Source organism: Parahaliea mediterranea, from assembly GCF_003402235.1.
GTDB lineage: Bacteria > Pseudomonadota > Gammaproteobacteria > Pseudomonadales > Halieaceae > Parahaliea > Parahaliea mediterranea.
In genome coordinates this window covers 401,129-457,221 of sequence record NZ_QEWO01000001.1, presented here as the reverse complement: position 1 = coordinate 457,221, position 56,093 = coordinate 401,129, and the positions used below count along the sequence as shown (strand labels likewise).

Below are 56,093 nucleotides of genomic sequence, written 5' to 3'. Positions count from 1 at the left end.
TCCCCGTGTCGGTATCGACAATGGCCTGGCGAACCAGGCCAAGTTGCTGGCCGCGCAGGCCGAGTAGTAGCCTGGCATGATCCAGGCTGACAGTCATGGTTCGCATCGTCTTATACTGCCGTCGACGTCAAACCGCGCCGTCCCGTCAGCGGGGCCGGCGACCCAGTATGAAGAAGACGATGGCCAGAATCAGGCCGATGATAAACAGCGCCCAGGCAATCTCGGCGGCCACAGCGGCCACACCGCTCAAGCCCAGCACACCGGCGATCAAGGCGACGACTAAGAAAATCAGTGCCCAGTGCAACATAATCCTTACTCCTGTGTCGTTCTTGTGAAAGGGGGCGGGGCCCCCGTTTGTGTTGCTGTTGAATGCGCAGTGATAGAAAGCTCTGATATATAGAGCTTAGCTCTTGACGTTGAGGTTGTTGTTCACCTCGCGCACACCGTCAACATTGGCGGCAATTTTTTCCGCCAGGTCCTTGCCGGCATCGCTGTCGACCTCACCGCTCAGGGTTACCACGCGGTTCTTGGTATCCACGTTGATCTCCAGGCCTTCGGTGTTGCTGTTGGCCAGTAGCTTGATCTTCACCTCGGCAGTCAGCGTGGCGTCTTCCACACGGTTGGAAAAGTCATCCGCCGTTTCGTCAACATCGCGCTCGATGTAGTCGGCTTTTACCTCCAGTTCATTGTCCACCGACTCAATGCCGTCAATGCTGAGCGCGATCTGCTCGGCAAGGTCCTTGTCGATATCCGAAGCCACGGTACCCTCCAGGGTGACATGGGTGCCGTCCACATCCGGGTCGATGGCGAAGTTGTTCAGGTGGCGGTTGAACAGCAGTGCAGTTTCCAGCTTGCCCTCCATCCACGCTTCGCGCATGTCCTCACTCATGACATCGCTCTGCTTGGCGCCCTTGCTGTCGCCCGCCCAGGCGGCAGGCAGGTGGGTGGCTGCCACGGCACCGGCCAGTGCCAGAGAAAGCGTCAGGGGGCGAATACCTTGTTTGTGTTTCATAGTGCACTCCTTATCACACAGGTCAGCCTCGCTGGCCGGGTGGTTGCACCCTGGCCGCTGTTGCCAATGCGAGGCCCGTTTGCCGCCAGATCGGCGACGCTCGAAAGTGACGTTGCAGGGACCGTGCCAGATGCCAGGAAAACCGGCCCACGGCATTCGCCAGCCCAGTGGATACGGGGCTTGCGGGCGTTTACACGGTTGCCGGAGCAGGGCGTGGCAGGCGGTGTTATCGGCCCGGTATTTGTAAATTTGCCCCGGCGGGGGCGGTAAATCTTACAAACTGCGTGCCGCTGGAAGTTTTCCCTTGTGAGGCGGCGCCGTGATTCCTACTCTTCGCAGGGTTGATGATTGCCGGAGTGCGCCATGTCCCAGGGAAACACCACCGTTAACCGTCGCTGGCTGTGCGCCTGTCGAGTGCCCCTGCTGGCGCTGCTGTTGTTGCTGGCCGGCGGGCCACTGTTTGCAGCGGAGCCGGGTACGCAGTCTGAAGGCACTGGCGCGAACAGTGAAAGCGTGAGCCGCCTGATTGAAGTGCTCGAAGACCCCCAGCAGCGGGAGGAATTCCTCAACCACCTGCAGGCCCTGGAGTCGGTGGACAGTGCCGATGCCAATGACCCGGCGGTGCTGTCGGACACCCTGCGCCTGGAGGAGCGGGTGGGGCTGTTGCTGGAGAATTACATCGGCACACTGGAGAACATCGGTCTTGATCGCGGTGCGCTGGGCCGGGTGGCCACGCTCACTGGTGCCTTGCTGGTAATCGCCATCGGTGTGCTGCTGAATAACTGGCTGGCCAGGGTCCTCAACCGTCGCCTGGGCCGCTGGCGCGAGCGCTTTCATCTGGATACCGAACGCTTTGCCAGCCTGTTTGCCCTGCAAGTGTGGGGCGGTTTGGCCTTTGCCGCCCTGTTGCTGGTGTACACCCTGACCCAGGTATACACGCAGCAGCTGGCGCCGATGCTGCCGGAATCGCTGTTGCTGGGGATTGCCGAAACCGTGCTGGCGGTGTATCTGGTGGTGCTGCTGTTCATGCTGATCTGGGAGCTCAGCAACGCCATCATGGAATACGTGAGCGGTCGCGAGAACAGCATGAACACAGCCCGCGCCCAGACCTTGCTGCCCATGATGCGCAATGTGCTGCTGTTCATCCTGCTGATACTGGCGGCCATGGTGGTGCTGTCTGAACTTGGCATTGATGTCATGCCTTTGCTGGCCGGTGCCGGTGTGCTGGGTATTGCGGTGGGCTTTGGCGCCCAGACGCTGGTAAAGGACTTTCTCACCGGCTTCACCATCATTGCCGAAGACCTGGTGCACGTGGGGGATGTGGTCACCGTGGGTGGGCGCACCGGCGAGGTCACCCGCCTGACCATTCGCAAAATGGAATTGCGCTCGCTGGAAGGTACGGTGCACACGGTGCCCTTCAGCGAGATATCCGTGGTGGACAACCTCACCAAGGACTTCAGCTACTATATGTTCAACGTGGGCGTGGCCTACCGGGAAGACATCGACGCGGTGATCCAGTGCTTGCGGGAGGTGGACGAGGACATGCGCGCCGACGATGAATTCAGCTCACAAATCCTGGGGCCACTGGAAGTGCTGGGCGTGGATGAATTCGCCGACAGCGCGGTGGTGATCAAGGCCCGCACCCGCACCGCGGCCCGCTCCAAGTGGCGGGTCGGGCGCGAGTTCAATCGCCGTATGAAATACGCTTTTGACGAGCGCAACATTGAGATTCCCTTTCCCCACCAGACGCTGTTTTTCGGTGAGACCCGGGAGGGTGAGCCCCAGCCGGCGGCCAGGGAACTCTTTGCGGCGGCTAGCCCAGAGACTTCTCCCCGGACTCCACGCTCTGCATGATCAGGGTGTTGATGGTCATGGGGCCAACGCCACCCGGTACCGGGGTGTAGGCGCTGGCCCGCTCGGCCAGCGGCGCCAGTTCCACATCGCCCACGCCGCCGGGGTGGTAACCCGCATCCACCACAACCGCGCCGTCCTTGATCCACTCGGCCTTGATGAATTCCGGCTTGCCCACGGCGCCCACCAAAATGTCGGCCTGTGCCACAAGGGCCGGCAGATCCTGTGTGCGTGAGTGGCAAATGGTGACGGTGGCGTTCTTCTGCAGCAGCATCATGGCCATCGGTTTGCCGAGAATGGGGCTGCGGCCGACCACCACGGCGTGCTTGCCCTCGATCTCGATGTCGTAGGCCGCAAGCAAACGCATGATGCCCTGGGGTGTGGCGCAGCCGTAGGCGTCTTCGCCCATGGCCATGCGGCCAAAGCCCAGGCAAGTGACGCCGTCCACGTCCTTGGACAGGGCAATCGCGTCGAAGCAGGCGCGCTCGTCAATCTGCTCTGGCACAGGGTGTTGCAGCAGAATGCCGTGTACGTCCGGGTTGTTGTTGAGTTCGTTGATTTTGGCCAGCAACTCGTCGGTGGTGGTGGAGGCGGGCATTTCCACCGCCATTGAATCCATGCCCACGCGGCGGCAGGCGTTGCCTTTCATCTTCACGTAGGTGGCGGAGGCCGGGTCGTCTCCCACCAGAATGGTGGCCAGAATGGGCGTTTTGCCGCCGGATTGTTCTTTCAGCGCTTCAACCCGTTGCAGCAGTGCTGCCTCGGTTTGCTGCGCCAGCGCCTTGCCATCGAGTACCAGTGCCGACATGAACACAATTCCTGAGAAGAGGAGAAAATGGCGGGGGTAGAAGGATTCGAACCCTCGACCCACGGCTTAGAAGGCCGTTGCTCTATCCAACTGAGCTATACCCCCGGAACAGGGCGGGCATTATACAGGGCTGTATGCCCGAGCAGAACCGCTCGGGGCGAGCGGCTGGGGGAAATTGGGGTGGCCGAGGGGTCTCGAACCCCCCACCTCCGGAGCCACAATCCGGTGCTCTACCCGATGAGCTACGGCCACCATCGCGGGTTTGAAATCACTGTTGCCCAACTCACCAGATTGTGGCGGATAAGTTGGTCGGGGTAGAGAGATTCGAACTCCCGACATCCTGCTCCCAAAGCAGGCGCGCTACCAGACTGCGCTATACCCCGAACAGTAATGCGGGGAAGCTTTGCCGCCCCTCGATTTCAGGAGGCGCATGATACTGAGGGCGCCCCCAAGCGTCAACGGAAAATCTTGCGCCTCCCGCTGTGGCTACAGCACGAGTGTTTTGCAGTAGCTCATTTCGCGAATGGCGTACTTGATGCCTTCGCGCCCCACGCCGCTGGCCTTCACGCCGCCAAAGGGAAAGTGCTCGGTGCGAAAGCCGGGGCCGTCGTTCACCGCCAGGGTGCCCACTTCCAACTCGTCAAACAGGCGGCGCACCAGGGCGAGGTTGTTGCTGAATACACCGCCCTGCAGGCCGTAGATGCTGTTGTTGATGATGGGGATGATTTCATCCACCGCGCTGAAGCGGTACAGGGGCAGCACCGGGCCGAATACTTCCTCGCGCATCAGGTCGCAATCCGCCGGTACGTTCTCCAGCACGGTGGGCCACACGAAGGCGCCCTCGTAGCGATGGCCAAGGGCGACGCTGGCGCCGGCATCCACCGCCTGCTGCACACTGCGCTGGATGGCCTGGGCGGCCTGGCGGTGAATCACCGGGCCGACGAAAGTGTCCGGTTCCATCGGGTCGCCCACCTTGAGGGCACCGGCGCGTGCCAGCAGGCGCTCGCGGAAGTCATCGTACACCGCCTGGTGAATGAACAGGCGCTTGGCGGCGGTGCAGCGCTGGCCGGCGGTGGCCAGGCGGTGGTTGATGGCGGCGTTCACTGCGGCGTCCAGGTCGGCGTCGTCCATCACGATCAGGGGGTCGTTACCACCCAGTTCCAGCAGCAGCTTTTTGTAGCCCGCCGCGGCGGCTATGGCATCTGCCGCCGCGCTGCCGCCGGTAAAGTTGATAGCGTCGATGCCAGGGTGGGCGTTGAGGCGGTCCATATCCGCCAGGGCCGGCACGCACAGCTGCAGGGCGTCTTCGGGCATGCCGGCTTCGTAGCAGAGCTCCACCAGGCGCCGGGCCGACACGGTGTTCTGGGGGCCGGGCTTGAACAGGACGGTGTTGCCCGCCGCATAGGCCGGGCCAATCTTGTGCACGGCAATGTTGATGGGAAAGTTAAATGGCGTGATGCACAGCACGGTGCCTAGCGGGCGCCAGCAGACAATGCCCATCTTGCCGCCCATGGGGGCGTAGGCATCCGAATCCAGGGCTTCGCCGCTGATCTGGCGGGCTTCTTCGCTGCAGGCCAGGGCGGCGTTGGTGGCGCGCTGCATTTCCACCCGGGCGTCGGAAATGGTCTTGCCGGTCTCCCGGGTAATCAGGGTCGCCAGGGCGTCGCTGTTGTCTCGCAACAGCTGTGCCAGTTTGCCCAGCACCGCGGCGCGCTCGCAGGCCAGGGTCTGGCGCTGGCGCTGCCGGCCCTGGCGCAGTCGCCCCAGGGCGGCCTCCACATCCTGCCAGTGGGTGTAGGGGTATTCGCCCAACACGCTGTTGTCGTAGGGGTTGGTGACGGTATAGGTTGCAGGCATCTCAGACTCCCATCTGGATCAATTGGTAGCCGATGCGCAGGGCGGCCAGCATCAGGGCCAGGCGCATCAATTGCAAAAAATGCCGGGCGCTCACACGCTCAAGCAGCAGCAAGCCGAGGCGGGCGCCGATCACGGCGGACACGGTCAGCAGAATAATCAGGCCGGCATTGTCGGTGAAGGAAAAGCCCAGGTACAGGTAGGCCGGTACCTTGGTGAGGTGGGCGAACATCTGCATCAGCGACTTGTTGCAGACGATGGCCTCTTTGCTCAAATCCTCACGCAGGAAGAACACAGCCAGCAAGGGGTCAATGGCCCCCACCAGTATGCCCATGCCCCCGGTGACCAGCCCCACCCAGAAGAAGCCTCGGTCAGCAATGTTCAGATCCGGCAGCCGCGCCGGTTTGAACAGGGTGTACAGGATGAGCACAACCAGCAACAGCAGGGGAAAGAACTCGCCCACGTAGCGCACGATGAATACGGTGGTAGCGGCGGCGCCGATGGCGGCCCCCGCAGCAAAAGGCAGGCACATGCGCCAGCGGATGTGGCCGCGTAAAAACCAGCTGCGGGCGGCGTTGTTGAACACCTGCACGGCACCGTGAATGGGCACCAGCAGCCGCAGGGGCAGGCACAGGCTCATGGCGGCAAACATCAGCACACCGCCGGCCATGCCGGTGACGGAACTGATCAGGGACGCCAGGGCTGTGGCTGCCACCAGCCACAGCAGGGCGCCCTGTGAAAGATCGACCACATCCATTGCTACAGCCGGCCGTTTTTGTCGTTGGGAAATTGCCGGCCATGCTAGGGCGGCGCGGCCGGTTGCTGTAGGTCCAGGGAGGCGGACTTATGGGGCCAGCGGTTCAGGAGACGGATGCGGTTCAGGTCTTTCTTAGGGCCTGGTAGGGCCTTGTTTTCAGGACATGCCCCGCGCCGCGTTCAGTGCAACCGTCCAGCCGAAACGCTCGATGAGCCCCTGGAAGACGTCATCCAGTGGCGCGTGCAGGAGCAGTGGTTCGCCGGTCGCCGGGTGGTTTAACTGCAGTCCGTGACAGTGCAGCAACAGCCGGCCGGCCTGCAGTTGGCTGGCGAAAAAGCGATTGTGCACGCCCTTGCCGTGTTTGGCATCGCCGATGATCGGGTGGCCGATGTGCTTCATGTGACGGCGCAACTGGTGCTTGCGGCCGCTCAATGGGTGCAGTCGCACCAGTGAATAACGTGCGGTGGGGTAGCGATCTACCGCCTCGGGCAATTCGATGCTGGCCAGGCGTTGGAAATGGGTCAGCGCGTCCCGGGGCGGGCCGCGATCCTGCCCCAGCAGGGGGTCCGGGTCATCGCGAATGGGGTGATCTATCTCGCCCTGTTCGGGGCAGTAGCCGCGGACGATGGCGAGATAGTCTTTGTTCACCCGGCGCTGCTCAAACTGGCTGGCCACCTGCCGCGCGGTGTTGCTGTCCAGGGCAAACAGCAGCACCCCGGAGGTTGGCTTATCCAGCCGGTGCAGGGGGTATACGCGCTTTCCGAGCTGGTCGCGCAGTAGCTGCAGGGCAAAGCGGGTTTCCCGGCGGTCGATGGGGCTGCGGTGTACCAGCAGGCCGGCGGGTTTGTTGATGGCCACCAGTTGCTCGTCCTGGTAAAGCACGGCCAGCGCTTCTGCCGCAGGGGGAGTGTGCTGTGTCATGGGGCGGTGCTTGGCTCGTTGGCGGGCGAGGGGGCATCATCCCTGTTTTTAAGGGTTACCGCCGCGCAAAACAGCGGCGGTACCAGGAAGAACGAAATCACCGTGGATAGCAGAACGCCGCCCGCAATGGCCATGGCGAAGGGTGGCCAGAACTGGCTGCCTTCGAGAATCAATGGCAAAAAACCACCAAAGGTGGTGACAGTGGTGGATACAATATGCCGACTGGAATCCATCACCACCTGGCGTGCGGCCAGCGCGTTACCCTGGCTGGCCTGCGCGTTTTCCTGCAGGGCTGTCATGATGATGATGGCAGCGTTGATCGAAACCCCGATCGAGCCGATCACGCCGATCATGGCCTGCACCCCAAAGGGGTAGCGGAACAGCGCGAGGGAAAGCAGGCTCAGGCCCAGCGAGCAGACAAACACCAGGCCGGCAATAGCCGACAGTCGCCAGGAATTGAAGGTCATCACGATGGTGGCGAGCATGGCTGCCAGGATGGTGCCCATCGGCGCCATGATCTGTTCCACCACGTCGGCGCGCACGTCGGAATCGCCCCCGAACTGGTAGTGGTAGCCCGCTGGCAGGGCAATGGGGTTGGCGGCCAGGTCGGCCTGCAGGCTTTTCAGGGCCTCCTCTGGCAGCACGCCGCGCATCAGGAAGGCCTGCACGATGTTGACCCGCTCGCCGTTTTTGCGCGAGATGGGGCTGGAGGAGGGCAGCAGTTGCGGGGTGCCCAGCATACCCATGGCAACGCCGCCCATGGCTGGTTCGCCCGGCCCAGTGGCGCCAGCGGCAGTGCCGGCAATGCGCAGGGAGGCAATGTCCTGGGCGCCGCCCCAGTCCTCTTCGGCCAGGCGCACGCGCACTGGCAGGCGCTGGGTGTCCTCCAGCAGTTCGCCGCCGGTCAGGCCGCGCAGGCTGGCGTCGAGCGTATTGGCGGCATCGGCCAGGCTCAGTCCCGCCAGTTGTGCTCGTCCCTCGTCCACGTTGAACACCAGTTTGGGGGCGCCGCCGGACAGGCTGGCGTTGGAGTGGGTTACGTCAGGCACCTGTTCCATGCGCCGGCGAAACTGCTCACCCAGTGCCCGCAGGCGCTCTAGGTTGGGGCCGTAGATTTCTACTTCCAGTGGCGCCATGACTGGCGGTCCCTGGTCGATGCCGCGCACAATGACCCGCGCCTGGGGAAATTCCCGATCCACCTCCTGCTGGAGCCGGCGTATCAGGTTGTCGGTCTGGTTTTCATCGTGGGTGAGTACCAGCGCTTCGGCCCAGCTGGCGATACCTTCACGGTTGCGATACATGTTGTAGTAAAAGGCCGGGGGGCTCTCGCCGAGGGTCCAGTCAACACGGCGCACCAGGGGTTCGGCACGCAACTTGGCATCCAGTTGCTCGACCAGGGCCGCGGTGTCGTAGATGGAGCGTCCATCGGGCAGTTTCACCTGTACGTACATCTGGTCGCGGTCGGTGCCGGGGAAAAACTGGGCGGTCAGGCTGGGGAAGGCCAGAAAGCCCGTCAGCGGCAGGGCCAGGGCAAGGGCGATGGACGCGCCACGGTAGCGCAGGGCCCAGTCCAGCGCGTGGCTGAGCAGGCGCCCGCCACGGCCGCTGTCCATGCCCTGTTCCCACCAGTGGTGCTCCCGCTTCAAGCTGGCTGGCAGCAACCGCGCCGCCAGCACCGGCGTCAGGGTCATGGCCAGCAGCAGGGATGAGCCCAGCATCACCACCACCGCCTTGGCAATACTGCCCATGAAGTCGCCGGAGGGCCCCGGTAATACCACCATTGGCATAAAGGCGAGGATGGTGGTGAGGGTGCTGGAGAGCAGGGGAACGCGCAGGCGGTGTACCGAGGCGGTAATGGCCTGCAGGGGTGTTTCGCCCCGTTGCAGGTGCTTGCGGATTTCATCGGTCATGACAATGGAGCCGTCCACCACCAGCCCCAGCGCCACGATCAGGCCGGTGACCGACATCTGGTGAATCGCCACACCCCAGTAGTACAGCAGGGTCATGGACATCAGGCCGCACAGGGGCAGGATGACGGCGACCACCACGGCGGCGCGCCAACCCAGGGTGATCAGCAGCACCAGCAGCACCAATACCACGCCAACCACCAGGTTCTCGATTACCCCCTGCAGGCGCGCCTGGGTATATACGCTCTGGTCGTAGGTGGTGGTGACCTCAAGGCCGCCCGGGGCGTTGGCGCGCCAGTCATCCAGGAAGGCGGCAAATTGCTGGCTCCAGCGATCCACCTGTAAGCCGTCGGACATGGCAACGGCCACCAGAATGCCGGGCCTGCCATTGACAATGGCCATGGCCGGGGGCGGCGTGGTGTGGCTCTTGTAAACCCGCGCGATATCCCCGACACGCACACTGCCGCCGCTGCCGGCGTGCAGGGTCACGTCGCGTATTCGCGCCAGTGAGTCGAACTCGCCGCTCACTTCCACCAGCAGGTCGTTGCCGGCGCCACTGGCGCGGCCGGCGGCGATTTTCGGGTCCGCCTGCTGCAGGGCCTGGGTCACCTGGGCGAGGCTGAGGCCGCGCGAGGCGAGGGCGGCTTCATCCACCGCTACCCGCACCTCCTCGGCGGGTTCGCCGTACAGATCCACCCGTTCGGTACCGCTGACATTGCGCGCCGCATCCGCCAGGTCCAGGGCTATGCGGTGCAGCAGCGACAGGCTTACGGGGCGGTCTTCTGCAGCGCTGAGGGCGATGATGGTGGTGTAGGCGGTGAGGCGGTCGTCATCGAAAACGGGGGCGCTGGCGCCCGGGGGAAAGCGGTTTGAGACATCGCCGAGGGTGTCGCGGATCTCCGTCCAGGCGCGCTGGATGGCCTGCTTGGACAGGGTTTCCTCCAGCTTGATATTCAGGAAGGACACGCCGGCGGAGGACGTTGAGCTGATTTCGTCGATTTCGGGAATGCGCCGCAGTTCATCCTCCAGCGGCCGGGTGACCAGGGCTTCCACCCGGCCGGGCCCGGCACCGGGGAAGAAGGTGGTGACGGTGGCCAGGAAGTTGGTGATGCTGGGGTCTTCCTGGCGGCCGATGGAGCGCATGCTGCTGATGCCGGTGGCCAGAATGATGATGACCAGCAGAGCCACAAAGCGGCGATGGCGAAACAGAACCTGGGCCAGCATCGGTCAGGGCGCCAGTGGGGTCACGGCGGAGCCGGCCGCTATGCGGTGCAGGCCGTCGGCGACCACCGCCTGGCCGTCGGCAAGGGTGCCGCGCACAAAGGCTTTGTCGCCGCGCAGTTCCAGTACCTCTACCACCTCGCGTTCGGTGCGCCATTGCCCGTCCTGCTGGTTCACTGCCAGCACATTCCACACGCCGCGCTGGCCTTCCAGCAGGGCGCTGAGGGGCAGCCAGCCACCCTGTTCCGGTATGTCCCGCTGCAGCAGCAGGGTAACGGCCTCTCCATCAAGGGCGGCAGTGCCGGGGGGTAACTCGAACACCGCCACGGCAGCGCGGGTGTTTGGGTCCAGGTCTGGACGCACCGAGCGCAGCTTGGCCTGCAGGGTTTCGCCGCGCCAGCGCAGGGGGTAGGTACGCGCGGGCGCCAGGCTCGCTGCCAGTTCCGGTGTTACCCCGATATGTGCTTCGCGCGGCCCGCCCTGTATCAGCCGCAGGATGGGCGTGCCGGCGGTGATCACGGCACCCGGATCGATGTAGCGGGCGGCGACAATGCCATCGTAGGGTGCGCGCAGCGCGGTTTTTTCCAGTTCAATGTCCAGCCGCTCCAGTTGCGCGCTCACTGCCTTGTTTTGGGCGGCCAATGCCTGGGCCCGCAGGCGGGTTTCGTCAATTGCCTCCCTCGATACGGCACCGCTGGCTTGCAGATCCTGTTGTCGCTGGGCCTTGAGCTGCGCAAGTTCTAGGTCGGCTTGCAGGGTCTCGAGTTCCGCTGCGGCAGATTTACGCTGAGACTGCAGCAGGCGGTTGTCCAACTGCGCAAGCACATCGCCCGACGCCACTTCGCTGCCTTCGTTCACCGTCATGCTGGCGAGTTGCCCCGCCGATTCAAAGGCCAGATCTGCCCGGCGAGGGGCTTCGGTTACACCGAGAAAGCGACGCTCTTCCTGGTAGCTAGGCTGGAGGCGGTAGATGGTGGTGGCCACCGGCAAGGGTGCGGCATGTTGGCGCGACACAGCGGCGTCTGCACGCCATTTCAGCAGACTGCTCAGACCAATGGCAAAGGCCAGCGCCAGGGTGATACCCAGAAGGGTTTTGGGCAGCGTTGCCGGTGTGGGGGAGGGCGGCATGGCAGTAATCCTGGCGGCCTTTAGCGATGGGTTTGCGGCCAATGTTAGAGCCTTTAACATTTGTGTCAAGGCTGTTGGTTCGTCTTTTGCTGTCGATAAGCGCCGGAGCGCCCTTGCAGGGCATGACCCTTTCAGACACAATACGCGCCCTCTGCAGCCTGGTGCCCCCGACGGATAGACAGTCGGTGCCCGCTGCAGGCGCTGTGGTGGCCCGGGCGGTCCCCTCGCAACGATAGGTAGTGAACCCCGCCAGGCCCGGAAGGGAGCAACGGTAGTTACTGATTCGTGTGCCGGGGTGTGGCTGTTCGGGTCGCCTCCACTTTCTCTCTACCTTCTTTGTTCCTTCTCCCCTGTTCCTTCTCGCATTGCCCTCGCTATGGGTTGTTGTTTTCGCCTGTGCGGTGTGTGCTTTGCCTGGTGCAATTCGTTGCCCGTGGCGGCCTGCTTCCTTTCCTGCGCTGGCGCCGCTGGTGTATCCTAGCCCCTTTTGCAGTAAGGCAACCCACGGCATGTCCTATCAGGCACTGGCACGCAAATGGCGACCGAAGAGCTTTCGCGAAATGGTGGGCCAGGAGCATGTGCTGAAGGCCCTGATCAACGCGCTGGATCATGACCGTTTGCACCACGCCTATCTGTTCACCGGCACCCGCGGTGTGGGTAAAACCACCGTGGCCCGCATCTTCGCCAAGTGTCTCAACTGCGACGAGGGGGTGTCCTCCGAGCCCTGTGGCAAATGCGGCGCCTGTCTGGAGATTGCCGAAGGCAGGAGCGTGGATCTGCTGGAAGTGGATGCTGCCTCGCGCACCAAGGTGGAAGACACGCGGGAGCTGCTGGAAAACGTGCAGTACGCGCCCACCCGTTCGCGTTACAAGGTCTACCTCATTGACGAGGTGCACATGCTCTCCGCCAGCAGTTTCAACGCCCTGCTGAAAACCCTCGAAGAGCCGCCGCCCCACGTCAAGTTCCTGCTGGCCACCACCGACCCGCAGAAGCTGCCCGCCACGGTGCTGTCACGCTGCCTGCAATTCAACCTGAAGAACATGCCGCCCGAGCAGGTGGTGGGCCACTTAAAGCATGTGCTGGATCAGGAAATGGTGAGCTTCGAGGAGCCTGCCCTGTGGCTGCTGGGTCGCGCCGCGGCCGGGAGCATGCGCGACGCCCTCAGCCTTACCGACCAGGCCATTGCCTTTGGCTCCGGCGCCCTGCGCGAGAGCGAAGTGCGCACCATGCTGGGCACAGTGGACCTCACCTACGTCTACCAGGTGCTGGAAGCGGTGGTGGCCGGCGAGCCAGAAGCCTGCCTGCAGGTGGTGGCGGCCATGGGCGAGCACGCCCCGGACTTTGATTCCAGCCTGGAGGAACTCATTACCCTGCTGCACCGGGTGGCCCTGGCCCAGGTGGTGCCGGCAGCGGTGGACAACAGCTGGGGCGATGCGCAGCGAGTGACAGCGCTGGCTGGCAGCATGAGCGCCGAAGACGCCCAGCTGTATTACCAGATGGCCATCAACGGCAAGCGCGACCTGCCACTGGCCAGCGACCCGCGCAGCGGTTTTGAGATGATCCTGCTGCGCATGCTGGCCTTCCGCCCGGCCATTGCCATTGAATCCGCCGCTACCGTGGCAACCCTGACCCAGGCCGCCGGGGAGGAGGGCGGCCATGCCGTAAAAAAGCCTGAAACACCCCCGGAGCCGGCGCCGCCGGCCCCGCCTGCATCGTTTTCCGCAGCGACTTCTGCACCTTCTTCTGCATCGTCTTCTGCATCGTCTTCTGCATCGTCTTCCGTGCAGGCGCCGGTCGAGGCACAGGCTGTTCCCAACGCCCCTCCACAGGCCAGCGCCGCGCCGCAGGAAGCGGGCGAAGCGAAGGGCGCCAGGGCTCCTGGCGCCGGTGTTACCAGCCCCACCGCCACCGGTCCCGGCGCAAAGAGCGCGGCAGTCGAGGCCGCGCGGCGCGAAGAGGCGCCCCGTGTCTCGCCGCTGGCCGCGTTGCTGGCGGCCGATGCCCAGGTGGATGCCGAAGCGGATGACAGCGAAGCGCAGGCGGCCGAGGCCAGCGGTGCGGGAAGCAAAGAGCCCGCTCCGCACTCGCGGCCGGCGAATGCCATGGCGCTGGAGGCCCTGTCACCGGCCACCTGGCCCGACCTGCTGGAGCAACTCGGGTTGGTGGGCATTGTCTATAACATCGCGTCCAACTGCGAACTGCGCGAAGTGGCCGGCAGCGAGCTGCACTTTGTGCTGGACGAGCACAACGCCACCTTGTTCAACAGCGGCCATACCGATCGCGTGCGGCTGGCGCTAACCAATTACTTTGATGCCGCGTTCAAGGTCAGCATTGTGCCGGGGGCCCTGCAGGGTGAAACCCCTGCCATACGCGGCCGGCGACTGGCCGAGGAGCGCCAGCGCGAGGCTGTAGCCGCCATTGAGGCCGACCCCATCCTACAGGGCCTGATCGAGCGCTTTGACGGCGAATTGCTGCGCGACTCGATTGCGCCCCTGGACAATTAACGAGGACACAACATGAAAGGCAATCTCTCGGACCTGATGCAACAGGCCCAGAAAATGCAGGCCGATATGCAGAAGAAGCAGGAAGAGCTGGCCCAGGCCGAGGTAACCGGCGAGGCGGCGGCCGGGCTGGTCACCGTTGTCATGAACGGGCGCCACGATGTGCGTCGGGTGCAGATCGACGACAGCGTGCTGTCTGAGGACAAGGCCATGCTGGAAGACCTGCTGGCGGCGGCGGTGAACGACGCCGTGCGCAAAGTGGAACAGAAAAACCGCGAGGCCATGTCCGGTCTGACTGCCGGGCTCAACCTGCCCGGCGGCTTTAAAATGCCGTTCTAGGAGCCGTTGATGAAGTTCAGTCCGGCCCTGCTGGAATTGATCGAGGCCCTGCGCTGCCTGCCCGGCGTCGGCCCCAAGTCCGCCCAGCGCATGACCCTGCACCTGCTGGAGCGCGATCGCCAGGGGGCACAGAATCTTGCCAACGCGCTGGTGCAGGCGGTGGAAAAAGTTGACCACTGCCAGCGCTGTCGCAATTTCACCGAGCTGGACGTGTGCGAAATCTGTGTCGATACGCGCCGCGACCACAGCACCATCTGCGTGGTGGAAACCCCGGCCGATGTGCTGGCCGTGGAGCAGAGCAGCAGCTATCGCGGCCTGTACTTTGTGCTGATGGGGCACCTGTCGCCCATCGATGGCATTGGTCCGGCGGAAATCGGCCTGGACCGCTTTCAGCAGCGGGTGCTGGAAGAGGGGGTCAGCGAGGTGATTCTGGCCACCAACCCCACCGTGGAAGGCGAGGCCACGGCCTACTACCTCACCGATATGCTGCTGCCGCAGGGGATCAAGGTGTCGCGTATCGCCCACGGCGTGCCCCTGGGTGGTGAACTTGAATATGTCGATGGCAACACCCTGGCCCACGCCTTCAGCGGGCGCCGGCAGGTTGAGTCCGGCAGCCGCTAGCTAGAAGAGCAGTGCAATGAGCAGTAACAGTCAACACACATGGCAACTGATTGAAGACAGCGCCACCCTGGAGCAGGTGCTGGCCGACAACGCCGGCGCCGCCGCGGTGGCGGTGGACACCGAGTTCATGCGCCGCAATACCTTCTATCCCCAGGTGGCCCTGCTTCAGCTGTGCTTTGGCGATACCGCCTGGCTGGTGGACCCGCTGGCCCTGGATGACATAGGCGCCATCATCGACCTGATGGAAGACCGCTCGATCGTCAAAGTGCTGCACTCACCCAGTGAAGACCTGGAAGTTTTCACCCAGTGGCTTGGCGTGCTGCCCCAGCCCCTGTTTGACACCCAGCGCGCGGCGGCCCTGCTGGATCGCGGCTTTGGGCTGGGCTATCGCGCCCTAGTGGAAGCCATCTGCGCCGTGGACCTGCCCAAGGACGAGACCCGCTCCGATTGGTTGCAGCGCCCGCTGAGCGAGGCCCAGTGTCAATATGCCGCGCAGGATGTGCTGTATCTGCTCACCGTGTACCAGCACCTGCACCAGGCCTGCGTCAGCGCCGGCAAACTGGACTGGGTACTGGCCGACGGTGACGATGCAGTGGCCGCTCAGCTGGCCGACCCGGAGCCTTACTACCTGCGCATCAAGAATGCCTGGAAGCTGGATGCGCGCCAGTTGGGTGCGCTGGCGGCCCTCAGCCAGTGGCGTGAGAAAACCGCGCGGGAGCGCGACAAACCGCGCTCCTGGATTATCGCCGATGCCGACTGTCTGCAGATCGCCCGCGCGCTGCCCGCCAGCCGCGAGCAACTGCGCGCCGCGGTGGATTTGCCACCACCGGCCCAGCGTCGCTATGCCGATGAATTGATGGATGTGCTGGCAACGGCGCGGGCGCTGCCCGATGATGCGCTGCCCGCGCCGTTGCCGCCACCGCCCGGGGCGCGGGAGCGCGACCTTGCCAAGCGCCTGAAAAAAGAGGCCCGGGCCATCGCCGCCCGCCTGCAGGTGGCGCCGGAGATCCTGCTCAACAGCCGCGACTACGATGCACTGATTCGCCAGGCTGGCAGCGGCGACGCGGGTACCGAGCCGCGCCACTGGCAGGGCTGGCGCCGGGAGCCGGTATTGCAGCCGCTGCGTGAGCTGCTGGCGCAGGTACAGTCATGAAGCGCCTGTGCGAAATCTTCCGCAGCAGCCGCAAGGCGGAAATGTACCTGTATGTCGACCGGGCCACCGGCCTTGCGGAGGTGCCCGAGGCGCTGCTCAAGCAGTTCGGCGAGCCGGTATCGGTGATGATTCTGCTGCTGGAGCCCGGCCGCAAACTGGCCCGGGCGGACGCCGCCGAGGTGCTGGCAAACATCGAGCGGCAGGGTTTTTACCTGCAGATGCCGCCCACCGACGCGCAATTGCTGCAGCGCGAGCGGGCCGATGGCTGAATGGTGGGACACGCTGCCCCTCGCGGCGCTGGATCACCAGCAGTGGGAGGCGCTGTGCGATGGCTGCGCCAAGTGCTGCCTGCACAAACTGCAGGACGCCGACAGCGGCGAGCTTTTCTACACCAACGTGCACTGCCACCTGCTGGATGCCGAGCGCTGCCGCTGCAGCGACTATCCGCGGCGCAGCGAGCGGGTGCCCGACTGTATTCAACTCACCGCACACAGCAGCGATGCCTTCGACTGGTTGCCTACCACCTGCGCCTACCGCCTGCGCGCCCACGGCCAGCCCCTGCCGGCCTGGCACCCGCTGGTGAGCGGTAACCCGGACATCGTCCACAGCGCCGGGATATCCATTCGCGGGCGATCCATCTCGGATGAATATGTTCATCCCGATGGTTATGATGAACACATCGTCAACTGGGTTGAGTAGGAGAGAACCCCGTGCTGGATGAACAGAGTTACCACATAGCCATGGCCGCCTACCTCGGTGCCGCGGTGCTGGCGCTGATACTGTTTGCCTTCTGGCTGCGCAAGAGCTGGCGACCGGCCTGGATTGGCCTGGTAGTGCTGGTGGGCGCCGCCCTGTTGCTGACTCCGGCCTTCCCCCAGGCGGGGGTGGACACCCTGGCCCCGGCCCTGATTGTTGCCGTGTTCCAGTGGCTGACAGTGGATTTTGCCGCCGCGGAGCACGCCCTGCGGCCGCTGGCCGTCATGGTGGGGGCCGCCCTGGTGCTGGCCTTGCTGCTTGGCGTGACGGTGTTGCGCCATCGTCGCCGCCCCCTGCCACAGGACGAGGACGCGCAAGCGGCCTGAGCACACCCACCCCATGACACCCAAATCGATTGTTGCCACCCTGGCGCGGGGCCGCGTACTGCTGTTGTTACTGTTGTCGGTGCTGCTGCCCGCGCTGGCGCAGGCCGATGCCGGTGCGCGCGCGCTGCGCCCGGACCTGCGCCTGCTGATCGACATTTCCGGCAGCATGAAGCAGTCCGACCCGGACAACCTGCGCGGTCCGGCGCTTGAGCTGATTGTGCGCCTGCTGCCCGACGGCGCCCGCGCCGGAGTGTGGATTTTTGGCGAGTCGGTGGAGGGCCTGGTGCCCCACGGCGAGGTGGACAGCGCCTGGCGCGAGCGGGCCCGGGCGGCGGTGGCCGCCATCGATAATTCCGGCCAGCGCACCAACATCCCGGCGGCGCTGGCGGCCGCCACCTACGATATCGGCAGCATGGACCCCCGCTACCGCAGCAGCATAGTGCTGCTCACCGATGGCAAGGTGGATGTGGCGGCCTCGCCCATGGCCAACGCCACTGCGGCGCGCCAGGTGCTGACCGACACCGCGCCCAGGCTTGGCGCAACCGGCATTCCGGTGCACACCATTGCCCTGTCGGACGAAGCCGACTGGACCTTCCTGCGCTCGCTGGCCGAACAGAGCCGAGGCATCGCCGAAAAAGCCAACAGCCCCGATGAGCTGTCGGGCATCTTTGTACAATCCCTGGAAATGGTGGCGCCGGCGGCCCAGGTGCCGCTGGACAACGGGCGCTTCTCGATTGATGACAGTGTGGAGGAATTCACCGCGCTCCTGTTTTTTGACGGCTCGCCGGCCGAGTTGTCGCTGCGCGCCCCTGATGGCACCCGCCTGCAACCCGGGCAAACCGACGCCGCCGACTGGTTTGTCGCCGATGGCTTTGCCCTGGCCACCGTGCGCCAGCCCGAGGCGGGCAACTGGGTGCTGTCTGCCCCCGAGGGGGCCCGCATCAAGGTCACGGTGATCGCCGACCTCAATATCGAGATCGACCCCCTGCCCAACAGCATGCCGGCGGGGCGGGTGAGCGAGCTGGGCCTGCGCTTGCGCGATGGCGAGCGGGTGCTGAATGACCCGGAAGTGCTGGGTCTGTTCCGTATTGCCGTATCCATCAACGGGCCCGGCGGCTACAGAGAGCAGATTGACGTCAGCGAGCGCTACGCTCTGCCGCAAAACGGCGAGTACCGCATTGTCATTCCCGCCTTCAGCACCCCGGGGCGCTACCAACTGGTGGCCCAGGTGTCGGGCAAAACCCTTCAGCGTGAGTTGCCCCTGCATGTGGAAGTGATCGCCGACCCGGCCGAAAACTCCATCAGTTCACGTCCGGCGGAGTTGCCGGACGCCAGCCTGACCGCCCCCATGCTGACCCTGTTTGGGGGGGTGGCGGCGGTTGCTCTGATTGCCTGGGGCATATCCCGGCGCCGGCGCCAGCGCCGCCTGGCGCTGTGGGAGCAGCGCTTTTCCGGCAACGGCGATGACGGCGGGGAAGAGGACGCCGACCCGGTAATCCAGGGCGTCAGCGCGCAGGCCGAGGACGACAGCCGGCGCTGAATGCTTGCACGGGCTGGCCCCGCTCGCTAACCTTGCAGGCTTTGTCCGATTCAGGTGACGCGAGAGTATGAAATTCGAAGGGACAGATCGCTACGTAGCGACCGATGATTTACGCATGGCGGTAAACGCCGCGGTAACCCTGCAGCGCCCGCTGCTGATCAAGGGAGAGCCGGGCACCGGCAAGACCATGCTGGCGGAAGAGGTGGCCCAGGGGCTGGGCAAGCGCCTGATCCAGTGGCACATCAAATCCACCACCAAGGCCCAGCAGGGGCTGTACGAGTACGATGCGGTGTCCCGCCTGCGGGACTCCCAACTCGGCGACGAAAAAGTCCACGACATTGCCAACTACATCAAAAAGGGCAAGCTGTGGGAGGCCTTCGACGCCGACGAGCAGGTGGTGCTGCTGATCGACGAGATCGACAAGGCCGATATCGAGTTTCCCAACGACCTGCTGGTGGAACTGGACCGGATGGAGTTCTTCGTCTATGAGACCGGCGAGACCATCAAAGCCAAACAGCGTCCGATCATCATCATTACCTCCAACAACGAGAAGGAACTGCCGGACGCCTTCCTGCGCCGCTGTTTCTTCCACTTCATCAACTTCCCCGACCGCGACACCATGCGCCAGATTGTGGACGTGCACTACCCGGGCATCACCCAGGAACTGGTGCAGGACGCGCTGGAAGTGTTCTTCGACCTGCGCGCCATTCCGGGCCTGAAGAAAAAGCCCTCCACCTCGGAGCTGATCGATTGGCTGAAGCTGCTGATGGCCGATGACATCCCCGATGAACTGCTCAAGGAGCGCGACCAGAGCAAGGCCATTCCGCCGCTCTACGGCGCGCTGCTGAAAAACGAGCAGGACGTGCACCTGCTGGAGCGCCTGGCCTTTATGCACCGGCGGGAAACCCGCTAGGCGCCGCCGATGTTGATTAACTTCTTCCACGGCCTGAAGGACGCCGGCGTACCGGTCACCACCCGGGAACTGCTCGATCTGCTGGAAGGCCTGAAGCAGCACGTGGCCTTCGGCAGCATCGACGAGTTCTACTATTTCAGTCGCACCTGCATGGTGAAGGACGAGAAATACTTCGACCGCTTTGATCGCGCCTTCGGCCTGCATTTTCGTGAACTGGAACAGCTCGATGACATTATCGAGGCGCTGATTCCCGACGACTGGCTGCGCAACGAGTTCATGAAGCAGCTCTCCGAGGAAGAAAAGGCCAAGATCGAATCCCTCGGCGGGCTGGAAAAGCTCATCGAAGAATTCAAGAAGCGGCTTGAAGAGCAGAAGGAGCGCCACGAAGGCGGCAACAAGTGGATCGGCACCGGTGGCACCTCGCCCTTCGGCCAGCAGGGTTATCACCCCGAGGGCATCCGCGTTGGCCCCAATGGCGGCAATCGCAAGGCGGTCAAGGTCTGGGACAAGCGCGACTTCAAGAACCTCGATGACAGCGTTGAACTGGGCACCCGCAACATCAAGGTGGCCCTGCGCCGCTTGCGCAAGTTTGCCCGCACCGGGGCCGCCGACGAGCTGGACCTGGATGACACCATCCGCTCCACCGCCCGCAATGCCGGCCTGCTGGATATCAAAATGGTGCCGGAGCGGCACAACGCGGTGAAGGTGCTGATCTTCTTCGATGTGGGTGGCTCCATGGACCCCCACGTGAAGGTCTGCGAAGAACTGTTCTCGGCGGCGCGCACCGAGTTCAAGCACATGGAGTACTTCTACTTCCATAACTTCATCTACGAAAGCGTGTGGCGCAACAACATCCGCCGGCACAACGAGCGCACGCCTTTGCTGGATGTCATGCACAAGTACAGCCACGACTACAAGGTGATCTTTGTCGGCGATGCCGCCATGTCGCCCTACGAAATCGTCCAGCCCGGCGGGTCTGTGGAGCACTGGAACGAGGAGTCCGGCGAAGTGTGGATGCGACGCCTGCGGGAAACCTACGAGAAGGTGATCTGGATCAACCCGGTGCCCGAGGAGGAGTGGGAGTGGACCCAGTCCACTGCCATCGCCAACCAGCTGCTGGAAGGCCACATGTACCCGCTGACCCTCAAGGGCCTGGAAGACGGCATGGGTTACCTGTCGCGGTAAGGCGCCCCTGTCGCGGGATAGGGCGCCTGTCCTTTACCGTTTCGGGTGTTTAAGCTAGGAGCCACGTAGAATCGGCTCCGGGAGCCCCGCATGAAACTCCTCCGCACTGTTTTCCTCAGCCTGTTGGCGCTGCTCGGCGTCGGCCTGGTGGTTTTGGCCTTTACCCTGTCCTACAACGTTGCCTGTCCCTCGGAGCCGGCGGCTTACAACGGCGATCGCGTCATGCGCAGCGCAATTCAGCGCTGTTACGGCTCGCCGGAGGTGGTGGAAAACACGACCCTGCCCATCCCGGATGTCGGCCCCGGCGAGATACTCGTTCAGGTGCGCGCGGCGAGTGTGAACCCGCTGGACTGGCATTATCTGCGGGGCGAGCCTTACTTTATGCGCCTGATCTCAGGCATTGGCCGCAATACGCTACAGGGCGTCGGCGTAGACTTTGCCGGCACCGTGGTTGAGGTAGGTAGCGGGGTCACGCGTTTCCAGCCGGGCGATGCCGTTTACGGCGGCAAGAGCGGTGCCTTTAGCGATTATGTGAAATTGCGTGCCGATGGCTCAGTGGCCGCCATGCCCGACAACATTGGCTACGCCGAGGCAGCGGCCCTGCCCATCGCTGCAGTCACCGCATTGCAGGCCCTGCGTGATGTCGGCGGGGTGTCCGCTGGCGACCGGGTACTGGTCAACGGCGCCTCCGGTGGTGTCGGCACCTTTGCCGTCCAGTTGGCACGTAACATGGGCGCCAAAGTCACTGGTGTGTGCAGTACCCGTAATCTTGCTATGGTGCGCGGTCTCGGGGCGGATGAGGTCATCGACTACACGCAGAGCGACTATACCCGCAGCGGAGAGCGCTGGGATGTCATCATCGATGCGGTAGGCAATCATTCACCCCTGGCCAATCGTCGGGCACTGGCGAGCGGCGGTACCCTGGTGATGGTCGGGGCCGGTAAGGGCAACTGGGTAGGGCCGCTGCTCAACCTTGCTAGCGCCGTGCTGATTTCTCAACTGGTCGACGAACAACTGAAGCCTTTCGTCTCCGGCCTGAACGGGCCGGACCTCGCCCACCTGGCACAGCTGATGGAGCGCGGGGAATTGTCGCCGGTAATCGATCGGCATTACCCCCTGTCCGAAGTCCGTGAGGCGCTGGCCTATTCAGAGTCTGGTCGCGCCCGCGGCAAAATCATTATCGATGTGAATCCCTACGAGCGCTGACCTGGCCCCACTTGGCACCAATAACCTGATCGCCAGGCTGAAGTACACCTGCTTCGGTCTGGCGATGGATATCGACAAGTGGTACTGAGGAGGTGGCGTGGCATTTGTGTGCAGCGGCCCTGCAAGTTTGTCTATCCGGGCCTGCGCTGCTAACCCTGTATGCGACCCGCGTAGGCAATCAGGCTGGCGGTCACCGCCACGTTCAGCGACTCCACACCGTTGCGCATGGGGATGGAAAGGCCGCGGCTGGCGGTGTCCTGCGCGGCGCTTGAGACGCCGTCGGTTTCATTGCCTAGAACATAGACGCAGCCCCCCTGCGGCCTGAAGTCAAAGAGTGATTCGGTGGCGGTGGCGCTCAGGGTGCAAACCTCCATGCCGGCCGATCTGCACTGGCGGAGCATGTCTGGCAATGCATCACACAACAGCAGCGGCGCCCGGTACAGGGTGCCCGCGCTGGCCTTGATCACCAGCGGGCCGAGGGCGGCATTGCCACGGCGGGCATAGAGGATGCCATCCACGTCACCGGCCGCCGCCGAGCGGATAATCATGCCCAGGTTCTGCGGGTTGCTGATGCCATCCAGCGCCAGCAGGCGAGCATTGGCCGGCAGGTCGGGTACGGCGTGTTCCGCTCGCTGGAAAGCGGGGCACAGCACGTCAATCGCCACGCCCTGGTCCTGGCGGCCGTTGCGGGAAATCCGCGACAGGGCCTGGCGGTCATGCAGGCGAACCTCAACCCCCCGGCGCTCGGCCAGCGCGCGGATGTCGCGCACAATGCCCTGGTCGCGGTTGCTGTCAGCCAGGTGCAGGGCGTGGCATTGCAAGGCAGTGTTCTGCAGCACTTCCAGCACAGGCTTGCGGCCGTACACGGTCAACAGGCGGTCGAAGAAGGCCTTGCGTTCGCGGTAGGCCGGGCTGTCATTCATAACGGGTGGTCAGACGCTGGTTTTGCCCATGGCCAGGGCGGTAACCCGGTCGGCGGATTCCTTCATGCGCGCGGCAATGTCTTCGATCTGCGCGCCGGTGATGGGCTTGTCGATGGAGCCGGCCACAAAGCACATGACAGGCACGTCGCGGTACACGCACACCGGCACCGCGATGGTGCTGACCTCGTAGCGCGCCTTGGGGTCGATGCGGTCGAGGTGATAGTGTTCGTCGCACACGTCGTGCTGGTACTTGTTGGCGGCGTCTTCGAGTTCGGTGAGGCTCCAACTCTGGTGGATGCGCGATAGCTCCGCGGTCAGCTCGGCCTCGGCCTTGGTTTTCAGGGTAACCTCAAAGCCCCGGGCGCGAATGGCGATCACCGACACCCGCAGCTTCTGGTCGAGGCGTTCGTTGTAACCGCCGCGGGATTCATGGGCCCGGGTGAGCCAGGCTTCCAGCGCTTTGGCCGGTGAAAAAGCGGTAAAACAGGCGGCAATGGGCGCGGTGTTCGGCAGGCGCAGGCCAAGCTGAAAGGAATCAATCAGCGGTGTGGCATGGCCGTACAGGGCCAGCAGCACCTGGTGCAGCTTGGAGCGCGCGGTGACCGCAAAGCCGACTTTGAGGTCGTTCTGCAGGCCCTCCAGTTCGGGGCGCGCGTATTCGAGAACCGGGAACTGGGCGAAGGCCGCGTTACCGGCGGCAATGATGGACGGGCCGAGGCGATAGGCCTTGGTTTTGGGATGCTGTATAAGAAAGCCGTAGTTGGCCATCGTCGTCAGGATGGCATGACAGGTGGCCTTGTTCAGGTTGAGTCGACGAGTCATCTCGGTCAGGCCAAAGGCCTGGTGCGGATTCGCCATCAACAAATCCAGGATGGCCAGTGCGCGCGCTGTGGGCTGGGAGAATAACGCCACGTCGATACCCCCGGGGATTATGCGTATTTGCGGAACGGGGGATTCTACATGATTCTGTACAGGGGTGGCAGTCGCCGGCGCCCCCGCCGACGGGAGGAAAGACTTTGCACAATGATCTGAGGGAGTTGGAGTTGCTTGGCACCGTGGGCTGCCACCTGTGCGAGCAGGCCGAGGCCATTCTCCACACCCTGCAGCAGGCCGGCTGCCCGTTTCGCTACCGGGTGGTGGACATCGCCGACGACGATGTCCTGTTCGAGCGTTACGCGCTGTTGATTCCGGTGCTGCGCGGCGCCGATGGCGAGGCGCGCTGGCCTTTTGTGGAGGCCGAAGTGCTGGCGCTGACCGGCCAGCCCACCTAGTCGGTATCGCCCACGCGTACCGCCAGCACGTCGCAGGTGGCGCCGTGCAAAACCCCGTTGGCGGTGGAGCCCATCAACAGGGCGAGGCCGTAGCGGCCGTGGCTGCCCACCACAATCAGGTCGGCGTTAATCTCCTGTGCGGCGCTGTGGATTTCCACCTCCGGGCGCCCCAGCACAATGTGCTGGCGTTCGGCGGGAATGCCGTGGGCGGTGCCAAAGGTGGCCAGCTGTTGTGTGGCCTGCTGGTGGATTTCGTCCTGGATGCCGGAAAAGTCCATGGGAATGTCGCCGCCGTAGGCGAAGCTCAGGGGCTCAATCACATGGATCAGGTGCAGGCCGCTGCTGTCATCGCCGGCGATTGCTCGGGCCTTGGTGGCAACTTCGGCGGAATCCTCGCTGAGGTCGACCGCAATCAGGATTTTGCTGTACTGGGCCATCGCCATTCTCCTCGGGTAGGCTGCTCGGCAAGTGGTATATAGCATACTATGGCGGCCCGTTCGCCAGATGCAAGCCGGAGCCCCGCTTGACCTACCTGATTATCGCTTTTGTGATTGCCATAGCCCTGGCGCCGCTGTCGCACTTTGTGCCGAGCAAGCAGCAGCGCCGTCAGGCCCGCCTGCGCGAGGCCGCCGCGGTGCAGGGCCTGTTCGTGGAATTTCGTGACCTGCCGCGCAGCGCTGCGCCGGGGGCCGCTGGCGTGCGCGCAGACAGCCTTTACTACGGCCTGCGCCTGCGCCCGTCCCGCGGGCGCCAGCGCCGGCGCGGGGCCTGGCTGCGCGAAGAAACGGGCGAGTGGCGGGCCCTGGCGGATGGGCCGGGGCATTCCCTGCAGGCGCGCAGGGCCGTACCCCAGGCGCTGCTGGAGATGCCGGAATCGGTGCTGGCGGCAAGCGTGGACGAGGGCTCCTGCGGCATTTACTGGCGGGAGGCGGGCGACCTGTCTACAGTAGCTGAAATACGCCGTTTGCTGGGTGATTGGGGAGCGCAACTGGCGCTCTGATGACAGCTTCGCCCTTGACCCGGGCGAGGCTGGCACTTATATATGCCCCTTTTTCCCTCGGGACAGAACGAACGCAGCCCCTTCAGCGGGTATACAGGAGCATATGGGCAAATCACTTGTCATCGTGGAATCACCGGCCAAGGCCAAGACCATCAATAAGTACCTGGGTCCTGATTTCATCGTTAAATCCAGTGTTGGACACATTCGCGACCTGCCGACCGCCGGCAGCGGCGGCAAGGTGGACCCAAAGGAGCGGGCCGCCCAGGCCGCCCGCACCCGCAAAATGGCCCCCGAGGAAAAAGCCGCCTATAAAAAGCAGAAGTCCCGGGAGCAGCTGATTCGGCGCATGGGTATCGACCCGGAGCACGGTTGGAAGGCGGAGTACGAAATTCTGCCCGGCAAGGAAAAGGTGGTGGCCGAGCTGAAAAAGCTCGCGGCAAGTTCCGACGCCATCTACCTCGCCACCGACTTGGATCGCGAGGGGGAGGCCATTGCCTGGCATCTGCGCGAAGCCATTGGCGGTGACGACAACCGCTACCAGCGGGTGGTGTTCAACGAAATCACCAAAAAGGCCATTGCCGAGGCCTTCGAGGATCCGGCCCAGCTGGACTATAACCGGGTTAATGCCCAGCAGGCGCGCCGCTTCCTGGATCGGGTGGTGGGCTATATGGTGTCGCCACTGCTGTGGGCCAAAGTGGCCCGCGGCCTGTCTGCAGGGCGGGTGCAGTCGGTGGCGGTGCGCCTGATTGTGGAGCGCGAAAAGGAAATCCGCGCCTTTGTGCCCGAGGAATACTGGGAGGTTCACGCCAGCCTGCAGCCCGGCAGCACCGAGCCCGTACGCTTTCAGGTTAACCGCCACCGCGGGGAGAAGTTCCGCCCCGACAACGAGGCCGACACCCGCGCCGCCGTTGCCGAACTGGAGCAGCAGCGTTACAGCGTCAGCCAGCGGGAAGACAAGCCGACCCGCTCCAAACCGCCGGCGCCCTATATCACCTCCACCCTGCAGCAGGCCGCCAGTACGCGCCTTGGCTTCAGCGTGAAGAAGACCATGATGCTGGCCCAGCGCCTCTACGAGGCCGGCTATATCACCTACATGCGTACCGACTCCACCAACTTAAGCGACGAGGCGGTGGCCGCCTGTCGTGACTACATTGGCGCCAACTTCCCGGCCAAATACCTGCCCGAGCAGGCCAACCGCTACTCGTCAAAGGAGGGTGCCCAGGAGGCCCACGAGGCCATTCGCCCCTCCGATGTCAACCTGCGCCAGACCGCCCTGCAGGGCATGGAGCGCGACGCCGAGCGTCTTTACGAACTGATCTGGCGGCAGTTTGTGGCCTGCCAGATGCCCGCGGCGGAGTATCTGTCCAGCACCGTAACGGTGACCGCGGGCGACTATGAGCTCCAGGCCAAGGGTCGCATCATCGTGTTCGACGGTTTCACCCGCGTGCAGCCACCGGCCGGGCGCAAGGGCGAGGACGTGGTGCTGCCCGACATGAAGTCTGGCGATACCCTCGATTTGCGTGGGCTGGATCCGGCCCAGCACTTTACCAAGCCCACCCCGCGCTTTGGCGAAGCCAGCCTGGTGCGGGAATTGGAAAAACGCGGCATCGGCCGTCCCTCTACCTACGCCTCGATCATTTCCACCATCCAGGATCGCGGCTACGTGCGCCTGGAGAACAAGCGTTTCTACGCGGAAAAAATGGGCGAGATTGTCACCGAGCGCCTGCAGAAGAGTTTTACCGACCTGCTGGACTATGGCTTCACCTCCACCATGGAGGAGCGCCTGGACGAAGTGGCCCAGGGCGCCCTGGACTGGCGCGAGTTGCTGGATCGCTTCTATGGCGAATTCAGCGACCTGCTGGAAAAGGCCGAGGAGCCCCAGCCGGCGGGCATGCAGCCCAACGAGCCCACCATGACCGACATTCCCTGCAAGGAATGCGGCCGCCCGATGCAGATTCGCACCGCCAGTACCGGGGTATTTTTGGGCTGTTCAGGCTATGCCCTGCCGCCCAAGGAGCGCTGCAAACAGACCGTCAACCTGGTGCCCGGGGACGAAGCCATTCGCGAGGATGCCGATGACGAGGCGGAATCGCGCCTGCTGCGCAGCAAGCACCGCTGCACCCTCTGTAACGCCGCGATGGACAGCTACCTGATTGACGAACAGCGCAAGCTGCACGTGTGTGGCAACAACCCGGACTGTTCCGGCTTTGAAGTGGAGCAGGGCAAGTTCAAAATCAAGGGCTACGACGGCCCAACCCTGGAATGCGACAAGTGCGGCGCCGAGATGCAGTTGAAGACCGGACGCTTCGGCAAATATTTCGGCTGCACCGGCGAGAGCTGCAAGAACACTCGCAAGCTGCTGCGCAGCGGCGAGCCGGCGCCGCCCAAGATGGATCCGGTGCCCATGCCCGAGCTGGCCTGCGAAAAAGTGGACGACCACTATGTGCTGCGCGACGGCGCTGCCGGTTTGTTCCTGGCTGCCAGCCAGTTTCCGCGCAACCGTGAAACCCGCGCCCCCTTTGTGGACGAGCTGCTGCCGCACCGGGATGAGATCGACCCCAAATACAGCTTTTTGTTTGATGCACCTGTGGCCGATGACGAGGGTAACCGCAGCCAGGTGCGCTACAGCCGCAAAACCAAAGAGCAGTACGTAATGACCGAAGTCGACGGCAAGGCCACGGGCTGGAAGGCGTTCCACGACGGCGGCAAATGGCAGGTGGAGGCCGGCAAGTCAGCCAAGGCGGCAAAAACCGCCAAAGCCGGCAAGGGCCGCGGCAAGCGATGAGTTCGCCCCGGGGCCTGGCCAACCACCATCTCTACCTGGCCCGGCTGGTGCTGGCGGCCTGGCAGCGGGATGTGGCAGCGGCCGAGGTGCCGGCCTCGACACTGGCGGCGGCCTTTGGCCCCGCCTGTCAAGCGCACCTGCTGCGGGCCTATGGCTGGTTTCTGCTGGCGGTGAGCAACCCGCCGGAGCTGCCTGCGACGCTACCGGGCCGCGTGGCGGATTTGCCATCGCCGCCCGAGGGGCGGGCGATATCCGGGGAACTGCGCGAGTTTGAACAGCTCGAAAAGTCAGGCTGGCTGGCCGAGTTGCTGGCGTGGCAGGTGGCGACGCCGGGCGGCGGTGCGCGGCGCAGCTTCGGCAACCTGGCCAGCGGCGCGGACGCGCCGGCGGGGCCGGAGCACTTCGGCCAGTGGGCCGGACAACTGGAGGCGCGCTTTGCCCGCATGGGCGATGCCCTGGACGAATACTGAGTCGGGTGGCATGTGGGTTGGCGGCGCTGATAGAATGAAGGCGCTGTTCAACCTGAATGAGGTAAAGAGTGCCGACATCCGTTCTGGAAATTGTCGATCTGGGCGACGGGGAAATTGTCCTGCGCCGCGCAGAAGGTGAGTCCGACCCGCTGGTGCGCATCCGGTTTTCCGATGAGTCCCGCGTCTATCTGATGGATAACACCCTGGAGGTGGCCCGGGCCATGATTCAGGCCGGTATCGAGGCGGCCTCCAATCTTTCCACCGTGGAAGAGGCCGACGAGGCCGATACCGACCAGGAAATCGCCCCCCGCGTACTCCACTAGGGGGCTGTGCTCACCGCCGCAATTCAGTGATTGCGGCGCAATACCCCTACGCTCAAACCTTCTATGGCAAAGGCCTGCTCCCGCAGGTCGACCGCGATCGGTTCAAAGTCCGGGTTCTCCGGCAGCAGCTCCAGCAGGTATTTACTGCTGGTTTTGCGCAGCCGCTTGACGGTGACCTCGTCGTCCACCCGGGCCACGATAATATCCCCGTTCTCTGCCACCGGCGTGCTGTGCACGGCCAGCAGGTCGCCGTCGAAAATACCCACATCGATCATGCTGTCGCCCTGCACAGTCAGGAAGTAATCCGCCTGTGGGCGGAAAAAACTCTGGGGCAGCTCGCAGTAGTCCTCGATATGTTCCTGGGCCAGGATGGGGCTGCCGGCGGCCACGCGGCCAACAATGGGAATGCCGGGGCGCTCCCGCTCCGGCAGGCGGATGCCGCGAGAGGCGCCGGGAATGATCTCAATCGCCCCCTTGCGGGCCAGGGCCTTGAGGTGCTCCTCGGCGGCGTTGGCGGACTTGAAGCCCAGTTCGCGGGCAATGTCCGCCCGGGTGGGGGGATAGCCGGTATCGCCGATATGGCTGCGGATAATATCCAGTACCTGTTGCTGCCGCCGGGTCAGTTGTTCCATGGGAGGTTCCTGCGCTGTCCGCTTGCCGGGTTGGCGAACCGTCTGGCTCACCTGTTTAAATGTACAGGACTGTGAGTATATACAGGCAATGCCTGCAAAGTGAACACCCCGTTGCGGGCAACTGATGGTCGGTAGACGAGCGTTCGGCTCGCCTTTTCGGTATCCAAAGGCGCCCAATGCCACCGCAGAGGCGCGGATATTTGCATTGGGGCAGCGCTTCGGCTAGTTTCTGCCGGCGCCTGTATGCGCCCATTATTCCCACCTCCGGAGACCGCCATGACCGAATCAGCCGCCGACCTGCTGCACACCCCGCTGTTCAACCTGCACGGGGAACTGGGGGGCAAGATGGTGCCCTTTGCCGGCTATGCGATGCCGGTCCAGTACCCGATGGGGGTCAAGAAGGAGCACCTGCACACCCGCGAGCAGGCGGGCTTGTTCGATGTGTCCCACATGGGGCAGCTGCTGCTGCACGGCGCGGGTGCGGCCGCCGCCCTGGAGGCGCTGGTGCCGGTGGATATCGTCGACCTGCCGGTGGGCAAGCAGCGCTACGCCCTGTTCACCAACGACGCCGGCGGCCTGCGGGACGACCTGATGGTGACCAACTTCGGCGACTGCCTTTATCTGGTGGTGAACGCTGCCTGCAAAGCCCAGGACATCGCCCACCTGGAGGCCAACCTGCCGGGCGACGTGCGCCTTGAGCGCCTTGATGAGCGCGCCCTGATCGCCCTGCAGGGGCCGGCGGCCGGCGCGGTGATGGCGCAGCTGGCGCCGGACACCCAGGACATGGTGTTCATGGATGCCCGCCGCATGACCATTGCCGGCCAGGCCTGTTTTATCAGCCGCTCCGGCTACACCGGTGAAGACGGCTTCGAGATTTCCATCCCTGCCGAGGGGGCCGAGGCGCTGGTGCGGGAGCTTCTGGCCCACGAGGCGGTGGCACCGATTGGCCTGGGGGCGCGGGATTCGCTGCGCCTGGAGGCGGGCCTGTGCCTTTATGGCCACGACATCGACACCACCACTACCCCGGTGGAGGCCAGCCTGCTGTGGGCCATCAGCAAGGCCCGCCGCGCCGACGGCGAGCGCCCCGGCGGCTTTCCGGGGGCCGACGTCATCCTCGAGCAGATAGCCACCAAAGCCGTGGCCCGCAAGCGGGTTGGCCTGGTGGGCGAGGGCAGGGCGCCGGTGCGCGAGGGCACCGAACTGTTCGATGCCGACGGCAAGGGGATTGGCCGTGTTACCTCCGGCACCTTTGGCCCCAGCGCCGAGCTGCCGGTGGCGCTGGCCTATGTGGAGAGCACCCACGCCGCGGTGGACACCACGGTGTACGCCGAAGTGCGCGGCAAGCGCCTGCCGATGACCGTCAGCCGCACCCCCTTTGTGCCCCAGCGCTACCACCGTGGCTGAGGCGGGCGCGGCGCTGGCGGTACCGGGCGCATTCAGCGATACCCTGGCGGTGCGTTACAGCGATACCGATGCCCAGGGGCACCTGTACTTCGCCAACTACATGATTTACGCCGACGAGGTGGCGGGGCACTTCATGACCTCCCTCGGCCTGTCGGCAATGAACCCTCAGCAGGCGCCCTGTTTCTTCTTTACGGTGAACATCCAGTGCGACTTTATCGGTGAATGCGTGGCGGGTGACCGGGTGAAGGTGAGCGTGGGCTACCGGCGCCTGGGGCGCAGCAGTGCGGAGCTGGGCTTTCACCTGGCCAATGCCGCCACCGGCGAGGCGCTGGCGGCCGGCAGCATCACCCAGGTGTTTGTGGACAAGCAAACCCGCCGCTCCTGCCCCATGCCCGCCGAGTACCGCCAGGCCATCCTGCAGGCTCAGCCGGAACTGGCAGCCGGGGAGGGCGCGTAAACCCGGTGTGCGCCGGGTGGTGACGGCTCAGTAGTCCTCCACCCCGTACATGGTGTCCGGCTCGATCATGCTGACCGGGTTGTTCCAGTCTTCGGGGTGCAGGGGACTGTCCGGGTCGAGCCCGTCCTCGTCGTCGAGCTCGAAGGGGGTGCGCCAGTCTTCAGGTGCTTCGGCCTGGCTCAGCTTGAGCTGGCGCCAGGCATCGATATCGTATTCGGTGACTTCGCCATCGAGGAATTGCGCCTCGATGGTCAGCGTTGCGGGATCCCAGGCAACCACTTCGAACAACTCGTGGGTTTCCAGGTCCTTGTACCAGCCTCCGACTGCGGGACTCAGCATTTTCATTGCAGTACACTCACGACCGTTCCTGATGTTCGGGCGATCCAACATACCACCTGCTCAGAGCGTGTCCATTATGTGAATATCGTCTAAAAAGACGGTGGCAAATAGCACAGTGAATGGCGTATCAGGAATGTGCGGAAGATCAACTGCTTGCGCCTGCTTTGCAAAAACCACTTCATCCGCCCACAGAATTTATATAGCGTGAAGCCCTCAGAAATCACTGATCACATAAGAACTTTGTCTAACAACGCGAGAATCCACTACCTGCGACGGATCGGGACCAAGCAATGGAAGCACTGAACGAATGGCTGGCCGCGGCGCAGGCCCAATGGCTGGGATATGGCCCCTTGGTGGCCAGTGGCGGCATGCTGCTGGTGGCGCTACTGCTGCACGCCTTGCTGGGCATGGTTGTGCGCCGCCTGCACCGGGTGGCCGAACACAGCAACAACCGCTGGGACGATGTGGTTATCAGCGCCCTGGAGGTGCCCCTGCGCCTGGTGCTGTGGGTGGTGGCGATCTGCCTGCTGCTGGTGTTGAACGCGGTGGGCGAGGGCTGGCGTAGTGCCGTGTTCGAGGCCTACGACACCGCCCTGATCCTGCTGCTGGCGTGGTTTCTGCACCGGCTGGTGCACTACAGCGAGATTGAACTGTTGCGTGACGAGCGCGGGCAGCGGACTTCCACCGACAAGGCCACGGTGCATGCCATTGCCAAACTGCTGCGCATCACCCTGTGGGTGCTGGCCGCGCTGATGGTGTTGCAGAGCATCGGTGTGTCGGTGTCCGGCCTGCTTGCCTTCGGCGGCATTGGCGGTATCGCGGTGGGCTTCGCCGCCAAGGACCTGCTGGCCAACTTCTTTGGCGCCATGACCATTTTCCTCGATCGTCCTTTCGCCCCGGGCGACTGGATTCGCTCGCCAGACCGGGAGATTGAGGGCACGGTGGAAGATATCAGCTGGCGCCTGACCCGCATTCGCACCTTCGACCAGCGCCCGCTGTACGTGCCCAACGCCGTTTTCAGCCAGATTGCGGTGGAGAACCCGTCCCGCATGCTCAACCGGCGTATCTACGAAACCATTGGCCTGCGTTACGAAGACAGCGCCGTGATGGGCGATGTGGTGGCGGCCGTGCGCGCGATGCTGGAGTCCCACGAGGCTATCGACACCGGGCGCACGCTGATTGTGAACTTCGTCAGCTTTGGGCCGTCGTCGCTGGATTTCTTCATCTACACCTTCACCAAAACCACCGTGTGGGTGGAGTACCACCGCATCAAGCAGGAGATACTGCTGAAGGTGCTTGAGATCATCCACGACCACGGCGCCGACGTGGCCTTTCCGACCCGCACGCTGCACCTTGCGCAGGTGGAGGCGGACATTGCCGCTGGTGCAAGTGAAGGCAAGGGCAATGGCGCCAGCACCGACGCAGCGGGCACGGAGGCGACCCGCGCATGAGCTGCCTTGGCATCATCGGTGGTACCGGCATTGCGCAGTTGCAGGACCTGGTGGTGTACACCCAGCAGGATGTCAGCACCCCCTATGGGCCGCCCTCCGGCCCGATACAGGAAGGGCGCTTGGGGGATGCGCGGGTGTGTTTTGTCCATCGCCACGGCGGCGCGGCCACCATTCCACCTCACCGCATCAACTACCGCGCCAACATCTGGGCCCTGCAGGCCCTCGGCGTCAGCGAGATTGTGGGCATCAACGCGGTGGGCGGCATTGGCGAGGGCATGTGTCCCGGGCGACTGGTGATCCCAGACCAGCTGATTGACTACACCTGGGGCCGGGAACACACCTTTGACGAGGGGCGCGACGGCCGCCTTCTGCACATTGACTTCACCGAGCCCTACAGCCGCGATTTGCGCCTGGCCCTGCTGGCCGCCGCCGACAGCGCGCGCATCGACTGCGAGCGGGCGGGGGTACACGGCGTACTGCAGGGGCCACGCCTGGAAACCGCTGCGGAAGTGCGCAAGCTGGCCCGGGACGGCTGTGACCTGGTGGGCATGACCGGCATGCCGGAAGCGGCCCTGGCGCGGGAGCTGGGCCTGGCCTATGCGGCGGTGTGCATGGTGGTGAATCCGGCGGCGGGGCTTGGCGATTTGCCCCTGTCACAGGACGCCATGCACCAGATACTGCAGCGGGAAGCCGCCGTAGTGGGGCGCCTGTTGCTGGCCCTGGTGGCGGCGCAGTTTTCTACGCCCGATTAGGCGGGCCGCTTAGCCCGCCAAGGCGCCGGCACAATGTTCGGCTGGCTTGTGTCTGCCTGGACATTGTTCGCTTGGCCATCGATTGCTTTGGCCTGGACGGCCGCTTCCTCAGCCCCAAACTGCTCCAGCTGTTCGTCCGACAGCGGGCTGAGCTTGACCACAACGCCCAGCATGGGATGGTCGATGTAGTGTACTTCGGTGCTGCGCATCCGGCGCCGCTGCTGCAGCAGCACAGCGTGGCGGTAGGGGTAGGCTGGTTCGGCCGCATCGGGTGTGTCGCTGGCCAGAACCGCTGCCGGGTCGTCGGGTGCAGTGGTTGATGACGTCTCTGTCTGCGCGTTTGCTGGCGCTGTTGCTGGCAAGCCTGCCGGGGCATTGGCCGCGTAAGGGGCGAAGGCGGCGGGGTCCACCGGTTTTTCAATGGCCAGCGACGCGGGCGCCAGTGGCGGTGCCGGCATGCGCCAGTCGCCGGCCAGGTAGCGGCCGTCGGTATTCAGCCAGAGGTTGGTGCTGATGTGCAGGTAGCGCGAAACGAACAGTTTGATGCTGCCCTGTAATTCCGGATAGCGCTGCTGGCTGCCGGAGTCATCGATGATAATGTCCCGCGCCTGGCTTTCCCCCTGCACCGGCTGCAGCCAGGTCTGGTGGAACAGCACCCGGTAGCTGCCGCGTTTTTCCATGTAGGCGGCCTTGCCGCGAAATTCCAGTTCGCTCGCCGGCCGCACCACCCAGGGCGTGGGCAGCTGCGGTTTGGCCGGCGCTTCGGCGGTGGGAGCAGGGGCGAGCGGTTCTGCGCCAGGCGCAGCGCCACCGGATGCGGGGCCGCCTGCTGCCTCGCCTTCGCCTTCGCCGCGGCGCGGGATGTCGGTGGCCCCGGGCGTTTTCCCTTGCTGCGCTTGCTCGCCCGCGTCCGGCGCGGCAAAGGCAATGACCTGCTGGCCATTCGCCTCCATGCGGCTTTCACCGTCCGGGTGGCTGGCAATGCGCTGCGCCACCCGCTCCGGATACACCAGAAAACGGTACCGCTCGGGATAGGCCAAAGGCGGCTGTGGGTCCCACTGCTCCTGGCTGGCGGCGGCGCTGCCGCCCTGGCTGAAGATCAGCAATTCCACACGGTACCAGCGCTGGTCGCTGTCATCGTCCATGCCGGCCGGCGGTTGGGCCCAGGCAATGCCTGCGTATATCAGGCCAAGCAGGGGAGTGAAGGCAGTCAAAAAAGGTTTCATCAGGCGGCGTTATCCGTGGCGTCTTTGGCGAAGGTTTCCAGCAGTTGCTCGGCAAACTGACGGCGCTGTTCCGGCTCGTCCAGTTCGCTCTTGAAGCGCAGGCGGGTGGCGCCGGCCAATTGGTAACCGGCCGGGTCCGACTGTACCAGCTTCACCAGAGAGAGAGGGTTGACCCGGGTGTTGTCGGTGAATTCGATAGTACCACCCTGCGCACCCACCTCAATGGCGCGAATGCCCAGTTGCTGGGCGGTGATGCGCAGGCGCGATACCTGCACCAGGTTGTTCACCTGGGGCGGCAGCAGGCCGAAGCGGTCAATCATCTCCACCTGAATATCGCGCAGGGCGTCTTCGCTGTCGGCGGCGGCGATGCGCTTATACAGCACCAGGCGGGTGTTGATGTCGGGCAGGTAATCCTCGGGAATCAGTGCGGCAGTGTGCAGGTTGACCTCGGTGCCGGCGTCCAGCGGCGCATCCACGTTGGGAATCTCGCCCCGGCGCAGGGCCGCCACCGCACGCTCAAGCATCTGCATGTACAGGCTGAAGCCCACGCTGTGGATCTGCCCGCTCTGCTCGTCCCCCAGCAGTTCCCCGGCGCCGCGGATCTCCAGGTCGTGAGTGGCCAGCAGGTAACCGGCGCCAAGGTCGCCGGCGGCTTCGATGGCCTCCAGCCGTTTTTCGGCGTCCGGGGTGATGGCCGAGCGCGGCGGGCACAGCAGGTAGGCATAGGCCTGGTGGTGCGAGCGGCCCACCCGGCCGCGCAGCTGGTGCAGCTGGGCCAGGCCGAACTTGTCGGCGCGCTCGATGATAATGGTGTTGGCGTTGGGGATGTCGATGCCGGTTTCAATAATGGTGGTGCACAGCAGGATGTGGTGGCGCTGGTGGTAGAAGTCCGACATCACCTGTTCCAACTCGTGCTCGCGCATCTGGCCATGGGCCACGGCAATGGACAAGTCCGGTAGCAGTTCGCGCAGCTTGCTGGCGGTCTGCTCGATGGTTTTCACTTCGTTGTGCAGGTAGTACACCTGTCCGCCACGCAGGGTTTCGCGCAGCACGGCCTCTTTGATCAGGGCAATGTTGTGCTCGCGGATAAACGTCTTGATGGACAGGCGCCGGGCCGGCGGGGTGGCAATGATGGACAGGTCGCGCATGCCGCCCAGGGCCATGTTGAGGGTGCGCGGGATGGGCGTTGCGGTCAGGGTGAGAATGTCCACCTCGGCGCGCAGGGCTTTGATGGCCTCCTTCTGCTTGACCCCGAAGCGGTGTTCTTCGTCGATGATCAGCAGCCCCAGGTCTTCGAAGGCAAAATCCTGCCCCAGCAGCTTGTGGGTACCCACCAGGATGTCCACCTCGCCGCTGGCCACCCGCTGGCTGACGGCGTTGAGCTCCTTGCCGGTCTTGAAGCGCGATACCACCTCCACGTTAAAGGGCCAGTCGGCAAAACGGTCGGCGAAGGAGCTGTGGTGCTGCTGGGCGAGGAGGGTGGTGGGCACCAGCACCGCCACCTGCTTGCGGTTGGCCGCGGCCACAAAGGCGGCGCGCATGGCCACCTCGGTCTTGCCGAAGCCGACGTCGCCGCACACCAGGCGGTCCATCACCCGGGGGCTGGCCATGTCCTGCAGCACCGCCTCGATGGCGGCGGCCTGGTCGGCGGTTTCCTCGAAGGGGAAGGTGGCGGCGAACAGGTCGTAGTCTGGCTGCGGAATGTCGAACTGGTGGCCTTGGCGGGCCTCGCGCCGGGCGTAGACCTCCAGCAGCTGGGCGGCCACGTCCGAGGCGCGCTCGCTGGCCTTGCGCCGGGCCTTGTCCCACTGGTCCGAGCCCAGCTTGTGCAGGGGCGCCAGTTCCGGGTCGGCGCCGGCGTAGCGGCTGATCAGGTGCAGGGAAGACACCGGCACATACAGGCGCGCGCCCTGGGCGTAGTCCAGGGTCAGAAATTCATTGGCCTGGCCGTCCACGTCCAGGGTCTGCAGGCCGATGTAGCGGCCCACCCCGTGCTCCAGGTGCACCACCGGCACCCCTTCGCGCAGTTCGGAGATGTCGCGGAAGATGTTGGCGTTGCTGGATTCCTCCGCCTTGCGCCGGCGCCGGCGCTGGGCCACCCGGGCCCCGAACAGCTGGCTTTCGCACACCAGGGTCGGCGCGCCGGGGCCGAAGTACATGCCCCGGTCCAGGGGCGCGGTGGCAATGGCAAAGGGCTCGCCGCTGGCTTCAAAATCGGCCCAGTCGTCCACCGTCACCGGGGTCAGTTTTTCCTGCTTCAGGCTGTCCAGCAGCATTTCCCGGCGGCCGGCGGATTCGGCGCACAGCAGCACCGGCCCCTGGTGGCTGCTGATGAAGCGCGCCAGCCGCGCCATGGGCGCCTCGCGGTTGTCGCTGGCGGGCAGTTCTGGCGGCGGCAGGCTGGGGGCCTGGACGTGGGTGGGGGCGTCGGGGTTCAGGCGCAGTTCCAGCACGGCGCGCCGGCCCAGCAACTGGTACAGCTCCTCCACCGGGGTAAAGCAGCGCGCCGGGGGCAGCAGGGGGCGCCGCGGGTCTATGCCGTATTCCTCGAAGCGGTGGTTGGCCTCGCCCCAGAAGCGCTGGGCCGCGCCGTGGTGATCGCCGATGGCGATCACCGGGGTGTCCTCGGGCAGGTAGTCCAGCAGGGTGCCGCAGCGCTCAAAAAACAGTGGCAGGAAGTACTCGCAGCCGCCGGGGGAGCGCCCGGCGCTGACCTCGCTGTACACCGGGCAGGCGTCGTGATCCACCTCGAAGGCCTCGTACCAGTTCATCTGGAAGCGGCTGATGGCCCCCGGGTTCAGGGGGTATTCCCGCGCCGGCAGCAGGTTGATGCCGTCCACCTTTTCCACCGTGCGCTGGCTCTCCGGGTCGAAGGTGCGCAGGGTGTCCACCTCGTCATCCAGCAAATCGATGCGAAAGGGCGTATCGGAGCCCATGGGGAAGATGTCCAGCAGCGCGCCGCGCAGGGCGAATTCCCCGTGTTCGTAGACGGTGTCCACGTTGCGATAGCCGTTGCGCTCCAGGTTGCGGCGGAAGGTGTCGATATCCACCGTGTCGCCCGGCGCCAGCACCAGGCTGCTGCCGGCAATGTACTCGGTGGGGGCGATGCGGTGCATCAGGGTCGGCATGGGCACCACCAGCACCCCGCCGCGCACCGAGGGCAGTCGGTGCAGGGTGGACAGGCGTTCGGAGATGATGTCCTGGTGGGGCGAGAAGCTGTCGTAGGGCAGGGTCTCCCAGTCGGGGAAGGCCAGCAGTTCGATGCCGGGCGCCAGGAAGAAGGGCAGCTCCCGCTCCAGGGTAATGGCGGCGCTGGTGTCGGCGGTAATCACCAGCAGCAGGCGGTCCGGGCTTGCCAGTTCTGCCACGCAGCGGGTCTGGGCGCTGCCGTGCAGGGGCCCCAGGGCAGTGCGGCTGCCCGCTTTGGCGGGCCAGGGCGTGGTGGCGAGCAGGGTCTGGAACATGGGCGAATCGGGCTCTGGCTGATGAAATCGGCGGCCGCTGGCGGGCCGGGGGCGTATTGTACGGGCAAGGTGGAAGGCCCTCCACCCGCTTGAGGCTTTGGGCGTGCGGGTGGCCGAGCGGTTCAAAGCGGGTGTAAATATGCCCGGGCGCCTTGCCCCGGGGGGGAGGGGTGAGGATAATACGCGCGCCCGAAAACCCGACCCGACCCGCACCAACAAAGGTATTCCACAGTGAGCGAACGCAAAAGAGAGCGCCCGGCAGACTACTTCCGGGACTGGAAAGAGCGCGAAGCGCTGGCCGAAGGCATGATTCCGCTGGTGGGGCAGTTGTCCCGCGAGCGCAACGTCAAGTGCTACGTTTACGGCAAGTCACTGGTGAACCGCTCTGTGCTGGAGATCATGAAAGATCACCGCTACGTGCGCCAGGTCGAGGAAAACGAGCTGTCCGAGTTCGAAACCTTCCCGGTACTGGAAGCCCTGAGCAAGCTGGCCCTGGGCTCCGCCCACATCGACATCGGCCGCCTGGCGGTTGACTACTACGACCGCGGCCACGGCGCTGGCAAGTCCATTGAAGAATATGTTACCGAGCAGGTCAGCGACCTGATCGGCTGCACCGAGAAGCCCGTGGCCGAGCCCCGGGACGTGGTGCTTTACGGTTTTGGCCGTATCGGCCGCCTGATGGCCCGTATCCTGATCGACAAGACCGACGGCGGCGACAGCCTGCGCCTGCGCGCGGTGGTGGTGCGCAAGGGCAAAGCGCCCAACGACCTGGTCAAGCGCGCCAGCCTGCTGCGCCGCGACTCCGTGCACGGCGCCTTCGAGGGCACCATCCGGGTCGACGAGGAGCATGGCTCCTTCGTCGCCAACGGCAACGAAGTGAAAGTGATCTACGCCGATTCACCCGCTGAGGTGGACTACACCGAGTACGGCATCAACAACGCCATTGTGGTGGACAACACCGGCGTCTGGCGCGACGAGGACGGCCTGTCCCAGCACCTCAAGTGCCCCGGGGTGAGCAAGGTGATCCTCACCGCGCCCGGCAAGGGCGACATGAAGAACGTGGTGGCCGGCATCAACCATGACATCATTGAAGATTCCGACACCATCATCTCCGCCGCGTCCTGCACCACCAACGCCATTGTGCCGCCGCTGAAGGCCATCGATGACGAGTACGGGATTGTCACCGGCCACGTGGAGACGGTGCACGCCTACACCAACGACCAGAACCTGATCGACAACTACCACAAGGCCGAGCGCCGTGGCCGCAGCGCGCCCTTGAACATGGTGCTCACCGAAACCGGCGCCGCCAAGGCGGTGGCCAAGGTGCTGCCGAAGCTGCAGGGCAAGCTCACCGGCAACGCCATCCGCGTGCCCACGCCGAATGTGTCCATGGCCATCCTGAACCTGACCCTGGGCCGCGCTACCGACAAGGAAGCACTGAACGAGTACATGCGCAACGTGGCACTGCACTCGCCCATGCGCAAGCAGATCGACTACTCCAACTCGCCCGAGGTGGTGTCGTCGGATTTTGTTGGCTCCCGCCACGCCTGCATCTACGACGCCCAGGCCACCATCGTCAACGGCACCCAGGCCGTGGTCTACCTGTGGTACGACAACGAGTTTGGCTACAGCTGCCAGGTGTACCGCATTCTCGAACAAATGGCCGGTATCGATTACCGGGTCTATCCGAAGGAGGCGTAAGCCGCCGGGCAGGGTAAACACCTGCCCGCAATCCGATAGCTGCCCCCCGTTGCGACAGTGGTCATGCGGGGGGGCATTCCGCTATAATGCGCGCGGCTCGAATCCGGGTGGCAGAATTTGCCTGTTTTTACGGCAATAAATGCTAACTGACGCGCTTGTTCCGGCAGCGGATCGCCGGACTCAATCGGGTCTCCAGTCGCTATATTTAATGTTGTTCTCAATCTGCAGGCAGATCGTATGATCAAGATCAAGCGGGGCCTGAATATCCCTTTACAGGGTGCGCCCCAGCAAACCATTGACAATGCCCCTGCCGCCCGCGCTGTTGCGCTGGTCGGTTTTGACTATGTCGGCATGAAACCCACCATGGAAGTGGCGGTGGGTGACACCGTTAAAGCCGGGCAACTGCTGTTCACCGACAAAAAGACCGAGGGCGTGCGCTACACCGCACCCGCCGGTGGCACCGTTGCCGCCATCAACCGCGGCGCCAAGCGCGTGCTGCAATCGGTGGTCATTGAAGTCGGCGCCGATGAATCCTTCGAGAGTTTCCCTGCGCACGATGCTGCTGCCGCCCGCGCCCTGGACGGTGCCGCCGTGCGCGAGCAGCTGGTGCAGAACGGCCTGTGGACAGCCCTGAGAACCCGCCCCTTCAGCAAGGTGCCGGCACCGGGCAGCGAGGCCGCGGCCCTGTTTGTGACCGCCATCGACACCCAGCCCCTGGCGGCCGACCCCGCGCTGGTGATTGCCGAGCAGGCGGAGGCCTTTGGCCTGGGCCTGGATTTGCTGGCCAAACTGGTCGCGGGCCCGCTCTACCTGTGCAAGGCCGCCGGTGCCGATGTGCCCGCCGGCAGCGCCAGCAATATTGAAGTGCATGAATTTGCCGGCCCGCACCCTGCGGGGCTGGCGGGTACCCACATCAACCTGCTGCGCGGTGGCGTCACCGTCGACAAGCCGGTGTGGACCATCGGCTACCAGGACGTGATTGCCATCGGCCGCACCTTCCTGGACGGCAAACTCTATACAGGCCGCGTGATTTCCCTCGGTGGCCCCCAGGTGGAGCAGCCGCGACTGCTGCGCACCCGCATCGGTGCCGACCTGCAGGCCCTGTGCGCCGGCCAGGTGAAAGACGGCGAAAACCGCATTGTGTCCGGCTCCGTGCTGGGCGGGCGCGCCACCCAGGCACCCACTGCCTACCTGGGGCGCTACCACAACCAGGTGTCGGTCCTGCTGGAAGGGCGCCAGCGCGAGTTCCTGCGCTACCTGAGCCCCGGCGCCCAGCGCCACTCGGCCCTCGGCATCTACCTGAGCAACCTGTTCGGCAGCAAGCCCCTGGCCATGACTACCAACACCAACGGCTCCGAGCGCGCCATGGTGCCGGTGGGCACTTACGAGCGCGTGGTGCCCATGGACATGCTGCCCACCCAGCTGCTGCGCGCGCTGATCGTCGGCGACACCGAAACGGCCCAGGCCCTGGGTTGCCTGGATCTGGACGAGGAAGATCTGGCGCTTTGCACCTATGTTTGTCCGGGCAAGTACGAATACGGCCCCATCCTCAGGGACAACCTGACACGCATCGAGAAGGAGGGTTAATCCCGTGGGACTGCGCAAGATTCTCGACAACATGGAACACCACTTCCAGGACGGTGGCCGCTACCAGAACTGGTACGCCCTGTATGAAGCGGTGGACACCATCTTCTATTCCCCCGGCTCGGTGACCAAGAGCAACGCCCATGTGCGCGACGGTGTAGACCTCAAGCGCATCATGATCACGGTGTGGTTCTGCGCCTTCCCGGCCATGTTCTACGGCATGTACAACCTGGGCTTCCAGGCCAACGACGTGATTGCCGCCCACGGCGGTGCCGTTGACGGCTGGCGCGGTGCCCTGATCGGCCTGTTCGGCGGCTACGACGCCGGCAGCCTGTGGGACTGCTTCTTCTTTGGCGCCCTGTACTTCCTGCCCATTTACCTGGTGACCTTCGCCGTTGGCGGTTTCTGGGAAGTGCTGTTTGCCATGAAACGCGGCCACGAGGTGAACGAAGGCTTCTTCGTGACCTCCATCCTGTTTGCCCTGACCTGCCCGCCGGACATCCCCCTGTGGCAGGTGGCCCTGGGCATCAGCTTTGGTGTGGTGATCGGCAAGGAAGTGTTTGGCGGCACCGGCAAGAACTTCCTCAACCCGGCACTCACCGGCCGCGCCTTCCTGTACTTTGCCTACCCGGCTTCCATGTCCGGCGATGCGGTATGGACAGCCGTTGACGGCTACACCGGCGCCACCCCGCTGTCTGTGGTGGCCTCCGGCGGTATGCCGGCGCTGCAGGAGCAGTGGACCTGGATGGACGCCTTCCTCGGCAACCTGCCGGGCTCCATTGGCGAAACCTCCACCCTGGCCATCCTCATCGGCGGCGCCGTGCTGCTGATGATGCGCATTGCCGCCTGGCGCATTGTGGCCGGCGTGTTCCTGGGCATGGTGGCGCTGTCCACCCTGTTCAACCTGGTGGGCTCGGATACCAACCCGGCCTTCGCCATGCCCTGGTACTGGCACCTGGTCACCGGTGGCTTTGCCTTCGGCATGATGTTCATGGCCACCGACCCGGTATCCGCGGCCATGACCAATGGCGGCAAGTGGGCCTACGGGATTCTCATCGGCCTCATGGCCGTGCTGATCCGCGTGATGAACCCGGCCTTCCCCGAGGGCATCATGCTCGCCATTCTGTTCGGCAACATCTTCGCTCCGCTGACGGACCACTTTGTGATCCAGGCCAACATCAAACGGAGGCTCGCCCGTGTCCAGTAACGACGGTATCAAGAAAACACTGATCGTTGCCTTCTCCCTGTGCATCGTGTGCTCCGTGGTGGTCTCCACCGCCGCGGTGGTGCTCAAGCCCACCCAGGAGGCCAACAAAACCCTCGATCGCAAGCGCAACATCCTGGCTGCCGCAGGCATGCTGGAAGAGGGCGTGTCCATCGACAAGCAGTTTGAGCAGGTAGAAACCCGCATTGTCGATCTGCGCACTGGCAAATACAGCGACGCGGTGGACCCGAAAAGTTACGACCAGCGCAAGGCGTCCAAGGACCCGTCCACCTCAAAGACCCTGAGCCAGGACGAGGACATCGCCAAGATCAAGCGCCGCGCTGATTTTGCCGAGGTTTACCTGGTCAACGACGAGCAGGGCGAACTGGACAAGATCATCCTGCCGGTTCACGGTTACGGCCTGTGGTCCACCCTCTATGGCTTTATGGCCCTGGAGTCCGACCTCAACACCGTCGTCGGCCTGGGCTTTGCCGAGCACGGCGAAACCCCCGGGCTCGGTGGCGAAGTGGACAACCCCAGTTGGAAGGCCAAGTGGCCCGGCAAAAAGGTGTACAAGGACGGCGACGTTGAGCTCGGCCTGATCAAAGGCACCGTCGACCCGTCCAGCGCCAATGCCGAATGGCAGGTGGATGGCCTGTCTGGCGCCACCCTGACCTCCAACGGGGTCAGCAACCTGGTGCAGTTCTGGCTGGGTGAGCAGGGCTACCAGCCCTTTATCGAAAACCTGAAAGCCGGGGAGGCCTGAGATGTCTGAGATGAAGGAAACACTCACGCAGCCCATCCTGCGTAACAACCCCATCGCCCTGCAGATCCTGGGGATCTGCTCCGCCCTGGCGGTAACCACCTCCCTGCAGGTGACCGTGGTCATGTGTATCGCCCTGACCAGCGTTACGGCGTTCTCCAACCTCTTTGTGTCCTGCATCCGCAAGCACATCCCGGGCAGCATCCGCATCATTGTGCAGATGATCATCATTGCCTCGTTGGTGATTGTGGTGGACCAGGTGCTCAAGGCCTACGCCTTTGAAATTAGCAAGCAGCTGTCGGTCTTCGTCGGCCTGATCATCACCAACTGTATCGTGATGGGCCGCGCCGAAGCCTTCGCCATGAAGAACCCGCCGCTGCCGAGCTTTGTTGACGGTATTGGCAATGGCCTGGGCTACTCAGTGGTGCTGCTGGTGGTGGCCTTCTTCCGCGAGCTGTTTGGCGCCGGCAAGCTGTTTGGCTACCAGGTACTGCCGGTGGTGACCGAAGGCGGCTGGTACAACCCCAACGGCCTGATGCTGCTGGCGCCCAGCGCCTTCTTCCTGATTGGCCTGTTCATCTGGGCCCTGCGCAGCTGGGACAAGAGCCAGGTGGAAGCGCCGGACTACAAGATGGCCAAACACACCGCAGTCGAGGAGGCCGCGTAAATGGAACACTATCTGAGCCTGTTTATCCGTGCCGTGTTCATCGAGAACATGGCCCTGGCCTTCTTCCTCGGCATGTGTACCTTCCTGGCGATTTCCAAGAAGGTACAGGCGGCCATTGGCCTTGGCATTGCCGTGGTGGTGGTGCTCACCATCACCGTGCCGGTCAACAACCTGATCTACAACTACCTGCTGGCCGATGGCGCACTGGCCTGGGCCGGGCTGCCGGATGTGGATTTGAGCTTCCTGGGCCTGCTGTCCTACATCGGGGTGATTGCCGCCATCGTGCAGATCATGGAGATGTTCCTCGACAAGTTCGTGCCGGCGCTCTACAACGCCCTTGGCGTGTTCCTGCCGCTGATCACCGTGAACTGCGCCATCATGGGTGCCTCCCTGTTCATGGTCGAGCGCGACTACACCTTTGGTGAGAGTGTGGCCTTTGGCGCCGGTGCGGGTGTGGGCTGGGCGCTGGCCATTGTGGCCCTGGCGGGCATTCGCGAGAAGCTGAAGTACTCCGATATTCCCGAAGGCCTGCGTGGCCTGGGTATCACCTTCATTACCGTCGGCCTGATGTCGCTGGGCTTCATGTCCTTCGGCGGCATCTCCATCTAAGCGCGACGAGAGGTAGCAATGGAAACCAACACTATTTTTCTCGGCGTCGGCATGTTCACCGCGATCGTGCTGGCGCTGGTGTTTATCATTCTGTTTGCCCGCTCCCGGCTGGTCAGCAGTGGTGATGTAAACATCGAGATCAACGGCGAGAAGACCATCACCGTGCCCGCCGGCGGCAAATTGCTGCAGACCCTGTCTGAAACCGGCCTGTTCCTGCCCTCCGCCTGCGGCGGCGGCGGAACCTGCGCCCAGTGCAAATGCATAGTGAACGAGGGCGGCGGCTCCATGCTGCCCACCGAGGAATCCCACTTCACCCGCCGTGATGCCGCCGAGGGCTGGCGCCTGTCCTGCCAGACCGCGGTCAAGCAGGACATGAAGATCGAGGTGCCCGAGGAAGTGTTCGGCGTGAAGCAGTGGGAGTGCACGGTGGAATCCAACCCCAACGTGGCCACCTTCATCAAGGAGCTGACCCTGCGCCTGCCCGAGGGCGAGAACGTGGACTTCCGCGCCGGCGGTTACGTGCAGTTGGAATGCCCGCCGCACCTGGTCAAGTACGAAGACTTCGACATCGACGAAGAGTACCGCGGCGACTGGGAGCGTTTTGGCTTCTTCAAGCTGCAGTCGGAAGTCAAGGAGCCGGTGATTCGCGCCTACTCCATGGCCAACTACCCGGAAGAAAAGGGCGTGGTGAAGTTCAACATCCGTATCGCCACCCCGCCTCCCGGCAGCGAGGGCATTCCCTGCGGCCAGATGTCGTCCTGGGTGTTCAACCTCAAGCCTGGCGACAAGGTGACCGTGTACGGTCCCTTCGGTGAGTTCTTCGCCAAGGATACCGACGCCGAGATGGTCTTCATCGGTGGTGGTGCCGGTATGGCGCCCATGCGTTCGCACATCTTCGACCAGCTCAAGCGCCTGGGCAGCAAGCGCAAGATATCCTTCTGGTACGGCGCGCGCTCCCTGCGCGAGATGTTCTACCAGGACGAGTACGACATGCTGGCCGCGGAGAACGACAACTTCGAGTGGCACGTGGCTCTGTCCGACCCCCAGCCGGAGGACAACTGGAACGGCCTGACCGGCTTCATTCACAACGTGCTGTTTGAAGAGTACCTGAAGAACCACCCGGCGCCGGAGGACTGCGAGTTCTACATGTGTGGCCCGCCGATGATGAACGCCGCGGTGATCCAGATGCTGACCGACCTCGGCGTGGAGCCGGAGAACATCATGCTGGACGACTTCGGCGGCTAGGTGAATACCCTGACGCCCAACGCAAAAAGCCACTCCCCGGGGTGGCTTTTTTGTGTGCTGCTGGCCCTGGCGGGTCTGCTCGGCGCCTGCGGCGAACAGGCCGGCAGCGACGCGGGCGATACAGTACGCCTGGCCGGCGATACCATGGGCACCACCTGGCACGTGACCTACACCGCCCTGGCGGCGGCGCCCGATCCCCTGCAGGTGCAGGCGGCGCTGGAGGCGGAGCTGGAAGCTGTCAACCAGAGCATGTCCACCTATCGCGAGGATGCCGAGATCAGCGTGTTCAACCGGCATCCGGTGGGGCAGTGGCTGGCGGTGTCGGAGCCGTTTCTGACCGTGTTGCAGGCCGCGCTGGCGATCGGTGAGCAGAGCGGCGGCGCCTACGATGTGACCGTGGCCCCGCTGGTCAACCTGTGGGGCTTTGGGCCGGGCAGGGGGGGCGACGCGGTGCCCGCTGCCGAGGCGGTGGCGGCCCTGCGTGAGCAGGTTGGCCAGCGCTACCTTGAGGTGGACCCCCAAGGCGGGCGAGTGCGTAGAACGCGCGCTGTGAGCCTGGATTTTTCTTCCATTGCCAAGGGTTACGCGGTGGATCGCCTGGCCAGCTACCTGCAGGCGCAACAAGTGGCGGATTTTCTTGTCGAAGTAGGTGGCGAGATGCGCCTCTCCGGGCGCAGCCCCCGGGGCGATGCATGGCGGATAGCCATCGAGCAGCCCACGGCAGGTGCCCGGGCGCCGTCGGTGGCCCTGTCGCTCAGCAACATCGCGGTGGCCACCTCGGGCGATTACCGGAACTTTTTTGAACTGGACGGCAAGCGCTACTCCCACAGCATCGACCCCCGCACCGGCTATCCGGTGGCTCATGACCTGGTGTCGGTGACGGTGCTGGCGGCGGATGCCATGCACGCCGACGCCTGGGCCACGGCACTGGAGGTGCTGGGTGCCGATGAGGCCATGCAGGTGGCCAGCCAGCAGGGGCTGGCGGTATATTTCATCCGGCGGCAGGGCGAGGGCTTTGCCGCCAGTCATACAGAGGCCTTTACCCCCTGGCTGGGTGAGGGCGCAACAGAGCCGGCCCCTGCTGGGCCGCAGAGGTGACTATGGCGATTTTTCTGATAAGTGCGCTGGTGTTTGCCGCGGTGATCGCCGCGATGGCCGTGGGTGTGATGGCCGGCAGGGCGCCCATCAAGGGCTCCTGCGGCGGTATTGGTGCCCTTGGCATCGACCAGAGCTGCGAGATTTGTGGCGGCGACCCCAAGCGCTGCGACGAGGAAACCCGCGGCAGCGAGGGCAGTGGCGGCGCCAGCTTCTACGACGCCAGCGACAAGCGCTAGGCTCCACCGGTAGACCAGCAGCAGGGACGCGCGGCGCTTGCGGGCACTCTCGACATTTTCTGATCACTACGCACTGTTCATCGGCCTGCGCTACAGCTTCAGCCGCAAGCGCAGCCGTTTCACCGGGCTGATCGCCCTGGTGTCCATGCTGGGCATGGTGCTGGGTGTGGCCAGCCTGATCACCGTGCTGTCGGTGATGAACGGCTTTGCCGGCGAATTGCGCCAGCGCATTCTGTCGCTGGTGCCCCATGCCTACCTGGAATCCACCACTGGTGGCATTGCCGACTGGCCCGCGCTGGCCGAGCGGGTACGCCAGCAGAGCGGGGTGATTGCCGCCTCGCCCTACATCAGCGACAAAGTGATTTTCAGCGGCCCCTACCTGATGCACGGCGGGGTATTGACTGCCATTGATACCGCCACCGAAGGCGGCGTGTCGCGCATGCCGCAGTCGCTGGTGGCCGGCTCACTGTCGGCGCTGGATGACACGCCGTTTTCAGTGGTTCTTGGCGCCTCCCTGGCCCGCCAGCTCGGCGTGATGCCGGGCGATAGCGTGGAGGTGACCCTGCCGCGCATTACTGTCACGCCCCTGGGGGCCTTCCCGCGCAGCAAGCGCTTGCAGGTGGTGGGGCTGTTCGAGGTGGGCGCCCAGCCGGATACCTACCAGGCCTATGTGTCACTCGCCACCGGCCAGAAGCTGTTCGGCGAGAAGGGCCGGGTGGAGGGCCTGCAGGTGAAAACCGAAGACCTGTACCGCGCACCGGCCATCGCCGCCCAGCTGCGCCCCATGCTGCCGCAGGGCATCGAGGTGCGCGACTGGAGCCAGACCCAGGGCTCGCTGTTCAGGGCCGTCAAAATGGAGAAGATCATGGTCAGCCTGTTGCTGCTCAGCGTGGTGGCGGTGGCCGCCTTCAATATCGTATCGACCCTGGTGATGTCGGTGGCGGAAAAGCGCCGCGACATTGCCGTGTTGCGCACGATGGGGGCCAGCGCCCGGGGCGTGATGGCGGTGTTTGTGGCTCACGGGCTGGGGCTGGCACTGGCCGGCATCAGCCTGGGCGCGCTGCTGGGCATGCTGCTGGCCTCCTACATTGCACCGGTTACGGCGTTTCTGGAGGGCTTGCTTGGGGTCAAGCTGTTTGATCCCAATGTGTATTTCATCAGCGAGTTGCCCTCTGTTTTGATGGGGCGCGATGTGGTGGTGGTGGTGCTGGCCTCGCTGCTGCTCAGCCTGCTGGCCACCCTGTACCCGGCCTGGCGCGCCGCCCAGGTGGCGCCGGCGGAGGTGCTGCGCTATGAGTGAGGCGGTGTTGCGCTGCGAAAACCTGGGCCGCGTGTACAGCGACGGCGACCAGCACGTGCAGGTGCTGGACGGGGTGAACTTTACCCTGCTGCCCGGCGAGACCGTTGCCGTGGTGGGCGCGTCCGGCTCCGGCAAATCCACCCTGCTCAACCTGCTGGGGGGACTGGACGACCCGAGCAGCGGCCGGGTGCTGATGGCGGGGCAGGATATGGCCGCCCTGGATGAGCGCGCCCGCTGCCGCCTGCGCAATGCCCGCATGGGTTTCGTGTACCAGTTTCACCACCTGCTGCCGGAGTTTGATGCCGCCGAGAATGTGGCCATGCCGCTGCTGATTGCTGGCGAGTCCCGCTCGCGCGCCGCCGAGCGCGCCGCCGCCATGCTGGCCCGGGTGGGGATGGACCATCGCCTGGCGCACCGGCCGGGCCAGTTGTCCGGCGGAGAGCGTCAGCGGGTGGCCATTGCCCGCGCGCTGGTGGCCGCGCCGGATGTGGTGCTGATGGACGAACCCACCGGCAACCTCGACCCGGATTCCGCCGCCCAGGTGCTGGCGCTGATCGACGAACTGGGTCAGGAACAGGCGGCCTTTGTGGTGGTCACCCACGACCCGGGCATTGCCGCGCGCATGCACCGCACGCTGGAACTGGTACAGGGCAGGTTGCAGGCGCGCCCGTGAGTTTCGCCGAGAAACTGCGCATTGCCCTGCGCTACAGCTTCGCTTTCGGACGCGGGCACCTTTCCACCTTTCTGTCGTCCCTGTCCATGCTCGGCCTGGTGCTGGCCATTACGCTGCTGATTACCGTGCTGTCGGTGATGAACGGCTTTGACCGGGAAATGCGCGAGCGCATTCTGTCGCTGGTGCCGCACATTACGTTGCAGGCCCACCAGGGCATGAGTGACTGGCGTGCGCGTATCGGGCCGGTACTGGCCCACCCCGACGTGGTGGCGGTGCGGCCCTTTGTGCAGTTTAACGCCCTGTTCATGCAGGGGCGGCGCATTGAAACGGCCCAGGGTCTGGGGGTTGTGAGCAGCGGTGAGATGGGCGCGCTGCTGACCAGCATCGGCCAGGACGCGCTCATCGACTTTATGGGCACGCCCAACGGCCTGGTGCTGGGGCGCGGCTTGGCCGAGCGCCTGGCGGTGCAGCCCGGCGACAGCCTGACCCTGATTGTGCCCGGGCAGGCGAAGGGCGAGCGGGCCAGCGCAACCCGCTTTGTTCAGGTGCAGCTGTGCGGTGTGCTGGACACGGGCACAGAGCTGGATGAAAGCGTGGCGCTGGTTGATATCAACTTCGCCCGGGGCAAGCTTTCCGCCGAGGGCGCCGTGAGCGGCCTGCAGGTGGAAACCTCAGACCTGTTCGACGTGGCCCGCATCGGCTGGGAACTGGTGCAGAACCTGCCGCCCGGCTACTACGCCACCAACTGGATGCAGACCCACGGCAACCTGTACGCGGCCATCCAGCTGTCGCGCGATCTGGTGTCCATCCTGCTGTTCTCCATCATCGCCGTGGCCGCCTTCAATGTGGTGTCTTCCCTGGTGCTGGTGGTGTTCGACAAGCAGGGCGACATCGCCATCCTGCGCACCCTGGGGGCCAGCGGCGGTGATATCGGCTGGGTGTTTGTGCTGCAGGGGGCGGTGATCGGGCTGGTGGGAGCGGTGCTCGGCTGCCTGTTCGGCATCGGGCTCGCCCTGGCGGTGCCCACCCTGGTGGAGGGCCTGGAGCGCTTGCTGAACTACCGCTTCCTCAGCACCGATGTGTACCCGGTGTCCTTTTTGCCGGTGGACGTGCTGGCGTCCGACGTGCTGCTGGTGGGCGGAGTGGCCTGGGGCATGTGCGTACTGGCGGCGCTGTATCCGGCCCTGCGCGCCGCGCGCCTGGCGCCGGCCCGCATCCTGCACCAGGACGCCTAGCGGGCTTTGCCTGCCTGCTGGCGCCGCAGCTTGCGCGCCTTCCAGCGGTTGGCCACGTGCAGCCGCCACAGCATGCTGATCACAAAATAACCCAGCGAGCCGAAAAACAGTCCGCAGACCAGGCAGCCCAGTAGCAGGGGTTGCCAGATGGCGTGCAGGCTTTCGCTGGCCCACTCCAGGCTGAGCTGGAAGTGCATGAACTGCACCGGCTCGTTGATCAGCAGGGCGCCCACCCGATAGGCCAGGTAGAACACGGCGGGGATGGTCACGGGGTTGGTGACCCAGATCAGGGTGACCGCCAGGGGCAGGTTGCAGCGCACCAGAATGGCCAGTAGTGCGGCAATCACCATCTGCCCAGGCAGGGGAATAAAGGCAACGAACAGGCCGATAAAAAACGCCATCGATGCCGAGTAGCGGTTGATGTGCCAGAGATTGGGCTGGTAAATCCAGTCCCCCAGAAACCCCAGCACCTTGATCTCCCGCAGCCGGGCCGGGGAGGGCATGATCTGTTTGAGGGTGTGCTTGGGCATCGCTGGCCTGAATTGGTGTGTGATCCCCTAACCGCCTGTGGTCGACTGGGCGCCTTGACGCCAGGCGTCGCAACGGCAGGGGCCGGCTATTATGCCCACAATCGCCGGGGTTGCCCACTGATGGCCGCAGGCTTGATGGGCGCAGGCTTGAAGGCCGCATGGCCGCTGGCGCTGGCCGCCGGGCTGTTGCTGACCGGGTGGCTGCCGCAGCTTCCGGGCCCGGTGTTGCAGGTGGCGCTGTTGCTGGCGGCCCTGCTGTTGGTGATATGGCGCCGGCCAGGCGCCCGCGCGATGGCGGCGTTGATCGCCGGCGTGCTGATTGCCAGCCACTTCGGTCAGGCTTTGTTGTCCCACACCCTGCCACAGGACTGTGTGCGTTTGCCAATCGCCGTGGAGGGCCGGGTGGTTTCACTGCCGCGCGTCAGCCACTTTGATGCCGACACCCGCCAGCAGCGCTTTGAGTTTGCGCTGCAGTCCGTGAGCCCGGCGCGCTGCGCGGGGCCGCGCAAGGTGCTGCTGTCCTACTATGGCGATGCCTCCATGAGCCCCGGCGAGCACTGGCGCTTCGAGGTGCTGCTCAGGCGGCCCTGGGGGCTGGTCAACCCCGGCTCCTTCAACATGCAGGCCTGGTTTGCCCAGACCGGCATCGACGCCACCGGCAGCGTGCGCAGCCCAGCCGGCGCCGCCCGCCGGCTGGGCAGTGCACCGCAAGGGGCCTGGCACCACCGCGTGCGCGCCAGCCTGAGTGGGCGTATTGCCAGGCTCGACTTGCCTCTGGACAGCCAGGCCGTGCTGCAGGCGGTGACCGTGGCTGATCGCAGCGCGTTGGGCAGCGACCTGTGGCGGCGCTTCCAGGTATTTGGCCTTAATCATTTGCTGGTGATCTCCGGCCTGCACGTTGGGCTGGTGGCCGGCCTTGGCTACCTCCTCGGGCGGGTGGCGCTGCTGCCGCTGCACCTGCGTGGCCATACCAGTTGGGCCCTTGGGTTGCCGGCCCTGTTGGCGCTGGTGCTGGCGGCACTGTACACAGCCCTGGCTGGCTTTTCTCTGGCCACGGTGCGCGCGCTGATCATGCTGCTCTGTGTGGTTGCGGCCAGCTTGCTGGGGCGTGGGGCAGGGGCCTGGAACAATCTGCTGCTGGCGGCGCTGCTACTGCTGTTGATCAATCCGCTGGCTGGCCTGGGTAGCGGCTTCTGGTTGTCCTTTGGGGCCGTGGCCTGCCTGCTGTGGCGATCAGTCTGGCTGGATGCCCAGCGCCACCGCGCCTGGCAGCTACCGCTCACCCACCTGTACATGGCCCTGGCCATGGTGCCCCTCGCCGGCGTCTGGTTTGGTGGCGCCAGCCTGGTGTCGGCCGCGGCCAACCTGTTGGCGGTGCCCTTGCTGGGCCTGTGGGTGGTGCCGCTTTCGCTGTTGGCGACCCTGCTGGCTCTGCTCGGCGCGCCGCTGGCCGATACCCTGTGGCAGTGGGCCGCAGCGCCGCTGAACAGCCTGCTGCCCCTGGCCGCCAGCCTGCAGCAGGCGCGCCCCGGTTGGCTCTACTGGCACTTCAGCGCAACGCCGCTGGAGCTGCTGCTGGCCACGATGGCGGTGGCGCTGGTGGCGCTGCCGTTGCGCCCGGGCCGGCGCTGGTTGGCCCTGTGCCTGCTGCTGACGCCGGCACTGTTGCCCCCGGTCCATCCCAGAACAGCCGGTAAAGACGCCGTGCACCTGTTGTTTATCGATGTGGGGCAGGGCACCTCGGTGCTGCTTTACAACCGCCAGCGTGCGTTGCTCTACGACACCGGCGGCGGCATCCCCGGGGGCGCCACCGTTGCCGATAGCGTGGTGCTGCCGCTGCTGCGCCAGCGAGGCATTCGCCGCCTGGACACGCTGGTGCTGAGCCACGGCGACAGCGACCACAGCGCCGGCTGGCCGGATGTGGTGCAGGCCCTGCCAGTGGGCGAAGTGCTCACCGGGGCCGACCTGGCGCTTGCCGGGAGCCGCCGCTGCATGGCCGGCAAAAGCTGGCAGTGGCCCGATGGCGCGGTGACCCTGCGGATTCTGGCGCCCGCGCAGGAGGCAAACCTGCAGCCGAACCTCACCAGCAACAATGCCTCCTGCGTGCTGCACATTCGCGTGGGTGATCAGCGGATTCTGCTGGCCGGTGACATCGACCGCGAGCGCGAGCGCGCCCTGGTGCGCTACTGGGGTGGTGAGCTGCAAAGCGACTGGCTGCTGGTGGGCCATCACGGCAGCCGCACCTCCAGCGCAGCGGCGTTTCTTAATCGGGTGGCGCCGGCCAATACGGTTATCAGCGCCGGTTATGCCAACCGCTTCGGGCACCCGCATGAGGAGGTGGTGGCACGTCTTGCGGCGCTGCCAAGCAGGGTGTGGCACAGCGCAAACGAAGGCGCGCTGGAGCTGGTTTTGCGCCCTGGCCGGGCCCCGGAGGTCATCGCCCACCGGCGCCTGCAACGCTACTACTGGCAGTAGGCCGTGCGCTTTCTCAGCCCCCGGCGCTGTGCGTATAATGGCGCGAATTTCGCTGTTACAGGACACAGGTGTGCTCGAACTGGTAACGGCAGGCGGCTGGTTGATGGTGCTGATCCTGCTCTGTTCTATTGTCGCGGTCGCGATCTGTATCGAACGTCTCTACACACTGAACCCGAAAAAAATTGCCCCGCCGCACCTGCTGGCCACGGTGTGGAAACAGCTCAAAGCCGGCGAAATCGACGCCAACCGCCTCAAGAGCCTGCGCCAGTCTTCGCCTTTGGGGCGTATTCTCGCGGCCGGCCTTGGCAACGCCCCCCATGGACGCGATGTGATGAAGGAGAGCATTGAAGAAGCCGCCAGCCATGTCATTCACGAACTGGAACGCTACCTGAACACCCTTGGCACCATCGCCGCGGTGGCGCCGCTGCTCGGGCTGCTGGGCACCGTGGTGGGCATGATCAAGGTGTTCGCCGAAATCATGGCCCAGGGCACGGGTAACGCCAGCGCCCTGGCCGGTGGTATTTCCGAAGCCTTGATCACCACGGCCGCCGGCCTCAGCGTGGCCATTCCGGCGCTGGTGATGCACCGCTATTTCAGCGGCCGCATCGACGGCATTGTGGTGGAGCTGGAGCAGGAGACCATCAAGCTGGTGGATGCCCTGCATTCGGAGCAGGGCGGGGAAGTCCGGCGTTGAAATTCCGCCGCCAAAGCCGCGAAGAGGTGGGCGTCAACCTGACCCCGCTGATTGATGTGGTGTTTCTGCTGCTGATCTTTTTCATGGTGTCCACCACCTTTACCCGGGAAACCCAGCTCAGTATCGACCTGCCCGAAGCCAACGGCGAGCCACGCGAGAGCGACGGCGAGCAGGTGGAAATACTGATCGATGAAGCCGGCACCTACCGCGTCAACGGCCAGCCCCTGGTGGATGAGCGCCCGCGCACCCTGCAGGCGGCAATCTACAAAGTGTCCGCCGGCGATACCACGCTGCCCATGATCATCACCGCAGATGCCCAGTCCAGTCACGAGTCGGTGGTGCGCGCCATGGACGCCGCCGGCCAGATGGGCTTTGTTCACCTCAGCATTACCACCCGGCAACCGGCCACCGCCGGCACGCCAAGGTAGCCCCATGCCCCGCCTGAACACCGCAAGCCGCCCCCTGCAAATGAGCGACTGGGCCCTGTACCGGCGCCTGCTGCGCTATGTATTGCCGTACTGGTACTTCTTTGCGCTCAGCATTGTTGGCTATGTGATCTACAGCCTCGGCAACGTGCTGCTGGCGGATATGATGCAGTTCTTGCTGGATTCCCTTGGCGAATCCACCAGCGCCGACAAGGGCATTATCGGCGGTATGGCCTATCGCCTGGCCGATCCCGGCGACATGACCACCCTGGAGTTTGCGCGCATCGCCGTGCCCATCGCCGCCATTGTGCTGGCCTTTACCCGGGCCATGGGCTACTTCGTGGGCACCTATTTTATGAGCCACGTGGCACGCAACCTGATTCACGAGCTGCGCTGCGAGCTGTTTGGCAAGATGCTGGTGGCGCCCAGCAGTTACTACGACCGCCACAGCCAGGGGGTGCTGATCTCCAAGATCACCTTCAATGTAGAGCAGGTTACCGGCGCCGCCACCAAGGCCCTCACCATCATCGTGCGCGAAGGGCTCACTGTTATCGCGCTGCTCAGTTACATGCTCTACCTCAACTGGCGCCTGTGTCTGGTGTTTTTTGCCGTGGCGCCTTTTATCGCCGTGGTTGTGCGTGTGGTGGGCAAGCATTTTCGTCGCTACAGCCGCCGCATCCAGTCGTCCATGGGCGACGTGACACAGGTCAGCAACGAAACCATTGGCGCCTACAAGGAAGTGCGCATTTTCGGCGCCCAGGCCCAGCAGGAGCAGCGCTTTCGCGCGGCCAGCGAATACAACCGCAACCAGACCCTGAAGCTGGCCTTTGCCGATGCCATGAGCACCCCGGTCATCCAGACCCTGCTGGCGGCGGCGCTGTCGGCCCTGGTGTGGTTTGCCTTGAATCCCAGCATCCTCGCCGGATTCTCGGCGGGCTCGCTGGTTGCCTTTCTCACTGCTGCCGGGCAGCTGGGCAAGCCGATACGCCAGCTGAGCGGTATCCAGAGTGTGATTCAGCGCGGCCTGGCCGCCTGCGAGGATATTTTCAACCAGCTCGACCAGGATTCCGAGCGCGATACCGGCAGCCTGCAGGTCGAGCGTGCGCGCGGCGAGATACGCTTCAATGATGTGAGTTTTGCCTACCCCGGCACCGACCA

At 64.6% G+C, this 56,093-nt stretch carries 54 protein-coding genes, 3 tRNA genes and 1 other RNA gene (2 of these 58 running past the window's edge); 38 read left to right on the top strand and 20 right to left on the bottom strand.

Going from position 1 to position 56,093, the window contains the following annotated elements; all coding sequences use genetic code 11:
* The 3 genes from DDZ17_RS01945 to DDZ17_RS01935 all read right to left on the bottom strand — a co-directional run.
* Positions 1–106 carry the start of a hypothetical protein gene (locus DDZ17_RS01945; protein WP_157976397.1) on the bottom strand. The gene continues 128 nt to the left of window position 1, outside the view, so the window shows 106 of its 234 coding nt (coding positions 1–106); its start codon is at positions 104–106; its stop codon lies off the left edge, out of view.
* 39 nt (positions 107–145) lie between these two features.
* A complete protein-coding gene (locus tag DDZ17_RS01940; RefSeq protein ID WP_116364263.1) occupies positions 146–307 on the bottom strand; it encodes a DUF1328 domain-containing protein in 162 nt (53 codons plus the stop codon).
* Between the two features lie 96 nt (positions 308–403).
* A complete protein-coding gene (locus DDZ17_RS01935; protein ID WP_170150132.1) occupies positions 404–1,012 on the bottom strand; it encodes a BON domain-containing protein in 609 nt (202 codons plus the stop codon).
* A 363-nt stretch (positions 1,013–1,375) separates the two neighbouring features.
* On the opposite strand from DDZ17_RS01935, the gene DDZ17_RS01930 reads away from it, so the two are divergent.
* On the top strand, positions 1,376–2,866 hold the full coding sequence (locus tag DDZ17_RS01930) for a mechanosensitive ion channel family protein (protein ID WP_116364261.1): 1,491 nt from the start codon (positions 1,376–1,378) through the stop codon (positions 2,864–2,866).
* On the opposite strand, the gene folD is transcribed toward DDZ17_RS01930, so the two are convergent.
* From folD to DDZ17_RS01885, 9 genes are all read right to left on the bottom strand, one after another.
* Positions 2,826–3,671, bottom strand: coding sequence for a bifunctional methylenetetrahydrofolate dehydrogenase/methenyltetrahydrofolate cyclohydrolase FolD (gene folD / locus DDZ17_RS01925; protein WP_116364260.1), 846 nt, complete (start codon positions 3,669–3,671; stop codon positions 2,826–2,828). The genes DDZ17_RS01930 and folD overlap by 41 nt on opposite strands.
* 28 nt (positions 3,672–3,699) lie before the next feature.
* Positions 3,700–3,776: transfer RNA gene (locus DDZ17_RS01920), tRNA-Arg, on the bottom strand.
* A gap of 71 nt (positions 3,777–3,847) precedes the next feature.
* Positions 3,848–3,923 (bottom strand) — tRNA-His (locus tag DDZ17_RS01915).
* A gap of 54 nt (positions 3,924–3,977) precedes the next feature.
* Positions 3,978–4,054: transfer RNA gene (locus DDZ17_RS01910), tRNA-Pro, on the bottom strand.
* A gap of 103 nt (positions 4,055–4,157) precedes the next feature.
* Complete coding sequence (gene safD / locus DDZ17_RS01905; RefSeq protein ID WP_116364259.1) at positions 4,158–5,528, bottom strand: sulfoacetaldehyde dehydrogenase SafD; 1,371 nt, start codon at positions 5,526–5,528, stop codon at positions 4,158–4,160.
* 1 nt (position 5,529) lies between these two features.
* On the bottom strand, positions 5,530–6,276 hold the full coding sequence (locus DDZ17_RS01900; RefSeq protein ID WP_157976396.1) for a sulfite exporter TauE/SafE family protein: 747 nt from the start codon (positions 6,274–6,276) through the stop codon (positions 5,530–5,532).
* A 162-nt stretch (positions 6,277–6,438) separates the two neighbouring features.
* Positions 6,439–7,203 (bottom strand): pseudouridine synthase, encoded by a 765-nt coding sequence (locus DDZ17_RS01895; RefSeq protein WP_193940527.1) that lies wholly within the window; start codon positions 7,201–7,203, stop codon positions 6,439–6,441.
* Positions 7,200–10,334, bottom strand: a complete 3,135-nt coding sequence (locus DDZ17_RS01890) for an efflux RND transporter permease subunit (protein WP_116364257.1) — start codon at positions 10,332–10,334, stop codon at positions 7,200–7,202. The genes DDZ17_RS01895 and DDZ17_RS01890 overlap by 4 nt, the downstream gene beginning before the upstream one ends.
* Positions 10,335–10,337: 3 nt before the next feature.
* Positions 10,338–11,459: an efflux RND transporter periplasmic adaptor subunit gene (locus DDZ17_RS01885; protein WP_157976395.1), complete on the bottom strand. Its 1,122-nt coding sequence runs from the start codon at positions 11,457–11,459 to the stop codon at positions 10,338–10,340.
* Between the two features lie 213 nt (positions 11,460–11,672).
* On the opposite strand from DDZ17_RS01885, the gene ffs reads away from it, so the two are divergent.
* From ffs to DDZ17_RS01825, 12 genes are all read left to right on the top strand, one after another.
* Positions 11,673–11,769: signal recognition particle sRNA small type (ffs, locus tag DDZ17_RS01880), an RNA gene on the top strand.
* Between the two features lie 199 nt (positions 11,770–11,968).
* Complete coding sequence (gene dnaX / locus DDZ17_RS01875; RefSeq protein WP_116364255.1) at positions 11,969–13,963, top strand: DNA polymerase III subunit gamma/tau; 1,995 nt, start codon at positions 11,969–11,971, stop codon at positions 13,961–13,963.
* 12 nt (positions 13,964–13,975) lie between these two features.
* A complete protein-coding gene (locus DDZ17_RS01870) occupies positions 13,976–14,299 on the top strand; it encodes a YbaB/EbfC family nucleoid-associated protein (protein ID WP_116364254.1) in 324 nt (107 codons plus the stop codon).
* 9 nt (positions 14,300–14,308) lie between these two features.
* The gene (gene recR, locus DDZ17_RS01865) at positions 14,309–14,920 is read left to right on the top strand and encodes a recombination mediator RecR (RefSeq protein WP_116364253.1); all 612 of its coding nucleotides are present in this window, start codon (positions 14,309–14,311) and stop codon (positions 14,918–14,920) included.
* Between the two features lie 16 nt (positions 14,921–14,936).
* Positions 14,937–16,073, top strand: coding sequence for a ribonuclease D (gene rnd / locus DDZ17_RS01860; RefSeq protein WP_116364252.1), 1,137 nt, complete (start codon positions 14,937–14,939; stop codon positions 16,071–16,073).
* Positions 16,070–16,342 (top strand): YcgL domain-containing protein, encoded by a 273-nt coding sequence (locus DDZ17_RS01855; protein ID WP_116364251.1) that lies wholly within the window; start codon positions 16,070–16,072, stop codon positions 16,340–16,342. Before rnd ends, DDZ17_RS01855 begins: the two co-directional genes overlap by 4 nt.
* Positions 16,335–16,772 (top strand): YcgN family cysteine cluster protein, encoded by a 438-nt coding sequence (locus DDZ17_RS01850; RefSeq protein WP_116364250.1) that lies wholly within the window; start codon positions 16,335–16,337, stop codon positions 16,770–16,772. The genes DDZ17_RS01855 and DDZ17_RS01850 overlap by 8 nt, the downstream gene beginning before the upstream one ends.
* An 11-nt stretch (positions 16,773–16,783) precedes the next feature.
* Complete coding sequence (locus DDZ17_RS01845) at positions 16,784–17,155, top strand: hypothetical protein (protein WP_116364249.1); 372 nt, start codon at positions 16,784–16,786, stop codon at positions 17,153–17,155.
* Between the two features lie 13 nt (positions 17,156–17,168).
* Complete coding sequence (locus DDZ17_RS01840; RefSeq protein WP_116364248.1) at positions 17,169–18,695, top strand: vWA domain-containing protein; 1,527 nt, start codon at positions 17,169–17,171, stop codon at positions 18,693–18,695.
* A 67-nt stretch (positions 18,696–18,762) separates the two neighbouring features.
* Positions 18,763–19,608 carry an AAA family ATPase gene (locus DDZ17_RS01835; RefSeq protein ID WP_116364247.1) on the top strand — a complete coding sequence of 282 codons (846 nt, stop codon included), beginning with the start codon at positions 18,763–18,765 and terminating at the stop codon, positions 19,606–19,608.
* A 9-nt stretch (positions 19,609–19,617) separates the two neighbouring features.
* On the top strand, positions 19,618–20,793 hold the full coding sequence (locus DDZ17_RS01830; RefSeq protein ID WP_116364246.1) for a vWA domain-containing protein: 1,176 nt from the start codon (positions 19,618–19,620) through the stop codon (positions 20,791–20,793).
* Positions 20,794–20,883: 90 nt separating this feature from the next.
* Complete coding sequence (locus tag DDZ17_RS01825; protein ID WP_206613408.1) at positions 20,884–21,999, top strand: NAD(P)-dependent alcohol dehydrogenase; 1,116 nt, start codon at positions 20,884–20,886, stop codon at positions 21,997–21,999.
* A gap of 149 nt (positions 22,000–22,148) precedes the next feature.
* On the opposite strand, the gene DDZ17_RS01820 is transcribed toward DDZ17_RS01825, so the two are convergent.
* Positions 22,149–22,922 (bottom strand): TrmH family RNA methyltransferase, encoded by a 774-nt coding sequence (locus DDZ17_RS01820; RefSeq protein ID WP_116364245.1) that lies wholly within the window; start codon positions 22,920–22,922, stop codon positions 22,149–22,151.
* Between the two features lie 9 nt (positions 22,923–22,931).
* Positions 22,932–23,834 (bottom strand): IclR family transcriptional regulator, encoded by a 903-nt coding sequence (locus DDZ17_RS01815; protein WP_116364244.1) that lies wholly within the window; start codon positions 23,832–23,834, stop codon positions 22,932–22,934.
* 104 nt (positions 23,835–23,938) lie between these two features.
* Here DDZ17_RS01815 and DDZ17_RS01810 point away from each other — a divergent pair, with 104 nt between their 5' ends.
* A complete protein-coding gene (locus DDZ17_RS01810; protein ID WP_206613407.1) occupies positions 23,939–24,193 on the top strand; it encodes a glutaredoxin family protein in 255 nt (84 codons plus the stop codon).
* Here DDZ17_RS01810 and DDZ17_RS01805 read toward each other — a convergent pair.
* Positions 24,190–24,630, bottom strand: coding sequence for a universal stress protein (locus DDZ17_RS01805; RefSeq protein ID WP_116364243.1), 441 nt, complete (start codon positions 24,628–24,630; stop codon positions 24,190–24,192). The two genes, DDZ17_RS01810 and DDZ17_RS01805, sit on opposite strands and share 4 nt — an antisense overlap.
* 86 nt (positions 24,631–24,716) lie before the next feature.
* Here DDZ17_RS01805 and DDZ17_RS01800 point away from each other — a divergent pair, with 86 nt between their 5' ends.
* From DDZ17_RS01800 to DDZ17_RS01785, 4 genes are all read left to right on the top strand, one after another.
* Positions 24,717–25,193, top strand: a complete 477-nt coding sequence (locus tag DDZ17_RS01800; RefSeq protein ID WP_116364242.1) for a hypothetical protein — start codon at positions 24,717–24,719, stop codon at positions 25,191–25,193.
* Between the two features lie 103 nt (positions 25,194–25,296).
* The gene (gene topA, locus DDZ17_RS01795) at positions 25,297–27,978 is read left to right on the top strand and encodes a type I DNA topoisomerase (RefSeq protein ID WP_116364241.1); all 2,682 of its coding nucleotides are present in this window, start codon (positions 25,297–25,299) and stop codon (positions 27,976–27,978) included.
* A complete protein-coding gene (locus DDZ17_RS01790; protein WP_116364240.1) occupies positions 27,975–28,448 on the top strand; it encodes a DUF6586 family protein in 474 nt (157 codons plus the stop codon). The genes topA and DDZ17_RS01790 overlap by 4 nt, the downstream gene beginning before the upstream one ends.
* A 68-nt stretch (positions 28,449–28,516) precedes the next feature.
* A complete protein-coding gene (locus DDZ17_RS01785; RefSeq protein WP_116364239.1) occupies positions 28,517–28,771 on the top strand; it encodes a hypothetical protein in 255 nt (84 codons plus the stop codon).
* 23 nt (positions 28,772–28,794) lie between these two features.
* Here DDZ17_RS01785 and lexA read toward each other — a convergent pair whose 3' ends face one another.
* Positions 28,795–29,403 (bottom strand): transcriptional repressor LexA, encoded by a 609-nt coding sequence (gene lexA, locus DDZ17_RS01780; protein WP_116364238.1) that lies wholly within the window; start codon positions 29,401–29,403, stop codon positions 28,795–28,797.
* A gap of 276 nt (positions 29,404–29,679) precedes the next feature.
* On the opposite strand from lexA, the gene gcvT reads away from it, so the two are divergent.
* Both gcvT and DDZ17_RS01770 read left to right on the top strand, forming a co-directional pair.
* Positions 29,680–30,807 (top strand): glycine cleavage system aminomethyltransferase GcvT, encoded by a 1,128-nt coding sequence (gene gcvT / locus DDZ17_RS01775; protein WP_116364237.1) that lies wholly within the window; start codon positions 29,680–29,682, stop codon positions 30,805–30,807.
* Positions 30,800–31,264: an acyl-CoA thioesterase gene (locus tag DDZ17_RS01770; protein WP_241505752.1), complete on the top strand. Its 465-nt coding sequence runs from the start codon at positions 30,800–30,802 to the stop codon at positions 31,262–31,264. Before gcvT ends, DDZ17_RS01770 begins: the two co-directional genes overlap by 8 nt.
* 27 nt (positions 31,265–31,291) lie before the next feature.
* Here DDZ17_RS01770 and DDZ17_RS01765 read toward each other — a convergent pair whose 3' ends face one another.
* Positions 31,292–31,609 (bottom strand): DUF6763 family protein, encoded by a 318-nt coding sequence (locus DDZ17_RS01765; RefSeq protein ID WP_116364236.1) that lies wholly within the window; start codon positions 31,607–31,609, stop codon positions 31,292–31,294.
* A 284-nt stretch (positions 31,610–31,893) separates the two neighbouring features.
* Between DDZ17_RS01765 and DDZ17_RS01760 the strand changes: the two genes are divergently transcribed.
* Positions 31,894–33,054: a mechanosensitive ion channel family protein gene (locus tag DDZ17_RS01760; RefSeq protein ID WP_116364235.1), complete on the top strand. Its 1,161-nt coding sequence runs from the start codon at positions 31,894–31,896 to the stop codon at positions 33,052–33,054.
* The gene (locus DDZ17_RS01755; protein ID WP_116364234.1) at positions 33,051–33,806 is read left to right on the top strand and encodes an S-methyl-5'-thioinosine phosphorylase; all 756 of its coding nucleotides are present in this window, start codon (positions 33,051–33,053) and stop codon (positions 33,804–33,806) included. The genes DDZ17_RS01760 and DDZ17_RS01755 overlap by 4 nt, the downstream gene beginning before the upstream one ends.
* On the opposite strand, the gene DDZ17_RS01750 is transcribed toward DDZ17_RS01755, so the two are convergent.
* A complete protein-coding gene (locus DDZ17_RS01750) occupies positions 33,803–35,032 on the bottom strand; it encodes a CsiV family protein (protein ID WP_116364233.1) in 1,230 nt (409 codons plus the stop codon). The two genes, DDZ17_RS01755 and DDZ17_RS01750, sit on opposite strands and share 4 nt — an antisense overlap.
* Positions 35,032–38,496: a transcription-repair coupling factor gene (gene mfd / locus DDZ17_RS01745; RefSeq protein ID WP_116364232.1), complete on the bottom strand. Its 3,465-nt coding sequence runs from the start codon at positions 38,494–38,496 to the stop codon at positions 35,032–35,034. Before mfd ends, DDZ17_RS01750 begins: the two co-directional genes overlap by 1 nt.
* Before the next feature lie 231 nt (positions 38,497–38,727).
* Between mfd and DDZ17_RS01740 the strand changes: the two genes are divergently transcribed.
* The 12 genes from DDZ17_RS01740 to DDZ17_RS01685 all read left to right on the top strand — a co-directional run bounded on the left by DDZ17_RS01740 (position 38,728) and on the right by DDZ17_RS01685 (position 50,811).
* Entirely contained in the window at positions 38,728–40,197 is a 1,470-nt protein-coding gene (locus DDZ17_RS01740) for a glyceraldehyde-3-phosphate dehydrogenase (protein ID WP_116364231.1), read from the top strand.
* A gap of 237 nt (positions 40,198–40,434) precedes the next feature.
* Positions 40,435–41,784: a Na(+)-translocating NADH-quinone reductase subunit A gene (locus DDZ17_RS01735; RefSeq protein ID WP_116364230.1), complete on the top strand. Its 1,350-nt coding sequence runs from the start codon at positions 40,435–40,437 to the stop codon at positions 41,782–41,784.
* A gap of 4 nt (positions 41,785–41,788) precedes the next feature.
* Entirely contained in the window at positions 41,789–42,988 is a 1,200-nt protein-coding gene (locus tag DDZ17_RS01730) for an NADH:ubiquinone reductase (Na(+)-transporting) subunit B (protein WP_116364229.1), read from the top strand.
* Positions 42,978–43,751: a Na(+)-translocating NADH-quinone reductase subunit C gene (locus DDZ17_RS01725; protein WP_116364228.1), complete on the top strand. Its 774-nt coding sequence runs from the start codon at positions 42,978–42,980 to the stop codon at positions 43,749–43,751. Before DDZ17_RS01730 ends, DDZ17_RS01725 begins: the two co-directional genes overlap by 11 nt.
* Before the next feature lies 1 nt (position 43,752).
* A complete protein-coding gene (locus DDZ17_RS01720) occupies positions 43,753–44,415 on the top strand; it encodes an NADH:ubiquinone reductase (Na(+)-transporting) subunit D (RefSeq protein ID WP_116364227.1) in 663 nt (220 codons plus the stop codon).
* Positions 44,416–45,024 carry an NADH:ubiquinone reductase (Na(+)-transporting) subunit E gene (gene nqrE, locus DDZ17_RS01715; RefSeq protein WP_116364226.1) on the top strand — a complete coding sequence of 203 codons (609 nt, stop codon included), beginning with the start codon at positions 44,416–44,418 and terminating at the stop codon, positions 45,022–45,024. It abuts the gene before it with no gap.
* A gap of 18 nt (positions 45,025–45,042) precedes the next feature.
* The gene (gene nqrF, locus DDZ17_RS01710) at positions 45,043–46,269 is read left to right on the top strand and encodes an NADH:ubiquinone reductase (Na(+)-transporting) subunit F (RefSeq protein WP_116364225.1); all 1,227 of its coding nucleotides are present in this window, start codon (positions 45,043–45,045) and stop codon (positions 46,267–46,269) included.
* Positions 46,270–47,367, top strand: coding sequence for an FAD:protein FMN transferase (locus DDZ17_RS01705; protein WP_116364224.1), 1,098 nt, complete (start codon positions 46,270–46,272; stop codon positions 47,365–47,367).
* A gap of 2 nt (positions 47,368–47,369) precedes the next feature.
* A complete protein-coding gene (gene nqrM, locus DDZ17_RS01700; RefSeq protein WP_116364223.1) occupies positions 47,370–47,603 on the top strand; it encodes a (Na+)-NQR maturation NqrM in 234 nt (77 codons plus the stop codon).
* Between the two features lie 37 nt (positions 47,604–47,640).
* Complete coding sequence (locus DDZ17_RS01695) at positions 47,641–48,903, top strand: lipoprotein-releasing ABC transporter permease subunit (protein ID WP_241505751.1); 1,263 nt, start codon at positions 47,641–47,643, stop codon at positions 48,901–48,903.
* A complete protein-coding gene (locus tag DDZ17_RS01690) occupies positions 48,896–49,576 on the top strand; it encodes an ABC transporter ATP-binding protein (protein ID WP_116364222.1) in 681 nt (226 codons plus the stop codon). The genes DDZ17_RS01695 and DDZ17_RS01690 overlap by 8 nt, the downstream gene beginning before the upstream one ends.
* Positions 49,573–50,811, top strand: coding sequence for a lipoprotein-releasing ABC transporter permease subunit (locus tag DDZ17_RS01685; RefSeq protein WP_116364221.1), 1,239 nt, complete (start codon positions 49,573–49,575; stop codon positions 50,809–50,811). Before DDZ17_RS01690 ends, DDZ17_RS01685 begins: the two co-directional genes overlap by 4 nt.
* Here DDZ17_RS01685 and DDZ17_RS01680 read toward each other — a convergent pair.
* Entirely contained in the window at positions 50,808–51,341 is a 534-nt protein-coding gene (locus tag DDZ17_RS01680) for a DUF2062 domain-containing protein (RefSeq protein ID WP_116364220.1), read from the bottom strand. The genes DDZ17_RS01685 and DDZ17_RS01680 overlap by 4 nt on opposite strands.
* A gap of 120 nt (positions 51,342–51,461) precedes the next feature.
* Between DDZ17_RS01680 and DDZ17_RS01675 the strand changes: the two genes are divergently transcribed.
* The 4 genes from DDZ17_RS01675 to msbA form a co-directional block, all read left to right on the top strand.
* On the top strand, positions 51,462–53,816 hold the full coding sequence (locus DDZ17_RS01675) for a DNA internalization-related competence protein ComEC/Rec2 (RefSeq protein ID WP_116364219.1): 2,355 nt from the start codon (positions 51,462–51,464) through the stop codon (positions 53,814–53,816).
* A gap of 70 nt (positions 53,817–53,886) precedes the next feature.
* On the top strand, positions 53,887–54,510 hold the full coding sequence (locus tag DDZ17_RS01670; RefSeq protein WP_116364218.1) for a MotA/TolQ/ExbB proton channel family protein: 624 nt from the start codon (positions 53,887–53,889) through the stop codon (positions 54,508–54,510).
* A complete protein-coding gene (locus DDZ17_RS01665) occupies positions 54,507–54,938 on the top strand; it encodes an ExbD/TolR family protein (RefSeq protein ID WP_116364217.1) in 432 nt (143 codons plus the stop codon). Before DDZ17_RS01670 ends, DDZ17_RS01665 begins: the two co-directional genes overlap by 4 nt.
* Before the next feature lie 4 nt (positions 54,939–54,942).
* Positions 54,943–56,093, top strand: partial view of a lipid A export permease/ATP-binding protein MsbA gene (gene msbA / locus DDZ17_RS01660; RefSeq protein ID WP_116364216.1) — the 5' portion only. The gene runs 682 nt beyond the window's last position; 1,151 of the gene's 1,833 nt are visible here — the first part of the coding sequence; the start codon lies at positions 54,943–54,945; its stop codon lies beyond the right edge, outside the window.

Excerpts from the sequence above, each read along its gene's own strand:
- lexA (WP_116364238.1), bottom strand. The coding sequence starts at position 29,403 with ATGGAACAACTGACCCGGCGGCAGCAACAGGTACTGGATATTATCCGC.
- DDZ17_RS01690 (WP_116364222.1), top strand. The coding sequence starts at position 48,896 with ATGAGTGAGGCGGTGTTGCGCTGCGAAAACCTGGGCCGCGTGTACAGC.
- DDZ17_RS01760 (WP_116364235.1), top strand. The coding sequence starts at position 31,894 with ATGGAAGCACTGAACGAATGGCTGGCCGCGGCGCAGGCCCAATGGCTG.
- rnd (WP_116364252.1), top strand. The coding sequence starts at position 14,937 with ATGAGCAGTAACAGTCAACACACATGGCAACTGATTGAAGACAGCGCC.
- DDZ17_RS01870 (WP_116364254.1), top strand. The coding sequence starts at position 13,976 with ATGAAAGGCAATCTCTCGGACCTGATGCAACAGGCCCAGAAAATGCAG.
- DDZ17_RS01885 (WP_157976395.1), bottom strand. The coding sequence starts at position 11,459 with ATGCCGCCCTCCCCCACACCGGCAACGCTGCCCAAAACCCTTCTGGGT.
- folD (WP_116364260.1), bottom strand. The coding sequence starts at position 3,671 with ATGTCGGCACTGGTACTCGATGGCAAGGCGCTGGCGCAGCAAACCGAG.
- nqrM (WP_116364223.1), top strand. The coding sequence starts at position 47,370 with ATGGCGATTTTTCTGATAAGTGCGCTGGTGTTTGCCGCGGTGATCGCC.
- gcvT (WP_116364237.1), top strand. The coding sequence starts at position 29,680 with ATGACCGAATCAGCCGCCGACCTGCTGCACACCCCGCTGTTCAACCTG.
- dnaX (WP_116364255.1), top strand. The coding sequence starts at position 11,969 with ATGTCCTATCAGGCACTGGCACGCAAATGGCGACCGAAGAGCTTTCGC.
- DDZ17_RS01680 (WP_116364220.1), bottom strand. The coding sequence starts at position 51,341 with ATGCCCAAGCACACCCTCAAACAGATCATGCCCTCCCCGGCCCGGCTG.
- DDZ17_RS01765 (WP_116364236.1), bottom strand. The coding sequence starts at position 31,609 with ATGAAAATGCTGAGTCCCGCAGTCGGAGGCTGGTACAAGGACCTGGAA.
- DDZ17_RS01840 (WP_116364248.1), top strand. The coding sequence starts at position 17,169 with ATGACACCCAAATCGATTGTTGCCACCCTGGCGCGGGGCCGCGTACTG.
- DDZ17_RS01755 (WP_116364234.1), top strand. The coding sequence starts at position 33,051 with ATGAGCTGCCTTGGCATCATCGGTGGTACCGGCATTGCGCAGTTGCAG.
- DDZ17_RS01890 (WP_116364257.1), bottom strand. The coding sequence starts at position 10,334 with ATGCTGGCCCAGGTTCTGTTTCGCCATCGCCGCTTTGTGGCTCTGCTG.
- DDZ17_RS01835 (WP_116364247.1), top strand. The coding sequence starts at position 18,763 with ATGAAATTCGAAGGGACAGATCGCTACGTAGCGACCGATGATTTACGC.
- DDZ17_RS01855 (WP_116364251.1), top strand. The coding sequence starts at position 16,070 with ATGAAGCGCCTGTGCGAAATCTTCCGCAGCAGCCGCAAGGCGGAAATG.
- DDZ17_RS01930 (WP_116364261.1), top strand. The coding sequence starts at position 1,376 with ATGTCCCAGGGAAACACCACCGTTAACCGTCGCTGGCTGTGCGCCTGT.
- DDZ17_RS01895 (WP_193940527.1), bottom strand. The coding sequence starts at position 7,203 with ATGACACAGCACACTCCCCCTGCGGCAGAAGCGCTGGCCGTGCTTTAC.
- DDZ17_RS01790 (WP_116364240.1), top strand. The coding sequence starts at position 27,975 with ATGAGTTCGCCCCGGGGCCTGGCCAACCACCATCTCTACCTGGCCCGG.
- DDZ17_RS01750 (WP_116364233.1), bottom strand. The coding sequence starts at position 35,032 with ATGAAACCTTTTTTGACTGCCTTCACTCCCCTGCTTGGCCTGATATAC.
- DDZ17_RS01850 (WP_116364250.1), top strand. The coding sequence starts at position 16,335 with ATGGCTGAATGGTGGGACACGCTGCCCCTCGCGGCGCTGGATCACCAG.
- nqrE (WP_116364226.1), top strand. The coding sequence starts at position 44,416 with ATGGAACACTATCTGAGCCTGTTTATCCGTGCCGTGTTCATCGAGAAC.
- DDZ17_RS01675 (WP_116364219.1), top strand. The coding sequence starts at position 51,462 with ATGGCCGCAGGCTTGATGGGCGCAGGCTTGAAGGCCGCATGGCCGCTG.
- DDZ17_RS01805 (WP_116364243.1), bottom strand. The coding sequence starts at position 24,630 with ATGGCCCAGTACAGCAAAATCCTGATTGCGGTCGACCTCAGCGAGGAT.
- DDZ17_RS01830 (WP_116364246.1), top strand. The coding sequence starts at position 19,618 with ATGTTGATTAACTTCTTCCACGGCCTGAAGGACGCCGGCGTACCGGTC.
- DDZ17_RS01940 (WP_116364263.1), bottom strand. The coding sequence starts at position 307 with ATGTTGCACTGGGCACTGATTTTCTTAGTCGTCGCCTTGATCGCCGGT.
- DDZ17_RS01825 (WP_206613408.1), top strand. The coding sequence starts at position 20,884 with ATGAAACTCCTCCGCACTGTTTTCCTCAGCCTGTTGGCGCTGCTCGGC.
- mfd (WP_116364232.1), bottom strand. The coding sequence starts at position 38,496 with ATGTTCCAGACCCTGCTCGCCACCACGCCCTGGCCCGCCAAAGCGGGC.
- DDZ17_RS01720 (WP_116364227.1), top strand. The coding sequence starts at position 43,753 with ATGTCTGAGATGAAGGAAACACTCACGCAGCCCATCCTGCGTAACAAC.
- recR (WP_116364253.1), top strand. The coding sequence starts at position 14,309 with ATGAAGTTCAGTCCGGCCCTGCTGGAATTGATCGAGGCCCTGCGCTGC.
- nqrF (WP_116364225.1), top strand. The coding sequence starts at position 45,043 with ATGGAAACCAACACTATTTTTCTCGGCGTCGGCATGTTCACCGCGATC.
- topA (WP_116364241.1), top strand. The coding sequence starts at position 25,297 with ATGGGCAAATCACTTGTCATCGTGGAATCACCGGCCAAGGCCAAGACC.
- safD (WP_116364259.1), bottom strand. The coding sequence starts at position 5,528 with ATGCCTGCAACCTATACCGTCACCAACCCCTACGACAACAGCGTGTTG.
- DDZ17_RS01820 (WP_116364245.1), bottom strand. The coding sequence starts at position 22,922 with ATGAATGACAGCCCGGCCTACCGCGAACGCAAGGCCTTCTTCGACCGC.
- DDZ17_RS01935 (WP_170150132.1), bottom strand. The coding sequence starts at position 1,012 with ATGAAACACAAACAAGGTATTCGCCCCCTGACGCTTTCTCTGGCACTG.
- DDZ17_RS01735 (WP_116364230.1), top strand. The coding sequence starts at position 40,435 with ATGATCAAGATCAAGCGGGGCCTGAATATCCCTTTACAGGGTGCGCCC.